This window comes from Leifsonia shinshuensis (assembly GCF_013410375.1).
GTDB classification, from domain to species: domain Bacteria; phylum Actinomycetota; class Actinomycetes; order Actinomycetales; family Microbacteriaceae; genus Leifsonia; species Leifsonia shinshuensis.
This window is the reverse complement of the sequence record NZ_JACCFL010000001.1, coordinates 1-57671: the sequence shown is the minus strand read 5'-3', so window position 1 is coordinate 57671 and position 57671 is coordinate 1. Positions and strand designations below refer to the sequence as shown.

Annotated in this window: 54 protein-coding genes and 2 pseudogenes (1 of these 56 running past the window's edge); 27 read left to right on the top strand and 29 right to left on the bottom strand. The window is 65.3% G+C overall.

All coding sequences use genetic code 11. The features are described from left to right. The 3 genes in view from HNR13_RS00275 to HNR13_RS00265 are tightly spaced (at most 1 nt apart) and all read left to right on the top strand, a layout consistent with a single transcriptional unit that may run on beyond the window. On the top strand, positions 1–887 hold the 3' portion of the coding sequence (locus tag HNR13_RS00275) for an SCO6880 family protein (protein WP_179603914.1). It extends 646 nt beyond the left edge of the window; only the last 887 of its 1533 coding nucleotides appear in the window; its start codon lies beyond the left edge, outside the window; it ends in the stop codon at positions 885–887. A 1-nt stretch (position 888) separates the two neighbouring features. Continuing rightward, positions 889–2337: an ATP-binding protein gene (locus tag HNR13_RS00270; RefSeq protein WP_179603913.1), complete on the top strand. Its 1449-nt coding sequence runs from the start codon at positions 889–891 to the stop codon at positions 2335–2337. Next, positions 2334–3392, top strand: a complete 1059-nt coding sequence (locus HNR13_RS00265) for a type IV secretory system conjugative DNA transfer family protein (protein WP_179603912.1) — start codon at positions 2334–2336, stop codon at positions 3390–3392. The genes HNR13_RS00270 and HNR13_RS00265 overlap by 4 nt, the downstream gene beginning before the upstream one ends. Here HNR13_RS00265 and HNR13_RS00260 read toward each other — a convergent pair. Then, positions 3320–4288, bottom strand: coding sequence for an IS481 family transposase (locus tag HNR13_RS00260; protein WP_101852925.1), 969 nt, complete (start codon positions 4286–4288; stop codon positions 3320–3322). The two genes, HNR13_RS00265 and HNR13_RS00260, sit on opposite strands and share 73 nt — an antisense overlap. Before the next feature lie 16 nt (positions 4289–4304). On the opposite strand from HNR13_RS00260, the gene HNR13_RS00255 reads away from it, so the two are divergent. The 7 genes from HNR13_RS00255 (at position 4305) to HNR13_RS00225 (ending at position 10235) form a co-directional block, all read left to right on the top strand. Continuing rightward, positions 4305–5225 carry a type IV secretory system conjugative DNA transfer family protein gene (locus HNR13_RS00255; protein ID WP_343063375.1) on the top strand — a complete coding sequence of 307 codons (921 nt, stop codon included), beginning with the start codon at positions 4305–4307 and terminating at the stop codon, positions 5223–5225. Continuing rightward, positions 5225–5629, top strand: coding sequence for a hypothetical protein (locus tag HNR13_RS00250; protein ID WP_179603911.1), 405 nt, complete (start codon positions 5225–5227; stop codon positions 5627–5629). The genes HNR13_RS00255 and HNR13_RS00250 overlap by 1 nt, the downstream gene beginning before the upstream one ends. After that, positions 5626–6111, top strand: a complete 486-nt coding sequence (locus HNR13_RS00245; RefSeq protein WP_179603910.1) for a hypothetical protein — start codon at positions 5626–5628, stop codon at positions 6109–6111. Before HNR13_RS00250 ends, HNR13_RS00245 begins: the two co-directional genes overlap by 4 nt. Positions 6112–6204: 93 nt before the next feature. Continuing rightward, positions 6205–6648, top strand: a complete 444-nt coding sequence (locus tag HNR13_RS00240; protein WP_021758367.1) for a single-stranded DNA-binding protein — start codon at positions 6205–6207, stop codon at positions 6646–6648. Between the two features lie 365 nt (positions 6649–7013). Next, positions 7014–7934, top strand: a complete 921-nt coding sequence (locus HNR13_RS00235; RefSeq protein WP_343063374.1) for a tyrosine-type recombinase/integrase — start codon at positions 7014–7016, stop codon at positions 7932–7934. Continuing rightward, entirely contained in the window at positions 7931–8266 is a 336-nt protein-coding gene (locus HNR13_RS00230) for a helix-turn-helix domain-containing protein (RefSeq protein ID WP_021758370.1), read from the top strand. Before HNR13_RS00235 ends, HNR13_RS00230 begins: the two co-directional genes overlap by 4 nt. A 7-nt stretch (positions 8267–8273) precedes the next feature. Then, positions 8274–10235: a hypothetical protein gene (locus HNR13_RS00225; protein WP_021758371.1), complete on the top strand. Its 1962-nt coding sequence runs from the start codon at positions 8274–8276 to the stop codon at positions 10233–10235. Positions 10236–10274: 39 nt separating this feature from the next. On the opposite strand, the gene lspA is transcribed toward HNR13_RS00225, so the two are convergent. From lspA to HNR13_RS00155, 14 genes are all read right to left on the bottom strand, one after another. Further along, positions 10275–10808 carry a signal peptidase II gene (gene lspA, locus HNR13_RS00220; protein ID WP_021758372.1) on the bottom strand — a complete coding sequence of 178 codons (534 nt, stop codon included), beginning with the start codon at positions 10806–10808 and terminating at the stop codon, positions 10275–10277. Beyond that, entirely contained in the window at positions 10805–12712 is a 1908-nt protein-coding gene (locus tag HNR13_RS00215; protein ID WP_021758373.1) for a heavy metal translocating P-type ATPase, read from the bottom strand. The genes lspA and HNR13_RS00215 overlap by 4 nt, the downstream gene beginning before the upstream one ends. After that, positions 12709–13068: a Cd(II)/Pb(II)-sensing metalloregulatory transcriptional regulator CmtR gene (cmtR, locus tag HNR13_RS00210; RefSeq protein ID WP_021758374.1), complete on the bottom strand. Its 360-nt coding sequence runs from the start codon at positions 13066–13068 to the stop codon at positions 12709–12711. Before cmtR ends, HNR13_RS00215 begins: the two co-directional genes overlap by 4 nt. A 289-nt stretch (positions 13069–13357) precedes the next feature. Continuing rightward, positions 13358–16801 (bottom strand): hypothetical protein, encoded by a 3444-nt coding sequence (locus tag HNR13_RS00205; RefSeq protein ID WP_168688429.1) that lies wholly within the window; start codon positions 16799–16801, stop codon positions 13358–13360. Positions 16802–17664: 863 nt separating this feature from the next. After that, positions 17665–18123: a hypothetical protein gene (locus HNR13_RS00200; protein ID WP_039921959.1), complete on the bottom strand. Its 459-nt coding sequence runs from the start codon at positions 18121–18123 to the stop codon at positions 17665–17667. Between the two features lie 643 nt (positions 18124–18766). Then, on the bottom strand, positions 18767–21490 hold the full coding sequence (locus tag HNR13_RS00195; protein WP_247597253.1) for an AAA family ATPase: 2724 nt from the start codon (positions 21488–21490) through the stop codon (positions 18767–18769). 304 nt (positions 21491–21794) lie between these two features. Then, positions 21795–22945 (bottom strand): IS3 family transposase gene (locus HNR13_RS00190; protein ID WP_179603909.1). Its coding sequence is split into 2 segments (ribosomal slippage): positions 21795–22675 and positions 22675–22945, totalling 1152 coding nucleotides; the frame shifts between segments, so codons are not numbered across the junction. Positions 22946–23075: 130 nt separating this feature from the next. Next, a complete protein-coding gene (locus tag HNR13_RS00185) occupies positions 23076–23933 on the bottom strand; it encodes an ArdC-like ssDNA-binding domain-containing protein (protein WP_168688430.1) in 858 nt (285 codons plus the stop codon). Positions 23934–24380: 447 nt separating this feature from the next. Continuing rightward, positions 24381–24623 (bottom strand): three-helix bundle dimerization domain-containing protein, encoded by a 243-nt coding sequence (locus HNR13_RS00180; RefSeq protein ID WP_155829193.1) that lies wholly within the window; start codon positions 24621–24623, stop codon positions 24381–24383. Positions 24624–24981: 358 nt separating this feature from the next. Then, positions 24982–25518 carry a DUF2306 domain-containing protein gene (locus HNR13_RS00175; RefSeq protein WP_051337076.1) on the bottom strand — a complete coding sequence of 179 codons (537 nt, stop codon included), beginning with the start codon at positions 25516–25518 and terminating at the stop codon, positions 24982–24984. A gap of 52 nt (positions 25519–25570) precedes the next feature. Next, entirely contained in the window at positions 25571–26065 is a 495-nt protein-coding gene (locus tag HNR13_RS00170; RefSeq protein ID WP_021765541.1) for a GNAT family N-acetyltransferase, read from the bottom strand. Between the two features lie 33 nt (positions 26066–26098). Next, positions 26099–26509 (bottom strand): arsenate-mycothiol transferase ArsC, encoded by a 411-nt coding sequence (locus HNR13_RS00165; RefSeq protein WP_021765542.1) that lies wholly within the window; start codon positions 26507–26509, stop codon positions 26099–26101. Beyond that, complete coding sequence (locus tag HNR13_RS00160; RefSeq protein ID WP_179603908.1) at positions 26506–27891, bottom strand: FAD-dependent oxidoreductase; 1386 nt, start codon at positions 27889–27891, stop codon at positions 26506–26508. Before HNR13_RS00160 ends, HNR13_RS00165 begins: the two co-directional genes overlap by 4 nt. Before the next feature lie 13 nt (positions 27892–27904). After that, positions 27905–28633 carry an aquaporin gene (locus HNR13_RS00155; RefSeq protein ID WP_179603907.1) on the bottom strand — a complete coding sequence of 243 codons (729 nt, stop codon included), beginning with the start codon at positions 28631–28633 and terminating at the stop codon, positions 27905–27907. Between the two features lie 47 nt (positions 28634–28680). Here HNR13_RS00155 and HNR13_RS00150 point away from each other — a divergent pair, with 47 nt between their 5' ends. Beyond that, positions 28681–29349 carry an arsenate reductase/protein-tyrosine-phosphatase family protein gene (locus HNR13_RS00150; protein ID WP_039924259.1) on the top strand — a complete coding sequence of 223 codons (669 nt, stop codon included), beginning with the start codon at positions 28681–28683 and terminating at the stop codon, positions 29347–29349. 23 nt (positions 29350–29372) lie between these two features. On the opposite strand, the gene HNR13_RS00145 is transcribed toward HNR13_RS00150, so the two are convergent. Further along, positions 29373–29726, bottom strand: coding sequence for an ArsR/SmtB family transcription factor (locus tag HNR13_RS00145; RefSeq protein ID WP_021765546.1), 354 nt, complete (start codon positions 29724–29726; stop codon positions 29373–29375). An 85-nt stretch (positions 29727–29811) separates the two neighbouring features. Between HNR13_RS00145 and HNR13_RS00140 the strand changes: the two genes are divergently transcribed. Continuing rightward, the gene (locus HNR13_RS00140) at positions 29812–31122 is read left to right on the top strand and encodes an NAD(P)-binding domain-containing protein (protein WP_021765547.1); all 1311 of its coding nucleotides are present in this window, start codon (positions 29812–29814) and stop codon (positions 31120–31122) included. Here HNR13_RS00140 and HNR13_RS00135 read toward each other — a convergent pair. Further along, positions 31119–31427, bottom strand: a complete 309-nt coding sequence (locus HNR13_RS00135) for a hypothetical protein (RefSeq protein WP_021765548.1) — start codon at positions 31425–31427, stop codon at positions 31119–31121. The genes HNR13_RS00140 and HNR13_RS00135 overlap by 4 nt on opposite strands. 30 nt (positions 31428–31457) lie before the next feature. On the opposite strand from HNR13_RS00135, the gene HNR13_RS00130 reads away from it, so the two are divergent. The 5 genes from HNR13_RS00130 to HNR13_RS00110 all read left to right on the top strand — a co-directional run bounded on the left by HNR13_RS00130 (position 31458) and on the right by HNR13_RS00110 (position 35366). Further along, positions 31458–32354: a metalloregulator ArsR/SmtB family transcription factor gene (locus HNR13_RS00130; RefSeq protein ID WP_021765549.1), complete on the top strand. Its 897-nt coding sequence runs from the start codon at positions 31458–31460 to the stop codon at positions 32352–32354. Between the two features lie 88 nt (positions 32355–32442). Further along, positions 32443–32856: an arsenate reductase ArsC gene (locus HNR13_RS00125; RefSeq protein ID WP_021765550.1), complete on the top strand. Its 414-nt coding sequence runs from the start codon at positions 32443–32445 to the stop codon at positions 32854–32856. Between the two features lie 5 nt (positions 32857–32861). Further along, positions 32862–33524, top strand: a complete 663-nt coding sequence (locus HNR13_RS00120) for an arsenate reductase/protein-tyrosine-phosphatase family protein (RefSeq protein WP_039924270.1) — start codon at positions 32862–32864, stop codon at positions 33522–33524. Next, positions 33521–34504: a thioredoxin-disulfide reductase gene (gene trxB, locus HNR13_RS00115; RefSeq protein ID WP_021765552.1), complete on the top strand. Its 984-nt coding sequence runs from the start codon at positions 33521–33523 to the stop codon at positions 34502–34504. Before HNR13_RS00120 ends, trxB begins: the two co-directional genes overlap by 4 nt. 559 nt (positions 34505–35063) lie before the next feature. Continuing rightward, complete coding sequence (locus HNR13_RS00110; protein WP_168688431.1) at positions 35064–35366, top strand: hypothetical protein; 303 nt, start codon at positions 35064–35066, stop codon at positions 35364–35366. Between the two features lie 53 nt (positions 35367–35419). On the opposite strand, the gene HNR13_RS00105 is transcribed toward HNR13_RS00110, so the two are convergent. The 3 genes and pseudogenes from HNR13_RS00105 to HNR13_RS00095 all read right to left on the bottom strand — a co-directional run. Beyond that, on the bottom strand, positions 35420–36577 hold the full coding sequence (locus tag HNR13_RS00105) for a chromosome partitioning protein (RefSeq protein ID WP_179603906.1): 1158 nt from the start codon (positions 36575–36577) through the stop codon (positions 35420–35422). A gap of 24 nt (positions 36578–36601) precedes the next feature. Then, positions 36602–36823, bottom strand: a complete 222-nt coding sequence (locus HNR13_RS00100) for a ParB N-terminal domain-containing protein (RefSeq protein WP_168688433.1) — start codon at positions 36821–36823, stop codon at positions 36602–36604. 101 nt (positions 36824–36924) lie between these two features. Next, positions 36925–37425: pseudogene (locus HNR13_RS00095) on the bottom strand (IS110 family transposase); the annotation flags it as partial. Positions 37426–37601: 176 nt separating this feature from the next. Between HNR13_RS00095 and HNR13_RS00090 the strand changes: the two are divergent. The 3 genes from HNR13_RS00090 (at position 37602) to HNR13_RS00080 (ending at position 39414) form a co-directional block, all read left to right on the top strand. Then, positions 37602–37967: a hypothetical protein gene (locus HNR13_RS00090; protein WP_168688434.1), complete on the top strand. Its 366-nt coding sequence runs from the start codon at positions 37602–37604 to the stop codon at positions 37965–37967. 206 nt (positions 37968–38173) lie between these two features. Beyond that, on the top strand, positions 38174–38524 hold the full coding sequence (locus tag HNR13_RS00085; protein WP_051337007.1) for a TlpA family protein disulfide reductase: 351 nt from the start codon (positions 38174–38176) through the stop codon (positions 38522–38524). A 5-nt stretch (positions 38525–38529) separates the two neighbouring features. Further along, a complete protein-coding gene (locus HNR13_RS00080) occupies positions 38530–39414 on the top strand; it encodes a cytochrome c biogenesis CcdA family protein (protein WP_021763754.1) in 885 nt (294 codons plus the stop codon). A 724-nt stretch (positions 39415–40138) separates the two neighbouring features. On the opposite strand, the gene HNR13_RS00075 is transcribed toward HNR13_RS00080, so the two are convergent. The 3 genes from HNR13_RS00075 to merA all read right to left on the bottom strand — a co-directional run bounded on the left by HNR13_RS00075 (position 40139) and on the right by merA (position 43716). Continuing rightward, a complete protein-coding gene (locus HNR13_RS00075) occupies positions 40139–41488 on the bottom strand; it encodes a dihydrolipoyl dehydrogenase family protein (RefSeq protein WP_021763755.1) in 1350 nt (449 codons plus the stop codon). A gap of 95 nt (positions 41489–41583) precedes the next feature. Next, the gene (gene merB / locus HNR13_RS00070; protein ID WP_021763756.1) at positions 41584–42231 is read right to left on the bottom strand and encodes an organomercurial lyase MerB; all 648 of its coding nucleotides are present in this window, start codon (positions 42229–42231) and stop codon (positions 41584–41586) included. A 42-nt stretch (positions 42232–42273) separates the two neighbouring features. After that, positions 42274–43716, bottom strand: coding sequence for a mercury(II) reductase (gene merA, locus HNR13_RS00065; RefSeq protein WP_021763757.1), 1443 nt, complete (start codon positions 43714–43716; stop codon positions 42274–42276). Positions 43717–44061: 345 nt separating this feature from the next. Here merA and HNR13_RS00060 point away from each other — a divergent pair, with 345 nt between their 5' ends. Beyond that, the gene (locus tag HNR13_RS00060; protein ID WP_039922792.1) at positions 44062–44451 is read left to right on the top strand and encodes a heavy metal-responsive transcriptional regulator; all 390 of its coding nucleotides are present in this window, start codon (positions 44062–44064) and stop codon (positions 44449–44451) included. 328 nt (positions 44452–44779) lie between these two features. On the opposite strand, the gene HNR13_RS00055 is transcribed toward HNR13_RS00060, so the two are convergent. Next, positions 44780–45091: a hypothetical protein gene (locus HNR13_RS00055; protein WP_155829054.1), complete on the bottom strand. Its 312-nt coding sequence runs from the start codon at positions 45089–45091 to the stop codon at positions 44780–44782. 122 nt (positions 45092–45213) lie between these two features. Next, the gene (locus tag HNR13_RS00050) at positions 45214–46284 is read right to left on the bottom strand and encodes an IS110 family RNA-guided transposase (protein WP_168688437.1); all 1071 of its coding nucleotides are present in this window, start codon (positions 46282–46284) and stop codon (positions 45214–45216) included. A gap of 734 nt (positions 46285–47018) precedes the next feature. Here HNR13_RS00050 and HNR13_RS00045 point away from each other — a divergent pair. Then, positions 47019–48221: an IS110 family RNA-guided transposase gene (locus tag HNR13_RS00045; protein ID WP_179603905.1), complete on the top strand. Its 1203-nt coding sequence runs from the start codon at positions 47019–47021 to the stop codon at positions 48219–48221. Between the two features lie 479 nt (positions 48222–48700). Here HNR13_RS00045 and HNR13_RS00040 read toward each other — a convergent pair whose 3' ends face one another. After that, positions 48701–48991 (bottom strand): hypothetical protein, encoded by a 291-nt coding sequence (locus HNR13_RS00040; RefSeq protein ID WP_021762911.1) that lies wholly within the window; start codon positions 48989–48991, stop codon positions 48701–48703. 35 nt (positions 48992–49026) lie between these two features. Continuing rightward, positions 49027–49296, bottom strand: a complete 270-nt coding sequence (locus HNR13_RS00035; RefSeq protein ID WP_021762912.1) for a hypothetical protein — start codon at positions 49294–49296, stop codon at positions 49027–49029. Positions 49297–49378: 82 nt separating this feature from the next. Here HNR13_RS00035 and HNR13_RS00030 point away from each other — a divergent pair, with 82 nt between their 5' ends. The 3 genes from HNR13_RS00030 to HNR13_RS00020 all read left to right on the top strand — a co-directional run bounded on the left by HNR13_RS00030 (position 49379) and on the right by HNR13_RS00020 (position 52803). Beyond that, on the top strand, positions 49379–49738 hold the full coding sequence (locus HNR13_RS00030; RefSeq protein ID WP_155829011.1) for a hypothetical protein: 360 nt from the start codon (positions 49379–49381) through the stop codon (positions 49736–49738). Positions 49739–49832: 94 nt separating this feature from the next. Further along, positions 49833–51926: a hypothetical protein gene (locus HNR13_RS00025; RefSeq protein WP_179603904.1), complete on the top strand. Its 2094-nt coding sequence runs from the start codon at positions 49833–49835 to the stop codon at positions 51924–51926. Positions 51927–51987: 61 nt separating this feature from the next. After that, entirely contained in the window at positions 51988–52803 is an 816-nt protein-coding gene (locus HNR13_RS00020; protein WP_021762915.1) for a hypothetical protein, read from the top strand. An 8-nt stretch (positions 52804–52811) separates the two neighbouring features. Here HNR13_RS00020 and HNR13_RS00015 read toward each other — a convergent pair whose 3' ends face one another. Continuing rightward, positions 52812–53729, bottom strand: coding sequence for a hypothetical protein (locus HNR13_RS00015; RefSeq protein WP_021762916.1), 918 nt, complete (start codon positions 53727–53729; stop codon positions 52812–52814). A 470-nt stretch (positions 53730–54199) separates the two neighbouring features. Continuing rightward, a pseudogene (locus HNR13_RS22155) lies at positions 54200–54328 on the bottom strand (site-specific integrase); the annotation flags it as partial. A 308-nt stretch (positions 54329–54636) separates the two neighbouring features. Between HNR13_RS22155 and HNR13_RS00010 the strand changes: the two are divergent. Both HNR13_RS00010 and HNR13_RS00005 read left to right on the top strand, forming a co-directional pair. Next, complete coding sequence (locus tag HNR13_RS00010; protein ID WP_179603903.1) at positions 54637–55161, top strand: hypothetical protein; 525 nt, start codon at positions 54637–54639, stop codon at positions 55159–55161. Between the two features lie 1453 nt (positions 55162–56614). Next, positions 56615–57193 carry a hypothetical protein gene (locus tag HNR13_RS00005; protein ID WP_179603902.1) on the top strand — a complete coding sequence of 193 codons (579 nt, stop codon included), beginning with the start codon at positions 56615–56617 and terminating at the stop codon, positions 57191–57193. Positions 57194–57671 lie beyond the last annotated feature (478 nt).

The following is a 57671-nucleotide window of genomic DNA, read 5'->3' as shown; positions in this document are numbered from 1 at the left end:
ACGAGCTGCGCGACTACTTGGTCGTGCGCGAGAACGAGCACGACCCGCAGGTCACCGCCGAGCTCCGGGAGCAGTATTGGGCGCTGACGCAGGCGGCGTCCAAGCGGTCGATGGGGTTCACGAACTACATAACCCTCACCTTCGACACTGCAGCGCTCAACGGTGCTATCCGTGACGCGGGGAAAGGACTCACCGGCCTTGCCGCCGTGCTGAAGGAGCGGGTCGCAGGCATCGAGACGTCGATGGAGCACGCCCGGCTCACCCCAGCGGGATGGCTTACCTCCGACGAGCTTGACGAGCTGAACGCGCTGTCGGCCGACCCCGTGGCCGCCGCGACCCGGCGTGAGCAGGACTCCGGGCTCGTATCCGCGCCGTCACCGGTGATGGGGATCGACGAGGGCTGGGATGCGATGCGCGTGGACGAATCCTGGCACCAGACCTTTTGGGTCGCCGAGTGGCCGCGCACCGACGTCCGTACCGGCTTCCTCGAACCGCTTCTGTACGCAGGCGACGCGACCAGGGTGATCACGTTGCAGGTGCGCCCGGTGGCAACGCACAAGGCGCTGGCCCAGCTGAACCGCGCCCAGTCCGACATGGAAACCGCAGCGACCATCCGGATGAAACTGTCCTCTCGGATCCCGCTCACGCACCTCCGCGAGGAGGAAGACCTCGCCGTTCGGGAGCACGACCTTGTCGATGGATACGGCGATGTCCAGTACCGCGGGTTCGTGACGATCTCCGCCGAGTCCAGGGACGCCCTCGCCAAGGCTCGAACCGACATCGAGCAAGCGTCACACCCGGCACGGCTCGTGCTGGCTTCGATGTCGGGACAGCAGGCCGCCGGGTTCGTCACCGCGGCGCTCCCGGTCCCACTGGAAGGAGAATGACATGAAGCAGTCAGCTGTCATCGGTCGCATCCCGGCCAATGAGAAGCCTGGCGCCAACGGCCGCCACCGCCAGTCCGCTTCCCCCGACAAGAACTCCACCTGGAAGCTGCAGTCCGCGGAACTCCCGGCGTCGAAGATGCCGGCGTGGGGGTGGAAGCAGCCGCACAACCTGCGCGGCCCACTACGCGCCACCCCACCAGCACACCGGTGCTCCTCAAAAGTGCTGGGTGGTGCATACCCGTTCTTGGCCGAGACCGGGGACATCCTCACCGGCGCGTACATCGGGGAAAATCTCCTCTCCCGGGCGCCGTTCTGCTTCGACCCCTGGGACGCCTACTCGGCCGAAGCCGTCCGCTCCCACTCGGTCGCGATCCTCGGGGTGAAGGGGACAGGCAAGTCGATGCTCGCCAAGTCCTGGTCCTCAAGACTTGCCAGGCTGGGGCGCAAGATCGCCGTCCCGCACGACCCGAACGGGGAGTGGTTGCGCGTCGCTGCGTACGTCGGCGGGAAGTCGATCAGCGTCGGCCCGGGCAAGGCTGCCCGGATCAATCTCCTCGACGAAGGCGCACGGGATCCCTCGTTCTCGGACGAGGACTGGAACCTGAACGTGCTCCAGTACCGTCGCGCGACAGTGAAGACGATCATCCGCCGCCTCCGCGAAGGAGGGAACCTGGAACCGGTCGAGCACACCGCCCTCGACGTCGCACTCGACGCCCTCCGCGGCCAGTCCACCGTCACCATCACCCACGTTTACGACCGTCTCGTCGACCCCGAGCAGAGCCAGCCGCTCGAGGTCGTCGAGGCCGGCCACCGGTTGGCGCACTCGTTGCGGCGAATGGTCTCCGGCGATCTCACCGGGTTCTTCGACGGACCCTCCACCGTCCGGTTCGACGCCGACGCCCCGATGATGGTCGTCGACACCTCCGCGCTGAAAGGGGCATCGCCGGAAGCGCAGGCCCTAGCGCGGCTGGCGACCGCGAACTGGATCCGCCGTTCTTCCCTCGGCGCGAATAGGCAGGCGCGGGTCATCATCCACGAGGAGGCCGCCGTTGAGCTGCTGAACGATGTCTCCGGCGGAGACGGCCTCGCCGACCGGGTCGAGGACGAGAAGATCGCGCGACACCTCGGCACCTCCAACTGGTATCTGCTCCACCGCGTCGCAGACCTGGACGCGCTCGGTGACCGCAACAGCGCACTCCACTCACGGGCGCTCGGGCTCCTCGCGGATTGTGAGACCCGGATCTCGTACGCGCAGCACTCGGGGGAGATCGCGAGGTCGCGGGAGATCCTGGGCTGGAACGACACTCAGGCCGACCTGGTCCGCAAGCTCCATAAAGGGGAGGGGCTCTGGCAGATTGGCCAGGACCGGGTCGCGAAGGTCCGCAATATCTGCACCGACTACGAACTCGGCATCTTCCGCACCGACGCGATGGGTGGTGAACGAGCATGAGGACCCACGGCGCTTCCTGGACGCAGCTCGCCCTCTACAGCCTCTTCGCCATCGTCATTGCCGGCGCCCTCACCACCGGAATCGCCAGCGCGACCATCACCGCAACATGCGGCGCAGGTGGCCAGCCAGGCACCGTCTTCGCCGGTCTGCAACTGGCCATCGGCGGAGACGTTTCCGGCTTCGGCTTGGTGCCGGGGTGCGTGGTGCCTGTCACCCTCATCCGGGTCCTCGCTCTGCTGGCCGTCTTCTTCCTTCTGACCGCGATCGCCGTTGGGGTGGTCTGGTGGCTTCGCTACCGGCAGTCGGACCGGCACTTCATCAACGACCTCCGAGGCCGCGACGGGCTCGCCAAGCCCGGCGAAGTCCGCAAGCACACCTCCGCACGCACCGCTCTTCACCGCGCCAAGACCCTTCGGCCGTCGGTGGCCAACCCCGCGCCGTCGGCCGCGGGCTGGAAGGTCGGGCGGGCCCACGGGCAGGACGTCTACGTGTCGATCGAGGACTCGATCGTGGTTGAGGGCGCGCCCCGGTCCGGGAAGGGCTACCGGTTCATCATCAACGCCATCCTCGACTGGGACGGGCCTTTGATCACCACGTCCACCCGCAACGACAACCTCTCGGCAACGATGCGCGAGCGCGCTCGGGTAGGCGACGTCACGGTGTTCGACCCGCAGGAACTCACCGGTATTCGGTCCGCGCTGCGGATCTCCCCAGTGGCTGGCTGCGAGGATCCCCTGATCGCGGATCAGCGTGGGCAAGCGATTATCGCCGGCACCGCGCTCGGCGCATCCAAGACGAACCAGGAATGGGCGCAGGTGTCCTCCTCCGTCCTCTCGCGACTGCTGCACGCGGCCGCCGTCTCCGGGCGGGGCACCGACGCCCTCGCCCGCTGGGGCTCCAACCCACGCCTCGCCCTCGAGGCCGTTGGTGTGCTCGCCAACCAGGGGACGCCGGGCTGGTCAGAGGACCTAGATGTACGGGGTCAGGACGTTGGTTGCAGTCGGCTGATCGGGGGGTTGCCTCCGAGGGCTGAGTGGCGTCGTCCAGTGTTGTAGTGCTCGAGCCAGGGGTCAAGTGCTGCGGTGCGGTCGTCGTTCGAGGTGAACGGTTGCCGGTAGGCCCATTCGGTTTGCAGGGTCCGGTTGAACCTCTCCACCTTGCCGTTCTGCCACGGGCAGTGCGGTTTGATGAACTTCTGCCGGATGCCGTGCGCGCCGCAGACGCCGCGCAGCGACCATCGGTAGGCCCAGGCGTTGTCGGTGATCAGCCGCTCGATGCGGGGGATGCCGTGCGCGGCGAAGTAGCCGATGGCGCGTTCGAGGAACGCGGCGCAGGTCGGGCCCTTCTCGTCGGGGAGGACCTCGGAGTATGCGAGCCGGGAGTGGTCGTCGACGACGGAGTGCACGTAGTCGTAGCCGACGACGGTCTGTTTCCGGGCGGCTGTGGAGCCCATCGCTCTGCCGTGCGCCTTCCACCCGCCGCCGTCGGGGATGCGACCGAGCTTCTTCACGTCCATGTGCACCAGCTCGCCGGGCTGCTCGCGTTCATAGCGGACCGCTGTGGTCTTCGACGCGCGGATCCGCTCCCCGGTCATCGGGTCCAGATCGACCAGACGAGGCAGCCCGGACCGGGCGATGATGCGCGACACCGTCCGCGCCGGCACCCCGGTGCGGGCCGCGACCTCGTCACGGCCGACTCGTTCCTTCTTCCGGATCGCGACCACCGCCGCGGCCCTGGCATCGGGGGTGCGGTTGGCGACGTGGTGAGGCCGCGAGGAGCGATCGTAGAGACCGGCTTCACCCTCGGCGCGGTAGCGGTCCAGCCACCGCTTCACGCAGCGTCGGGACACGCCCATTGCCGCGGCGATATGCGCCTGCTTCCACCCGGCACCGGCACGATGGACGATGAGCAGCCTGCCGTGCACGGTCAAGCGGGCATTACGGTGGGACACGAGAACCTCCGAGTTCGTGAAGACGTCAGACATCTCCACTAAGCCCGGAGGTTCTCCCCTTTCACAAGACCGGAAACGCCACCAACCTCATGGCCGGGTACACCTAGACGCGATCATCAATGGCGACGAAAAGCTGCTGGCCAACTCCTGGTTCGGAGTCTTCGGCGCACTCCGCCCACTATCAATCCCCGCAATCCGGAAGGCGATGACACCCGGGCCAGGAGAGCAGTTCGACCTCGACGCCTTCCTCGTCGGCTCCAACAGCCTCTATCTCGTCGGCACCGGAGCAGGAGCCGGGTCGGTCGGCGGATTCCTCGGAGCGGTCCTCGATGACATCGTGGAGACCGCGCGCCGCAAGGCACTCGCCTCAGTGGGCTCCCGGCTCGACCTGCCGCTGGCGCTGATCCTCGACGAGATCGCGAACATGTTCTCCTGGCCCGCACTGCCGCGGATCATGGCCGACGGCGGCGGCATCGGCATCTCCACCATCGTCGTCCTCCAAGCTCTGTCCCAGGCCGAGACGGCCTGGTCGCGATCCGAGGCTGACACGATCTGGTCCGCCGCGACGGCCAAGCTCCTGCTCGGTGGTGCGTCCGATGTCGACCACCTGCGGGACATCGAATCGCTTCTCGGGAACCGTCGGATCCGGAACACCGGCCATTCGTACAACGACAACGGATCGTCCACGAATGTGCAGAACGAGAAGGTGCCGGTCATGACGCTCGACGAGATTCGCCGGATGCCCGAAACGGTCGGGCTGCTCGCCTACCGAAACCGGCGCGGGATCCTGCTCGACCTACGGGGGTGGACAGATCGCGATGACGCCCGACAGGTCAGCGCGGGCAAGAAGCTCACCGAGCTCGACCAGCAGGTCGTTTTCGCCGAACAGTATCAAGCCGCGCTCGATCGCCGAGGATCAGCGGGGGAGGGAAACTGATGTCCAACCGTCGCCGTCCCGCCCGGGACAACACCTACCGCACCAACTACCTGCACTCGGGAGCCTGGTTCGCCCGCCGCGACCGATGGTTCCTCGAGGAAGGGTCCCGCAACGGCACCATCCGCTGCGCCCTCTGCCTCGGCGTTGGCAGTGCCCGCAGCCTCGAGCTGCACCACCTCGACTACCGCGGCGTCACTCAAACCCCGCACGGCTGGACCGCCCACGAGCAGCACGAGGACTTGACGGCCCTGCATCCGCGCTGCCACGAATACGTTCACCAGCTCATCGACCGCGACCGCGTGTTCTCCGGGTTCGTCTCCCGCCGGAGCGCCTCACTCCAAGCCATCGCCCGGCTACGGGCGAAGATCGCCCACTACATCGAAGCCTCACTGGAGCAGCAGTGACCGACGACATCCCCCTCGACGACCTCGTCGCCTCCCTCGCCGCAGGCTGGGAAGACCAAGCGCCCCGGCAGACTCCGGGGATGCTCGGCATCCGCGTCATCAACTGGCGCACCCTGGAGGACGAGGACGCCCCGCAGGTCTGGACCGACCTGCGGAGCTGGGTGGTCTGGTTCACCCATCGCTACAACATCGCTCCGAGGAAGATCCCGCCCTGCTGGTTCAAGCACGGCGCGCTCGTCGAGGAACTCTCCGCCCTGCACACCGCCTGGCTGGTCTCCTACGACAGCCTCGACGCCGGCTACGGACCCATCGGCTGGCACGAACGCCTCGCCGTCGCGCTGCCCCGACTGGCGACTTGGTACAACGGCGAATGCCATAACGGCCACACCGAACTCCTACAAACCGGCGACGACACAATCCCCACGGAGTGGGCCGATTGGATTCGCCAGAGCCACGCCAATCCGCAAGCCGAACGCCGCTGATTGCGCGCCCTCTGCGCGCATCTTCCGAGCCCGACCCGGAAGTTCTAAGTGAAAGCGACCCAACAGATGGCCGCCAAATGGAAAGGAAGAAAGATGAGCACACGAGTCCCGATCAGCATCGAAGGCAACCTCGTCGCCGACCCCGACTACGGCGAGTCCCAGAACGGCACGAAGTTCGCCAAGTTCACCGTCGCCGTCACCGACCGCAAGCTCGAAGACGGCAAGTGGGTCGACGGCGACACCCAGTACCACCGCACCACCGTCTTCGGCCGCACCGCCGAGAACGTCCGCGCCAGCCTCGCCAAAGGCGACACCGTCATCGTCAACGGCAACCTCGAGTTCCGCCACTGGACCGACCAGGCCACCGGCGAACCCCGAGCCGCCACCGAAGTCGTCGCCGACAGCGTCGGCCCCTCCCTCCGCTACACCACCGCGGAAGTCACCCGCCGCGCCCCAAAAGCTGAAGGCCCGGACACATACGTGACCGGGCCAGTCGCCACCGTCGCGTCAGCCGGGCGAGCGCCGGCCGTTGTCTAGTCCGAAACAGTAGGTGGGGTGGTCCTTTGGCCACCCCACCTTCGCGTGCCCCATGGGGCTTCGCCGCGTTGCATCAGCTTGGCCCTGGAATGCTAGAGAGATCGGTAAGTAGATACCTCCGCCGGACCCGCCGCATCCGCTCGTCGTCGCCCCAGGACTCGATCGATATCGTCAGAAGCCCCAATGCCTCCAATTCCTTCGTCGCGCGGGTCCAGGTGTCATCGGACATTCCATATTGACTGAACCCGGAGCAGCAGGTCTTCGACGCGATGATGGACGGCTGGCGGAATCAGCAGCTCTCACGCGGGCTCCGTGAGCAGACGATTCAGAACCGCACGGCGACGGTGCTCCGGTTCCGGGATTTCGTGGACAAGCCGCCGTGGAAGTGGACGGTCGCGGACGTCGACGATTTCACGAGGGAAGCCACCGATCGCACGCTGACCCTGTCGACGCTGCGCCACCATCATGGAGCCATCCGCGGGTTCTGCGACTACCTGACGAACCCGTTGTACGACTGGATGGAGATCTGCGAACGGGAGTTCAGCGAGATCCCGTCGCAGGTGTGCTTGCCGTGGAACACGGTTGCGCACCGGTTCGAGTTCGAGGGCGACGGGAAGCGCCGCCCGTTCACCTACGACGAGGTGGAGCGCCTGTTTGACACCGCCGACGCCCGTGTCGAGCTGCTTGTGAACTCCGGGCGGAAGGGCGCGCTCGGGGCGTTGCGGGACGCGCAGCTGCTGAAGACGGTCTACGCGTTCGGGCTGCACCGCACCGAGGCGGTGATGCTCGACACCGTCGACCTGCACCACAACGCCGAGATGCGTCAGTGGCGGCGCTACGGCGCGATCCACGTGCGGTGGGCGAAGGCCGCGGGAGGCGGTGCGCCTCGTCGTCGTACAGTGCTGCTGGTGCCGGAGTTCGACTGGTGGGTGCCGGGCATGCAGCAATGGCTCGAGCAGGCTCGGGAGCGATTCGCTCCCGGCGACGACCTCGACGCGCTCTGGGTGACCGAGCGCCGCACGCGCCTGTCCGCCGGCTACCTCGACCGAAGGTTCGCGGAGCTGCGTGACGAGGCCGGCCTGTCGAAGGATCTGACGCTGCACAGCCTCCGACATTCCTACGTCACGCACTTGCTGGAGTTCGGCTACGCCGAGCGCTTCGTCCAGGAGCAGGTCGGGCACATGCACGCGTCGACGACCTCGATCTATGCCTCTGTCAGCTCGGACTACAAGAACCGGGTGCTCGCGGAGGCGCTGAAGTCCCTCATCGAAGGAGAAGCGGGATGACCGTTGAACTCGAGACTGGCTGGAACCTGCGCAGCGTGATGGCGTCGCGCGGGATCTTCCAGACCTCCAAGCTGAAGCCGCTGCTCGAGGAGCGCGGCATCGACCTCTCCCGGGAGCAGGTGTATCGGCTGGTGACGCAGCCGCCGCAGCGGGTGCGTCTTGACGTCCTCGCCGCGCTCTGTGACGCACTGGGGTGCTCTCTCGACGATCTCGTGACGATCACCCGCCGCGAGGCCGCGGCCCCGGTGGCTGTGGGCGAGGAGGCGACGCGCGGGTCAATCGGTGATCTCCGCCCCGTTCGCGCGACGATCCGCCGTCCACGCACGAATTAGGCCCGTCGTGGCCAAGCTGCCGCAGGAGCCGAGGGTCGCGGAAGTCGTGATGCTCATCCAGTGGGGCGCGCTCGAGATCCCGGCGGAACGCCTCGCCGAGATCGTGAGCACAGTCGCTCCGGTACCGCTCACGCAACGCCTTCTTGAGCTTGCCCTCCTCAAGCAGCCTGGAGTCCTCGAAGGCCGTCACCAGAACGTGCCGGTGACGGTCCAGGACCTCGCGCACGCGCTCATCGCGGAAGGGGCGAGCCGGGTCGTCCTGCCGACGTGCGAGACATGCGGGCGCGCTGTCCGCATGCCGCACAAGACGCCGAGCGGCGGACGTCGCTGCTCCCGGTGCGAGAGGAATGCCAGATCCGTCGCGTGCGCGACATGCGGGCGGGAGAGGCCAGTGCAGCGCACCATCAGCGGAAAGCGGTACTGCCGCGAATGCTGGCGCGCCGACCCCCGCTCGTTCGGCCACTGCTCGCGGTGTGGTCAGCACGCGACCATCGTCGTCCGTCGCCCCGAGCTCGTCTGCCTGGCCTGTTACACCGCGCCGATCAAGACCTGCGGGGTCTGCGGGGAGCCCGGCAGAGTCGCGTCCCACCTCGACGGGCGACGCGTCTGCGCCCGCTGCTACTACGCGATGCGCACTCCGCAGCCCTGTCCGGAGTGCGGGCGCAAGGTGTTCCTCACCGGGTTCATGAACGACCAGAAGGTGTGCGCCGATTGCGCGGGCACCCCGGTCACGATGGCGTGTCCTGGTTGCGGTTCGATCGAGGAGGTCCGCAAGCACCGCCTGTGCGTCGAGTGCCGCCGGCCCATCGCAATCCGCCGGCTCCTCGCCGACGACACTGGAGTGATCCGTGCGGAACTACAACCTCTCGCGGACTACCTGATCACGCACCATGGCAAAGCGATCTCGCTCGAGCGGTGGTTGCACAAGAGCAAGTGCGCAGCCGTGCTCAGCGAGCTCGCAGACGGGACCCTGCCCCTTGCCGCCGACGCAATCATCATCAGAGCCAGGTCGGGGCAGTCCGCGGCGTTCCTCCTCTCACTGTTGGTCCGCTCTGGCGTTCTGCCGGAGCTCGACGTCGAGGCCGCGCGCTTCGACCACTGGCTCGAGGAATGGCTGGCCAACGTCGAGCATGCCGAGGACCGGCTGATCCTGCGCCGGTACTGCACCTGGGAGCTGCTCCGTTCGACCCGTGCGTTCCGGGCGGTGTCCCGCAGCCCATCGAGCCCCGCCGTCGGCTTCCAGCGGCAACGAGCAGCACTCAAGCACTGCGCCGCGCTCCTTCACGAGATCCGATCGCAGCACGAGACGATCGCCACTTTCCCGCAACGCCGCCTCGACGCGCTTCTCACCGACTCGCCGAGCCAGCGCGACGCGCTGGCTCCATTCACTCGTTGGCTGCGACGGCACCGGCTGAGCACCCTCCGCGTCGAGTTCCGCATGAGTCGCCTCGAGGGCCGGCACTACGAGTCCGACCATCGGTGGCAGATGGCCCGCCGATTCCTCACCGACGCGGACATGGACTCGAGGACCCGCACCGCGGGCCTGCTCGTGCTCCTCTACGGTATCCAGCTCACCCGCATCGTCACCCTCACCCGCGATCAGGTCGACGCGACCTCCCGCCCGGTGAAACTCACCGTCGGAACCGAGCCGATCGAACTCCCCGAGGCCCTCGGGAACGCGATCGTCGACCTCGTCGACGCATCGATGCGCCATCCCGAGGGGTGGCTCTTCCCTGGCAGAAACCCGGGGCTGCACTTGACCCCGGGGCCAATCAGCCGCCGTCTCCGTGCGGAGGGACTCCGCTCCGGGAGCGCCCGGACCACGGCCCTGATCGAGCTCACCCGTCAGATGCACCCCCGGATCGTCTCCGACTTGCTCGGTATCACACCAGCATCCGCGGCCGCGTGGTCGCGCCTCGCCAGCGGCGATTGGTCGGACTACCCGAAGGTCCGCGCAGTGCCCGGCTGAAGTGAGTGGGTGGCCTGGCCCACGACCTCCTTGACGTCCTCAGCCGTTGAGCGTCTCGCGCGCGATCGGTAGCAGGAGGTTCAGGCACACCAGGCCGACACCGACCACGACGAAGACGTCGGCGACGTTTCCGACGAACAGGTCGCCGTAGGCGAGGAAGTCGGTGACGTGCCCGCGCGCGAACGAGGGCGGGTTCACGAGCCGGTCGACGAGGTTGCCGACCGCGCCTCCCAGGATCAGTCCCAACGCAAGACCCCACCGTGCGCCGTGCAGCCGCACGGCGAAGGCGACCACCGCGGCGGACGCGAGCACGCCGATGAGGGTGATGATCCAGGTGGCCCCGGAGCCGAGCGAGAACGCGGCTCCGGGGTTGTAGACCAGCGACAGGCCGAACAGATCACCGAGAAGCGGGATCCGCTCACCCTGCGTCAGCTGCGCCACCGCGAGGGCCTTGGAGCCCTGGTCGATCACCAGAGCGAGCACCGCGACGGCGAGGGTGACACCGAGCGCCCGCCCGCTGCCCCTGGACGACTCACTCGTCTTCTCGACAACAACGACATCCTGCGCGGTCACGCGCTGACCTTCCGCGTCCGGGCGGCGCGCAGGCCGTTGAGGATCACGACGACCTCGGCGATCTCGTGCACCAGCACCACGGCCGCGAGACCGAGGACGCCGAACAGGGCCAGCGGGAGCAAGGCAGTAATGATCAGCAGCGACAGGAGGATGTTCTGGTTGATGATGTGCCGTCCTCGGCGGGCGTGGTCGAACGCGCGCGGCAGTAGGCGCAGGTCGTGCCCGGTGAAGGCGACGTCGGCGGACTCGATCGCGGCATCCGACCCGGTCGCGCCCATCGCGATCCCGATGTCCGCCGCCGCGAGGGCCGGCGCGTCGTTGATGCCGTCGCCGATCATCGCGACTGGCCCGTGCGTGCCGAGCTCGCCGATCGCGGCGGCCTTGTCCTCGGGGCGCAGCTCGGCGCGCACGTCCTCGATCCCGGCCTGCGCGGCCAGCGCGCGGGCGGTACGGGCGTTGTCGCCGGTGAGCATCGTGACACCGACGCCCTGGGCAGCGAGGGTGCGGACCACTTCCGGAACTTCAGAGCGCAGCTCGTCGCGGACGCCGATCGCAGCCACGGACAGACCGTCGCGGTGCACGATCACGACCGTCATGCCCTGCTCCTCCAGCCCTGCGACCCGGTCTCCGAGCGTCCCGGCGTCGAGCCAGCGCGGGCTGCCGACCGTGATCCGCGCACCGCCGAGCGTGCCTTCGATGCCGTGCCCGGCCTGCTCGGTCACACCCTCGGCCGCGGCGGCTCCCGGTGCGGCGGCCGTGATCGCGGCGGCGAGGGGGTGGGTGCTGTGCTGCTCCAGCGCGGCAGCCCAAGCCAGCGCCTCCTCCTCTGTGATGCCGTCGGCGGTGAGCACGGCGGTGACGGCGGGCTCGTTGCGGGTGAGGGTGCCGGTCTTGTCGACGGCGACGTGACGGATCACGCCGAAACGCTCGAACGCGGCACCGGACTTGATGATCACGCCGAACTTGCTCGCCGACCCGATCGCGGCCACCACCGTCAGCGGCACCGAGATCGCCAGCGCACATGGAGACGCCGCAACTAACACGACGAGGGCGCGGGTGATCCACAGCTCCGGGTCGCCGAGCAGCGACCCGATGATCGCGACGAGGGCAGCGAGGATGAGCACACCCGGGACGAGAGGGCGCGCGATCCGGTCCGCGAGACGCGCCCGGTCGCCCTTCTCCGCCTGCGCCTGCTCCACGAGCTCCACGATCGTGGTCAGCGAGTTGTCGGTGCCCGCCGCGGTCGTCTCGACCTCCAACGCCCCGGCGGTGTTGATCGCACCGGCCGACACTGTGTCTCCGGGCTCGACCTCGACCGGGATGGACTCCCCGGTGATCGCGGACGTGTCCAGGCTGGAACGTCCCGTGCGGACGACGCCGTCGGTTGCGATCCGCTCGCCCGGCCGCACCAGCATCAGCTGCCCTGCTTGGAGGTCCTTCGCGGCAACCTCGACCGAGACGCCGTCGCGGCGGACGGTCGCGGTCTCGGGGACGAGCTTGAGCAGCGCCCGCAGCCCGCCGCGGGCGCGGTCCATCGCCTTGTCCTCCAGCGCCTCGGCGATCGAGTACAGGAACGCCAGCGCGGCGGCCTCCTCGACATACCCGAGGATGACCGCGCCGACCGCGCTGATCGTCATCAGCAGGCTGATGCTCAGCTTGCCCTTGAACAACTTCCGGATCGCGCCCGGGGTGAAGGTCGACGCACCCAGCAGCAGGCCGATCCAGAACGCCACCAGCGCCGGGATCTCCATCCCGGACCACTCCAGGATCAGACCGGTCAGGAACGCGACGCCGGAGAGCACCGGGACCATGATCCCGCGATCGGTCCACCAAGGACCGTCGTGGTCATCATCGTCATCGTCGCGCTCGACGCCCTCCACCTGGGACTTCGTCACATCGCTCATGCGCCCGCCCCGATTCCGCAGCAGCCCGGCACAGTGCACGACGCATCTACACACGGCGCGTTCTCGTCCACCGCGAGCGTGACATCTAAAAGCGCGGCCAGCGCCGCCGCGAGATGCGGGTCGGCAATCTCGTAGCGCGTCTGCCGCCCCTCGGGCTCGGCAACCACAATCCCGCAGTCACGCAGACAGGTGAGGTGGTTGGAGACGTTCGAGCGGGTCAGCTCCAGCTCACGCGAGAGCACGGCCGGGTAGCTTGGGCCGCCGAGCAGAGTCATCAGGATCCGGGAACGCGTCGGGTCCGCCATCGCCCGGCCGAGCCGGTTCATGACGTCGAGGCGTGAAGCAATAGTCAGCATCTACTGAACTATACAGCAGGCGCTGACTAATCATTCAGAGTCGAGAACCTCGAATACGCGACTCGGCAACAATCGGAGCTACCAGTAGCGCGTTCCGGTAGCGTTCTCCCCTCACCCGGCAGCAACCAAGGTCTCGTCGGACTCAGATGGCGAGTTGCGCCAACGTGACGCCGGTCGAATGTGCCTCGCCACGTCCGCTTACCGTCGACGCCCGGTGCGAAGTGAATCGTTGGGCGGGTCCCACCGCCTCCAGTGAGTGCTTCGATTGACGCTTCGATGGGAACCGACTTCAGGAGGCGTCGTCAGCTGAGAGCGAATGAAGATCTGCTTCAATCGCGAGAGCGCGCAGGTGTCCTACGGCCTGAACGATCGGAGACGCGAACGTGTCGGCGATAGAAAGGTCTACGCCGGCGAGCACCTCCGCGAACGTGCCGCCATCATCCCCTTCGCTGGCCACGAGACTTTCGAGCTCCCTGTAGATAACGATCGCGTCGGCCCAAGCTTGGGGATCATCGTCAATGCTTTCGGCGGATGGAATCCGGGCGGTGGATTGGACACCGCGCCATCCATCAGGACGGCGACGACTCCACCCGTTCGCCGACGAGGCAGAGATAAGCGAGCCGATTAAGTTGTCTGCTCGCTCCTGGAACACGGACGGGGCCAGTAGGGCTCCTAAGCGCCGCGCGATGTCGGGGTAGTCAGTGGGGTCGATGTCTCGCAGCGGACCTTCGGCATCATCGAGAACTGCGCCGACTTGGACAAGTCGGCCGAGGTGCATTGCGACGAACCGCGTGCGGGTCTGGAAGCATGCTTCCTCGCGTGCCGACGGTCCCCACGACCGAAGGGACTCCTCAGTTGCTGCCCATGCAGAGGCGTCGACTGCGATGATTAGCTCGAGTGGAAGCAGCGGATCGGTCGGATTCAGGATTTCCTGCACAGAACTCGCGAACACCTCTACACCTGACTCTGTTAGCCGCTGTTCAACGGCCGCAAGGGATCCGTCCGCAGCGCTGACTGCACTCGTTAGCGTCAGAGCGCTAGTGTCCTCCAAGGATCGCCCGCGAATGTCCCCGGGCGACAGCGCTCCCTGCCCACGCGCAACCAAAATACGGGCAGCCATCGAGGCGAGACTGCCGAGTTCGTTCGGAAGCAGCGGTCCAACCCCTGCGTATTCCGGAAGGGTATCCTCAGCCCGCGCCCCCGCCAGCGCCTGAGGGGCTCCGGCGAGGCGCAGGCCCGCGCCCCCGAGGTTGGCGGCATCGTTCAGTCCCTGACTAACCTGCAGGAGGCTCTGGGCGATCAGGTCGAGAGCGGCCTTGGAGGGATCACGAGTCGTTTCGCGAAGCCGCAGATCGAAGTCGGCGGCAAACGGTAGCTCGGCACTAAGTCGCCCAATGAGTTGGGGATCGAGCGGCGGTCCCGGAAGTTGGGCAACCAGCGCGGCAACAGAGACGACCTTCTCGATCCACTCTCGACGCCCACGCGAACTGTCTCGCTCGGAAAGACGAGCAGGGAGCGCCATCAAGAGTTCCAAAAGCTGGGCACTCGCGTCTGCTTGTCTACGGCAACGATCGGTCCATCGTTCAGTACTCAGAAGCTCTGTCACTGCGATCTGCAAAGCGATGGAGCGTTCCGTCGCGATGCGTCTTGGGAGAGCGCCGACCCGCATTCGCTTCTTCCCGTCGATTGGCGCAGACGCGCCTCGGGCTGGCACGACGACTTCAACCGAAACGACGTCAGCTTCTGGGCACGCATCAAACAGTCTTTGCGCGAGAAACACTGCCTGTGAATTGAGCGAGGTCGGATCTTGACCTGCTTGAGGCTGATATCCGCGCTGAACATCCACGGTGCCAAATCGGGCCACTGCCCTAGCGGACACCTCGCAGAATGTGTCCGAAGTGTAGGTCGAGGCCCGCGCAAGGTTGCTCGACGACGAGGGCAGTTCTCTTCGATCCGAGAGGACCACATCCACAGCAAAACCGGAATCGTCAGCCTCAACGGCCCATCTTGCCCGCTGGCGAGGTGGGCCAAATGCTTGCTCGACTCTGGGCCCTTCAAGTTCGGCAACCACGGCCAACGTGGCGATCAACTGAGCGAATACATCCACTACATCAACACGAAGTGGGTCTGCCACTCGAGCCGAGTGTTTCGCAAATACAGCGGCAGCAGCGGCTAGCGGCAGCGTCCGATATCCCTCAAGCCGTTCAGAGAACCGCACAGCAACATCGAGTGGGGCCTCCATGAGTGTCTGCAGAATCACGTCGTCCGAAATCTTCGAGACTACCGTTTGGCGGGCTGAAGAATCCCACTCGGGAAGGCGTGCGCCGGCGGACGCAATCTGCCGGAACAGATCATTGCCGGTAAAGATGTCGCTGAACCTGGAGGTATAGGCCAAGAGGTAATAGGAAGACACATCAATCGTCGGCGGCGTGATTTGCTTGACGTATCCGAGGGTCGCAGCCACATAAGCCGAAACGTCTAGCCGCTCGGCAGCATCGACAAGCGCTGCAATTTCCCTAGCCGAGGTCGGGCCCGGCGCGTTTGCGAGGTCGTTTACGCGATCAGCAATTGACTTCACGAGCGGGTCTATAACGCGGCGGGCCGAAGTGAGTCGATCCGCAACCGACGACACGGTTTCGAGCCTAGCCGCACGCAGAACGCGGGTTGCAGCGCGCCGGTACAGCATTGGCCTCACCTCCGCCGGAGCAGCGGCGATGCTCCGTGCGTATGTTGTGGCCAGTGTGGGCGGGGGGACCTCGTGGAGCAAATCCAGCAGCACCTCCGCGCGCAGGTCATGAAGGGCGCGCCACGAGGTGCCGTCGTCGGAGACGATCAGATGCTCATCTCGCAGTCGTGACAAACGACGCGCGACGATCGCAGGAGACTCCCCAACTAAACGTGGCAATTCGTCTGCGGGCACGGATCGACCGAGAGTGTGCAAGGCGGTGATTACTGCCAAGAGTTCTCTTGAATCAGCATGGTCAGTGTCATCGAGTCCCTGCAGCTGAGTGCGCAACACTTCGCGCAGCCGACGTCCTGTCGTGGCGATCGCCACGAACTCCATGAGAAGTCCATCTGCGCGGTGGATTGCCTCTTCGGGTTCGGTAGCAAGTTCGAACCCAGCGGCACGGAGACGAGCGTATATTCGCGCAGCCGACTCTCGCGCAAGCCGCGAGTCCACCAGGTGTGCACCCTCAGCAATCGACGGAAGAAGGTCTTCTTGCCGACATGCCGCCAGGATCGAAACCCCTGAGAATTCGAGCAGCCGGTCTCGAGCCTCTGGCCAACGCTCGGTTGCCGCGCGCCCTAGATCGTCGATGCAAACAACTACTCTGCGTTCAGGCGTCGGAGAAAGCATCCGCACAAGTCGGATCAGGCTTTGCACGTCTGAATCGCTCGAGACCCGAAGCACACGTATGAGCATTGGGCCGTCCTGAAGCAGCGACGCGGATCGCCAAAGCAGGCCTGATTTCCCTGTGCCACTCGCGCCGACGATTAGGACCTGACGGCTCGACTCGAGTGAAGACAGAATTGACTCGCACTCAGGGACGCGGACCACGTCGAGGTCTGCCCCGACGTGGCTGGGGACGACCCTTACGCCGGAGAAGAACTGCTCCTCGCTTTCGGTTGCTATGCGTGAGAAGTCGGCAAACTCGCATACACCTTCCCGAAGCGCGGCCTCGAAGTTCTGTTGGTCGACAGTCTCGCGCAACCGGGAGATCATCGAGTCCACGTCAGCGAGGGTTCGAAGATGGGCAGTCGCGACGTCGCGGCCACGCTGCGCTGACGATACCAAAGCAAGATCTGCAGCAAGGTGCGATCGCGCAATAACGGCAACCGCGGGAGGAATCGAGTAGGCCCTTGCGAGTAGCGACTCGACTTCGACCACAAGTGGGTCCTCAACAACGACAAGGTGGGTTCGGCCAATTAGGCGTTCCGCTGTGTCCGGGTCGCGACGACTGGCTGATAGCTGGTCTCGCACCGCTCGCGTAAGCTCAGCGTCGCCTTGGGGGATTGTTGAACCCCATCCTGTAGCGCCCGCGGCGAAGCCTGCATTGCTGACGATGGCGTACCCGGCGACGCTTCCGTCGTAGTCGCGAGCCGCCTCGACTTGAGCGGCATGCGCGATTACAGACGCAGTCTCCGCGCGACTCATGGTCCGCGCGCTCCGCTGCTTACTCTGGACAAGAAGCCAGCTGCCGTCCTGAAGGCGGCAATCAATGTCCTCAAAACCCTCAGGACGGACAGCGGACACCCGAGGAAGTGGAGAGTCCGACAGCCTCCCGGAACCGAGGAGCAGGGTCGCAAGGTTGATCTGATAGGTCACCCCCGCGACGTTCGCCGCTCCGCTTCGGAGCCGGGCAAAGAGTTCATCGGAAGACTCTTCCGAAAGCAAACTGACGGCGCGCGCCTCCCGTTGGCGTTGGCGCTTCAAAGCCTCGCGTTTAGCGCCCCCGGGTTGTCCCTTTCCCACGACACCTCCAAGCACGATCCACACTGGCACCGTATCCTGCCTCAGGCAGCGGGTGTTCTGGTAGGTGCCATTTTGGGGGGGCAGGCAGTGAAGGGTCGGGTTGCTCGGCATCGAGCGAAGGGCTATCCGTCCAAGCTCTCGACTGCGCGCATCGTCTCTGCAAAGCCGACTTCACCGGTTCGCCACATTCGGAGGGATGCGACCAGGTCCGGAAGATTAGCAACGATCCAAGTGTGTGAACGTCTCGGCAGCCGGTACACGACCTTGCCAACGAAAACCATCATGTGGGCGTCTTGGCCCCGCGCGAGCATGTGCACACGATCGACCTCGACTAGCAGCCCCCTAGCTTTCGGCGGCCAATTAACTCGGATCACGTCAGTCGAGTCGCGAAAGCTCTTATCTACAAGGTCTCGGATGTGACTGAATAGGCCACTCAACGCATCATCGAAGCGGTCCCGGTACTGGGAGTCTCTCGAGACCGCCCAGCTCCTCCACGCGACGAACACGGTCACCCCGCCGGCCACGATCGCACCCGCGAGCGCGCCCCACATTGTCGCCCAGAACTGCTGCCAGAAGTCCACAGCCGAATCCTAGGTTCGAATGGACCTCGAAGGCGGAAGCGCCGGATCGATTTGGGACAAATGATCGGACGGATGGCCGCATCGTCACTCCGGGCGCCAGTAGATGAGTAAGGGCGCGAGCGGGAGAAGCGAAGGTATCACTCATCGATGCTATTGGCTCCCAAGGTCGGCTGCCGGGGATGGCCCTTCCGGTCGGAACCGCACCAACCGCCGTGGTCTGGTGGACACTGGTGACATGAGTCTCGATGCGCCAGCGCCAGCGCCGTCCGGAGCTACCGGACGCGAAGCGGTAGAGATCTGCCGCCAGTGGATGGCCTACCTGGGCGCAGTCGACGTTGTTGTGGCGGAAGGCTCCGCCACCGACATTTGTGATTTGTACAGCTCGCGGTATCTTGCATGGGTTCAAAGCCGCAGAGGAAATCTTGACCTTGGTGTTGTCGAGCGCGCTGCAGCCGTCGGGTCGGTTGATGGCCGCTCATCACTTGTTTTCCTCAGGGGAGGTGTTTTCCCAACGGTACAAGACCGAGCAGACAATCTAACGGTGGGTCTGCTTCGTTTCGACCCACGAACGGGCGCTTTGGATGGCGCGAATGCTGTTGGTCGGCAGATACTCGCGAGTGGACTTGTGGGATAGCTGTTCCGGTTAGTGCAGGGCACGGCCTGTAGAGCTGAGAGGCGAGACGCTCGTAGCGGGCCCCGTTTGAGAACGAGCCGCGCGGTTGAATTCGGCTCGTGCGGCGGCCCTAGAGATCTCGATCGTCTCCTCCACAGGTTGCCGTTGCATGGTCTCGACTAGCTGAGCCCGAGCCGACGCCTCGGTGGGAGCTACGACTACCGCTAGGTTGCTGGACGTGCCTCTCGTCATTCCTACATACAGGCCGGCGCCGTCGACGCCAGGGCCGACTATAGATCGGTCCGTTGTCTCGCCCTGCACGCCGTAAACGGTCGTGGCGTATGCCAAGTGGAGGTGGGTTCCTGCATACTCGTGATCGATCATTCGCAGATCTGTCGAGTCGTTTGCGGACGCCAACATGACATGTTGCGCAGTCACGTTCTTCACCGTCCAGTTCTGGCGATTCTGTACGTCCATCGTGCTGTCGTTCCGTCGCGTTTGGACGACATCGCCGACAAAGATCGCCTGTCCGGCCTGACCCGAAACGGCTGCGCTGGTGTCGACCTCGCCGACCGAGATCCGGCGAGCCTGAATGGCCTCGCTCACCGATTGCGCCTCGGCGTGGGTCGCGGAGACTATGGCGATGGACTGTCGCTCTCGGGAGGCTTCAAACCAGGCACTTACGAGGGCATCGTGCGCGTCAGTCTGGCTGTTTGAGAGCACTACGTGTCCCGTGTTGATCAATTCGTCGGCCGTATGACCGGCTTCCTTTAGGTCATCTGGTTGCCGAAGTCGAAGACTCAGGTTGGCCCACGCTGGGTCTTTGAATCGATGGATAGTCAAGAGCTCGACCTGGCGGGTTGCGCGTCGCCAGAAGAGGGCCATGGCGCCCGAGTGACCGACCGGAAGAGCTTGATGCTGGTCTCCGACGAGGGCGACGCAAGCGCCGGTGCGGGCGACGACGTCGAGCAGGGCGTTCGCTGCCTCGAGGTCAAGCATTCCAGCTTCGTCAACCACGATACGGTCTCCCGGTCGAACGCCGATGCGCGGACCGACGTAGGGCATACCCGTCGACGGATCGAGCTCGCCGATCGTTAGGCATGACCACTCGGTGGCACCGGCTGGATTGCTGATCCATCGCCATCCGTAGTCGTATAGCAACTGATGGAGAGATGACGACTCGCTCCCGGTTTCGCGTCCAGCGACCGCGGAAGCCTTCTTCGTTGGCGCGACGATGATCATGGCTCGACCGCCACGACGCAGAGCCGCTCCGGCCACCTTGAGCATCGTCGTCTTGCCTGTGCCAGCGGCACCGGAGATCGTCACGACTCGGTCGGAACCTGCGATCGAGGAGGCGCCCTCCAGTTGCCCTTCGTCCAGCGCGCGGTTGGGATCTATGGCTTTCGCTACTTCGGTCATCTCCCCTACGGAAGGCACGGTGCCAGGCGTAGCGAGGGACTCTGTGCGATGCGCGACTGTGGCCTTGAGAGTTGCAGTGGCAATGGCCATCCGGCTCTTGATGTGTGGGGGAGTGCTGGCCTCTGACAGCAGTGTCACCGTGTATGTGCTGGCGGCGTAGGCAGTAACTTCGTCGACGACCACACCTAGCTGGGTCCGATCATTGATTACGCCTGATGCTGCGATCGCTCGGATGGCTCCTGCCCGGACGTCCATGTCGCTGAATCGTCCTCCCGTCCCGGTCGATCGACCGTCCGCATCGACGATCGCCTTGGCCGCTAGAAGCTCGATGTCCAGGTCCTCGATGGCGATCGGGCGCGCCACCTTCGCGCCTCGTGGCTGTACGAGTTGCGGGTCGGCGTTTAGGAGTTCGGTCAGTACAACGGACGCCCAATCGTTCTCGTCCAGCTGCCCCGGCTTGTTCGGCCGGCCAGCCGCCCATGCCCACTGATCGATCTGGTTCAGGACGGAGGCGGATGGCTCCTCGTCCGCGTGCTGTTCCCTCCACTGGCGAAGATGGGCAGCCTTGTTGGACTCGATCTGAGCGGACCGCTTCGACAGCGGCCGCACCAGATGCTGCAGCTGCGCGATCTCCCCGTCCGAATTCAGCGTGAAGCCCTTCGACGCGAGAGCAGCGACCCATGCTGGGTCGGTCTTGCAGGCGAGGTCGCCTTCGGCGTTCACGATGTTCTGGAACCGGAGCGCGACGCGAGTGTCGACGTTGGACCACTTCCCGTCGAGTCCTTCGACCTTGACGTTCAGCCACAGGTGGCGGTGCTTATGAGGGTCCAGTGAGCGGGACCGTTCGTGTCGCAACTCGACGACCTCGATGCGGGCGAGGTCTTCTCGGATAGCACCTTGCTTTCCGCGGCGGGCGTTGAGCTCGGTCTGCCACAGCTTGATGATCCGGTCCCGCAACCGGTCCTGCAGATCCTCGTACGCTGCCGCCAACTCGTGGTCCAGCATCGCCGCGATCGAGAACGACTTCGGTGCGTTGATCGTCGCATCCAAAATCAGATCCGCGACCGGCGACTCCAGATCCCGACCCCGACGCTCACCCGTCAGAGGGTCGACACCATCGACCCAATCCTTCAGTTGGGACCGGGTGAGGAGGTCGTCACGGATCGCGCCGTTCTCAACGATGTACCGGGTCATCACGGCGTCCGCATAGCCCGCGGCGGCCAGTGCGCCATCGGCGGTCTTGGCCGTCAGCGTCGCGTCGCAGACGCCGCCGAACGCGTAGTGCACCGCCTGCTTGACCCCCTGGGCCGCCTGCCCGCGCTTCCAGCGCGCCACTCCACCTCTCACACTTAGAACTTCCGGTTACGCGCGCTTTTTGGCGCGCACGGAGCGCGCACACTCGAAGAGTGCCTACGTGCATTCGCTCTTTTCCCTTTGGCTTGTCGTCTTTATCGTTCTCTCTCGTTTCTGGTCTCGTTCTCTCGTTGGTCTCCTTCGCCTTGGTTTCATTCGTTGCTTCTCGTCCCTTCGTCTCGTCCTTTTCTTGTCACGGCCATCTCTCCCGCTCAACATTTGCCGCCTCTTCCGCCGGCCCGCACTTCGCGCCCCCGAGCGCGAAAGAACCCCTGAGCCGCCCCCTTCATTCGGTCCGGACGTTCTGTGAGTCGTCGGTTTCCATTTGATGGGTGCACTGTCGAGCGTACTCGGCTGGGGGTAGGTAGCCGAGCGAGGAGTGCCGGCGGTGGTGGTTGTACTCGTCCTTCCAGTCGCCGATGATGACCTGCGCGTGCAGCAGCGAGTAGAAGCTGTTGATGTTGAGGCACTCGTCGCGGATCCGGCTGTTGAACGACTCGACGTACCCGTTGCGCCACGGCGAGCCCGGAGGGATGTAGGACAGGCCGGTGCGGGTGCCGGCCCAGTCGGCCATCGCCTCGCTGATGAACTCCGGCCCGTTGTCCGACCTGAGCACCGCCGGGGCGCCCCGGGCGGCGACGAGGTCCTCGAGGTGGGCGGTGAGTCGGTCGGCGGTAATCGAGCGCTCCACGAGGCCGCCGATGCACTCCCGGGTGTGTTCGTCGACGATCGAGCAGATCTTGATCGGTCGGCCGTGCTCGTCGGCGTCGAACTGAAAGTCCACCGCCCACACCACGTTCGGCGCGTCCGCCGTCGGCGCGTCGACGGTCGAGGACCCGACGCGCTTGCGTCGACGCCGCTGCGGGACCCGGAGCCCTTCGTCACGCCACAGGCGTTGGATCTTCTTGTGGTTCACCACCCACCCCTCGGCGCGGGCGTCGTGATACGCCCGCCGGTACCCGTAGCGGGGATGGTCCTTCGCCCAGGCGCGCAGCCACTCCCTGAACGCCCGATCCGGGTCCGCGACCGTGTCGCCCTTGAGCGGTCGCCGATACGCGGAGCGGCTCAGCCCGACCAGACGGCACGCCATCCGTTCGCTCACCCGCAGCTTGCGCTTGAGGTGATCGACGGCGGCGCGGCGCCTGTCCAGGCTTAGAAGTTTCCCTCAGCCAGCTCCTTGAGCGCGGCCTTCTCCAGCTCCGCTTCCGCGAGCAGACGCTTCAGGGTCGCATTCTGCTTCTCCAGCTCCTTCAGGCGCTTTGCGTCGTCGGCCTTGAGGCCGCCGTACTGGTTCCGCCACCGGTAGTACGTCTGCTCGGACACCACGAGCTCCCGGCACACCGCCGAGACGTCCTGACCGTCGGCGAGCATCCTGTCGGCCTGCCCGAGCTTACGGACGACCTGCTCCGGGGTGTGACGCTTCCTGCTGTTCGTCATGATCTGACCAGTCTCCCTGCCCGCGACCGCGGACAACAGGACGACTCTCATAACGACTGGACCTACGAAACGGGGTCAGCCCACCCCGACCCACTCAAGTTGGGTCGGGGTTCTTTTCGTCCGGTCGCGATTACTGGTCGAGCATCCCCACGATGTCGTGAACCGCCGCGAGGACTCGCGTAGCCGACTCGCGAATCATGGTGACGTCTTCGTCGCTCCATCCGGCGATGTAGCCGATGCTGTACGCGCTGGTGTCGAAGCCGCACAGGCCTGCGACCACGAAGGCGACCGACTCAGCCTCGACCTCCATGCGTCCGCGGTGCAGGCGGTACTCCTCGACGCTGTCGATATGGCGGAGCTCAATGTGCGCCGTCTCGTGAATCAGAGTCTTCGCGGACTGCTCGACGCTGATACCTTCCGCAAGGATCACGCGCAGCGTCTCGGGGTCCGTGTATCCGCTCGCATCGGCCAACGGTTCGCGGCTAACCCTCCATCCCCGGGACTCAAGGTGAGCGGTCAGCGGAGCAATGACTCCGTGGTCGTCGTCGCCGACGAGTCGGTGAGTAGGATCACTCGGGACCGGGTCGGCTCCCTCGATCGGGTCGGTCTGTGCGATGTCGAATACGGACAGAGTCGGGAAGTATCGGACCACACGCTCGTCGTCGGCTGGGGTCTCATCGTCGGCAGCGGTCTCGGTCTTCCGCTCGCGGTATCCGAAGATCTTGATCGACTTCTCACCCTTACGGACCTGGCGCCCCTTGGCCTGCCATTGCCGGAAACCGGCGACCATGGTCGCGTCGGGGTTCTGGGCGAGGATCAGCAGGAGGTTGTTCAGGCTGTAGTTGTGGAAGGAGCGGGCGAACTCGAGGAATGCCCGCCACTGGCCGCTGTCGGCGAGTTGTTGGACTTGCTCCAGGATCGACGCGTGCAGTGCCTCTGCTTCCGTCTGGCGTGCCTCCGCGGATCGGGTGATGGTCGTGTGCGTCATGTCGGTTGCTCCTTTGTCCACTCGTCTTTCTCGCCGTCCCGGCACGAAGATCAAGAACGGGTGGAGGCTGAGCAGTGACCGGCAGGAGCGGTTGCTAAGTGGAGGAGCGCAGCGACGGAGTCTGCAAATAGTGAGGGTCGGTCGCGGAGCAGCCGGAGGCCGTTACGATCGCAGGCCGGAGCGGGGAGAAGACACGGCTCGCGCCGACGTAGTCGGCTCCGCGCAGAAACTCGTACCTGAGTCAACCCTGCGTGGGCGAGCTCTATCAACGTCCCCTGAGTTGTGCGATCCGATCACGCAGGTAGACGGCAAATGGGATGGCGACTTAGGGCGGCGTTGAACTCAAGCGCTGCCGATGATCCATGTGTCTGACGCCCACGGGAGGGACAAGGCAGGCAGCAAAGGAGGAAGTTGGTAGATCGGCCCCGGGCTGACGGGTTTCGGCAGTCAGTCCTTCGCGTTGGCCGATTTCTTCAGCCTCTTCTTCGTAGAGCGCTCAACCAGAATGGCCAGGTAGTCCTTCACCGGTCGGCCGACGAAGTCGTCGAACTCGGCGCGCGTGGCGTTCTCGATCTCTTCCCGGGACATGTCCGGGAACTTCGCCTGGAGGCGTTCAGTTACCTGCTGGATGGTGTCTTCGTCGGATACGTCTTTCGCCACGCGCCGAGTGTCGCACAGGAAGGTGAACACGAACACGAGCGTTTCACGCCGACAACCACCACGCACGATACGGCTTTAAGCGCCCAGGACGGTGACCCGCGAAGAAATCTGCGCGCATACCGGGAGCGGTGTCACGGAGTTATCGTGAACTATGTCGACCAATGAGTCAGTGGAGTGCTCCTGCTGCGGCCGGGAGCGGCTCCGGCGTCAGGTTCACGCGCTTGGTGAGCGCAATGACGTGTACGTGTGTCGGCGCTGCGGTTTTTGGATAGCTGTGTTCTGGCGCGGAGACCGCGCTGACGTTTCTCGTTGAGGGTTCGACTGATTCCTTCCGTGACGACCGCCGCGGCCAGCGACCTGGGCGTTGGCACACTGGCACGGCGACCCGTCACGCGGGATTCCTGATACTCGGGTTGTCACTGTCGGAACTGAGGTGGCGGTGCTTGAGCACGGCGCGGATGATGAGCGGAGCCCCGACGATCGCGGGAAGAAACCAGAACAACCACGAGGGCAGCAGGCGCCAAAGGGGGAGCTGGGGTCCGTTGTCGACGTAGAACGCGGTCAGCATGGCGACGTAGGAGACTCCCATGGCGATGATGTGTGGAGCGTTGCCGGGTCGGTGGAGCCGACGGTAGATGAACCCGAAGGAGGCCGCGACGGCAGCGACGGCACCCGCCGCAACAAGGGGCAGATCGGCGGGCCACCGGAAGGCGGACATCGCGCACGCGGAAGCGAAGACGATCAGAATCGCTCCGAAGTAGAACCGGCCACTGACAACGTGCCGGCCGGAGCCTTTTCGGCTGAACATGGCAACCAGCCCACTCGCGATTGCGACCAGAGCCGCCGCGACGTGGATTCCGAGCAGGGCGAGGAAGACGGCGGAGAGCGAGGCTACGTCCAGTCCGAGCAGGGGTTCCGTGCGCATGAGAGGCCTCCCTCCGGTGCGCTCAGGGTAGCGCTGCGCAAGGGGGTGCGGACTACTGTTCCCGTCGCCGCTCGATGAGGATGGTGTCGCGCCATTGCCCGGCCCACGGCCCGTAGGTCATCAGGGCGATGCGTTCGCGATGTCCGACCACTCGGAAGCCGACCTGCTCGTGGAGACGGAGGCTGGCGGTGTTCTCGCGGAAGATGCTCGACTGGATCGTCCAGATGCCCGCGTTGTCGCACGCGTTGATCAGCTCGTCCAGGAGCAGCCGTCCAAGTCCGTGGCCGCGCGCGCGGTCGGCAACGTACACGGAGTGTTCGACGACGCCCCGGTAGACCTCGCGTAAGGAGACCGGAGACACGGCTGCCCAGCCGGCGACGCCGCCTTCATCGACCGCGACAAGTCGCCCAACCTGCAGTTTGCTCGCGTCGAATTGCTCCCACGATGGAGGCTCCGACTCGAACGTGGCGTTGCCCGTCGCGATCCCCTCGACGTAGATCCGCTCGACCTCGGACCAGTCCGCGAGCGTGAGCGTGCGAATGATCATTCGGCTGCCGTGCTTCCCAGAGTCGTCACCGGATCATTCTTCAGCGGGTGCCACCCATTCCACCAGCTCCTCGACCTGCACCAAGATCGTGCCCCGGAGCTCCCGAACGCCGTCGAGGTCCCAGGTCGCCGGGTCGGGGAACTCCCACTGCACGAACTGACCCGCCACAGGGCCGGGGAGCTCGAGCCCGGGCTTCATGGCCACGACGATGTCAGCGGCCGCAAGGTCCTCTACCGTCACCGCTCGAGGCTGCGCGTCGGAGCTGTCGATACCGAGCTCGGCGAGAGCCTGAACCACAGGCTGGCTTGGCCCGTCGGCCGGTGCTGTGCCGGCGCTGGTGGCGTGGGCGCGATCGCCGGCGACGCGACGGAAGAGGTGGGATCCAAGCTGCGACCGGCCGGCGTTGTGGGTGCAGAGGAAGAGGACGGTGGGGGCGTCGTTCATACCGTGATCTCGGTTTCGATGGTGGCTCGTGTCCAGGCTTGGGTCGCCGCCTGGACGGCATCCCACGGTGAGCCGAGTGGCGGCGTGTAGGAGAGGTCGAGGTCGCTGATCTGCTGCACGGTGAGGCCGGCGAACAGCGCCGTCGCGTAGGTGTCGACGCGCTTGGCGGTCTCGGTGCCGAGGCGGCCGACGAGTTGAGCGCCGAGGAGGCGTCCGTTGTCGGCGTCTCCGGTGATGCGGATGCTGATCGGCTGGGCGCCCGGGTAGTAGCGCTTGTGGTCGTCGGCGGTGGTCTGGGTGGTGACGCTCTGGAAGCCGGCGGCGTGCGCTTCGTGGTCGTGAAGACCGGTTCGCGCGGCGACGAGGTCGAAGACCTTGACGACCTGTGTTCCGACCGAGCCGGCGAAGCGGGCGTCGCCACCGATTGCGTTCTCCCCGGCCACGCGTCCCTGCTTGTGCGCGGTCGTCCCGAGCGGGAGATAGGTGACCCCGAGCAGCCGGTGGTGGGTGACGACCCCGTCGCCGGCCGCGTAGACGTGGGGCAGGCCGGTTCGCATCTGCTCGTCGACGACGACCGCGCGGCCGGCGCCGAGGGTGGCTCCGGCGGATTCCAGGAGCTGAGTGTTCGGGCGGACACCGACAACAGCGAGCACGATGTCGGCTCGCAGGTTGACGGGCTGGCCGTCGTGGTCGGCGCGGACAAGCAAACCGTCGGTGTCCTTCTCGACCGAGCGAACCACGGTGCGGGTGCGCACGTGCACGCCGTGGCTGGTCAGCTCCTCGTGGACGGAGGAGCCGAGTTCCGGGTCGAGGGTGGAGAGGACTTCGGGTCCGCGCTGCAGGACGGTGACGTCGATGCCGCGCGCGCTGAATCCCTCGGCCATCTCGAGACCGACGTAGCCGGCGCCGATGATGATCGCGGTGCGCGGGTCGCGTGCTTCTAGGTCGCGGTCCAGGGCGAAGGTGTCGCCCATCGAGTGGATGACGTGCAGCCCATCGGCGGGGGTGAGCTGGTCGAGTCCGGTTATGCCCGCGTGCGAGGGGAGCGCGCCGGTGCCGACGATCAGCTCGTCGTAGCCGATCACGGACTCGGTTCCGTCCGCCGCCCGGACGTTCAATCGCTGACCCGCGACGTCGATGCCGGTGGCGAGTGTGTTGAGCCTGAGTGACATCCCGGTCGCCTCGAGGTCGGCGTGGGTCCTGTGGGCGAGCGACTGCCACGGGCGCACGTCACCGGAGAAGTAGTACGGGATGCCGCAGATGGAGAAGTTCGGGTATTCGTCGGCGACGACGACGGTGACGTCAGTCGCCGGGTCGAGTTCGCGGGCGCGCAGCGCGGCGGAGATTCCGGCGTCGCTGCCGCCGATGGCGACGAGATGCATGGGATGGTTCCGTTCAGCGATCGGTGGTCTGCGGGATGACGACGTCCGCTGCGGCCTCGGCCAAGACCTTCTCCGAGCGGAATAGCGCCAGGGTGAGTCCGACGCCGATGGCGGCGCCGACGAGTTGGGCGGCGATGAAGGGGAGGACGGACGCCGGGGCGATCCCGGCGAACGAGTCGGAGAAGATCCGGCCGATCGTAACGGCGGGGTTCGCGAACGAGGTGGAGCTGGTGAACCAGTAGGCGGCGCCGATGTAGGCGCCGATCGCGGGGGCGGCAGCGGCGCTGCGGCCGGATCGCGCCAGCGCGAGGATCAGCATGATGAGCCCGGCCGTCGCGACGACTTCGCCGATGAGCGTCCCGGCAGTGACCCGCTCGGTGGTGGCGACGTGCGTGGGCAGCTCGAACATCGCGTTGGCGAGTAGGGCTCCGCCGATGGCGCCGACGACCTGCGCGAGGATGTATGCCCCCGCCTCGGCGAGGGTCAGTCCGTTGCGGGCGGAGCGGCCGACGATCCAGTCGACAAGTGAGACGACCGGGTTGAAGTGGGCTCCGGAGACGGGGCCGAACAAGAGGATCAGCACGGCGAGGCCGAGGGCGGTGGCGATGCTGTTCTCGAGCAGCTGCAGGCCGGTGTCGTGAGAGAGGCGGCTGGCGGCGATCCCGGAGCCGACGACGACCGTGACGAGCAGTCCGGTTCCGAGGAATTCGGCGAGCAGGCGAGAGAGAAGGCGCGTGTTCATTGGCTTCATCTTGACCGGTAGGAGATACCTCAGTCAACATTGAGGTAATGAACACTGGGCGAAATCCGTTGGAGACGCGAGCCGCGTTGCACGCGGCTCTGGCGGATCCCCTGCGTCTGCGAATCGTGGACCTTCTCGTGCTCGGCGATCTGACTCCGGGAGAGCTCGTCGCGCAGCTGGCGGTCTCCACCAATCTGCTCGCGCACCACCTTGCGGTCCTGGAGCGTGAAGGCATCATCGTGCGCGAGCGTTCGGAGGGCGATCGCCGCAGGACGTACGTGCGCCTGCGGCCGGCCGCGCTCACTGCGCTGGGGCCGTCTGCGGATGATGCCGCGCGTCGGGTCGTGTTCGTGTGCACGGCGAACTCGGCGCGGTCTCAGTTGGCGGAGGCGCTCTGGTCGCGCTCCAGCGATGTCCCGGCCCTTTCCGCGGGGACGCACCCGGCGCCCGGGGTCGCGGTGGGTGCGGTGCAGGTCGCGGCGCGACATGGTGTCGTTCTGGCGGGACGACCGAAGCTGTACGCGGATGTCGTCGAGGTTGGTGACTATGTCGTCACGGTCTGTGACCGAGCGCACGAGGAGCTCGGGTACGGCGACGCTCATTGGTCGATTCCCGATCCGGTGCCGGACGGCAGCTCGAAAGCGTTCGAGGCTGCCTTCGACGAGATCGCACGCCGGGTCGGCTCCCTCGCCGCACACCTGACGCGGAGCGCATAGCGCACGACGGTCGGGCCACTCGGTTAGAGCGCTGTCGTGAGGACCTTCGACACGCGCTCCAGGCTTCCTGGGACGAGCTTGTAGTACGACCAGGTGCCACGCTTCGACCGGGTGATGTAGCCCGCGTCGAGCAGAAGCTTGAGGTGATGTGACACCGTCGGCTGGCTGAGCCCGATCGGTTCGGTCAGATCGCAGACGCACGCTTCCTGGCCCTCCGAGTTGGCCACGATCGAGAGCAGGCGAAGTCGGGTCGGGTCGCCGAGAGCCTTGAACGCCGCCGCCATCGACTCCGCCTCGTCGAGGGAGAGGGTCTCGCTCGTCACAGGAGTGCAGCAGGCGTTCACGGGTGTGATCGGGAGTGCTTCGAGAACGGCCATGCGACTAGTCTAGCCGTACATTGACAGATTTCGATGAAGCAGGCACACTGTAAATCGAAAACCTTCAATGAATGGAGAATGAGGGATGACTCTCGTCGACCTGACCGTCCCCACGATCCGCAGCAGCCGCCTCGACGGGCTCCCGGTGGCGATCATCGGCGCCGGGCCGATCGGGCTCGCGGCCGCCGCCCACTTGGTCGAACGGGGCATCCCGTTCGAGATCTATGAGACCGGCGACACGTCCGGCCACACCGTCTCCCAGTGGGGGCATATCCGTTTCTTCTCGCCGTGGAAGATGCTGGTGGACCCGGCCGCCGCTCGGCTCCTGGCTGAAACAGGGTGGGCGAGTCCCGACGAGAAGCAGCTGCCCACCGGCGGCCAGTTCCTGGATGACTACCTGGCGCCGCTGGCTGCAATCGACTCGATCCGTCCGCACATCCGTTACGGCGTCACCGTCACCGACGTCAGTCGCGAGGGCATGGATCGCACCCGGAGCACCGGCCGCGCCGACACCCCCTTCCTGCTGCGCATCAGCGATGCGGACGGCGTGCGGGAGGTCACGGCCCGCGCCGTCATCGACGCATCCGGCACCTACCTGACCCCGAACAGCCTCGCCTCGTCCGGACTCGACCCTCTCGGGCTGCCGGCGGTCGCCGGGCACGTCTCGCACGCGCTGCCGGATGTGGTCGGGCGCGAGCGCGCCCGGTTCGCCGGCAAGCGCGTCACCGTCGTCGGCGCTGGACACTCCGCCGCCAACACCCTCCTGAACCTCGCCGCCCTTAAGCGTGAGGTGCCGGAAACGCGGATCACCTGGCTGATCCGCAACGCGAGCGCCGTCCGGGTCACCACCTCGGATGACGACCAGCTGATCGAGCGCGCCGCTATCGGCAAGCGCGTCGACCGTCTCATCGCCACCGGCGCCATCCAGCAGATCGACCGGTTCGAAATCCTTCGCCTCGCCGCAACCGAGAACGGCGTCAAGCTGATCGGCCAGCGAGCGGGCGAGCGGGTCGAGCACGACACCGACATCGTGGTGAACGCGACCGGGTTCCGGCCCGACCTCGACATGCTGCGCGAGATCCGGCTCGACCTGGACGAGATCGTGGAGGCTCCCGTCCGGCTGGCGCCGCTGATCGACCCGAACATCCACTCCTGCGGCACGGTCGAGCCCCACGGGTTCGCCGAGTTGCAGCAGCCCGAGCCGAACTTCTTCCTCGCCGGGATGAAGTCCTACGGACGCGCCCCGACGTTCCTCCTCGCCACCGGATACGAGCAGGTCCGATCCATCACCGCCTACCTCGCCGGCGACATCGCGTCGGCACGCAACGTGCAACTGGTGCTCCCGGCCACAGGCGTGTGCTCGACCGGCGCGAGCGGGTCGTCCTGCTGCTCCTAAGCAGTGCCCTTCTCGCGGAGGGCTTCGATGATCATTCCAGTCGTCGGAGCTCCCGCAAGGCCCTCTGGCGTCCGGTACACGCGACAGGCGAGAGCGTCGGTGGGGATGCCGTCGAACAGATCCTGTCCGTCCACAAGGATCGTGGGCGAGCCCGCGAATCCGAGCACCGTTGCTTCGTCGGGGGTGGTCACCGTTCGCGTCTCCAGATGCGCCGTCGGCCGCACGAGGTCAAGAGCTGCTCGAACTCGGTCGGACGCCTCTACCCAATTCGGGCAGTCATCGATGTGGAGCACGATTACGTTCATTGCACAATTCTCGCGCATAGACTCCCATCTATGAGCGGAGCGCAAGCGGTTAGCCCGGACCTGCAGAGCCTCAAGCGCATCAGCGATCCCACCCGCGCCGCCCTCCTCCGGATCATCCTCGATTCCGAGGAGGGCCGGGGGTCGGTGACCCGCATGGCCGAGACCCTCGGGCTCACGCAACCGACCGTGTCTCACCACTTGCGGATGCTCAAGAACGAGGGACTGGTCGAGCGCGAACAGATCGGCCGCACGGCGTGGTATTCGATCACGCCCTCCCAGCTCGACCGCGTCGCCAACCTGGTCCGCGACGGCGAGACACGCGACGACGCGGCGGCGCTGGAGCGCATCGTCGCCGACCTGACCACGCGATACCGAGGGGTACTGGCACCGGACATCGTCAGCTCGTACGTGCAGGACAGCTACCGGATGCTGGGCGAGCGTGCGGGCTCGCACCCGACCCGAGCGTCCCAGACCAGCAGCTTCACGATCGATCGGCTCGACGCGCTCCTACGGGCCGACGAAACCACCCACACCGTGCCGGAGGTGCTGTTCGTCTGTGTGCAGAACGCCGGCCGCTCCCAGCTCGCCTCTGCGATCCTGCGCCAGCTCGCCGGCGACCGGGTCATCGTCCGTACGGCCGGCTCGGAGCCGGCGGAGGCCGTGCGCTCCACGATCGTCACCGTGCTCGACGAGATCGGCACCCCGCTCGGCGGCGAGTTCCCCAAGCCGCTCACCGACGAGGCGGTCCGCGCAGCCGACTACGTGATCACCATGGGCTGTGGTGACGCCTGCCCCATCTACCCGGGCCGCGAATACCTGGACTGGGACATCCCCGACCCCGTCGGGCAACCGATCGCCCGCGTCCGCGAGATCCGAAACGACATCGAGGGTCGCGTCCGCGACCTTCTCGAGCGGATCGAAAAGTGAACGATTGCCGAATTCGGCGATAGACGACTGGAAAAAGCATTGACCTACATCTATGCTTAACGAAGATCGTTGAGAACCGAGGAGAACCATGACTGATACCAAGCCCACCGTCCTGTTCGTCTGCATCCACAACGCCGGCCGCTCCCAGATGGCCGCCGGGTTCATGCGTGAGCTCTCCGGAGGCCGCGTCGAGGTACTGTCCGCCGGTTCGGAGCCGAAGGACCAGATCAACCCGGTCGCGGTTCAGGTCATGGCCGAGGAGGGTATCGACATCGCGGGCGAGCAGCCGAAGATCCTCACCACCGCTGCGGTGAAGGAGTCCGATGTCGTGATCACGATGGGCTGTGGCGACACTTGCCCGATCTTCCCGGGGAAGCGGTACGAGGACTGGGAGCTCACCGACCCCGCCGGGCGCCCGGTGGACGAGGTCCGCCCGATCCGCGACGACATCAAGCAGCGCGTCGAGAACCTGCTCGCTGAGCTCCTGCCCGCGGTGGTGTGACGATCATGACTATCGACGCAACGGGGCGCCGTAGCCAGCCTGAGCTGGCCTATCCGGAGGCGTACCTGCGTCGGCTCGCCGACGATCTGGCCGCCAAGTTCGACGGGGTGTTCAACCGGGAGACGGTGGAGCGGTATGTCCTCGAGTCCTACACCGCGCTGCTACGCACCGCGAAGGTCAAGGCGCATCTGACGACGCGCACGATCCACTTCGCGACGGAGCGGCTGACCGCCCTGGCGCAAGCGAAGGGTGCGCTGCCGGTGATCTGGCCAGAGGTGCTGTTCGTGTGTGAGCAGAACGCTGGGCGTTCACAGATGGCGGCGGTCCTCACCGAGTCTCTTTCCGGAGGACGCGTCCACGTCCGCTCCGCGGGGTCGATGCCCGCGTACGAACTGAATCCAGCTGTGGTCGAGGTGATGGCGGAGCTCGGGCTGGACATGAGTCGCGAGTTCCCGAAGCCGCTGACCGACGATGTCGTGCAGGCCGCAGACGTCGTTGTCACGATGGGCTGCGGCGACGCCTGCCCGATCTACCCCGGCAAGCGCTACCAGAATTGGGAGCTCGCTGATCCGCAGGGCCAGCCGGTCGAGGCTGTGCGGGTGATCCGAGCCGAGGTGGAGCAGCACGTGCGCGAGCTGCTGAAGAGCCTGGAGGTCACGCCCGCGTGAGCGTCGAGAACGTCGTCGTCATCGGTTCCGGCCCCGCCGGATACACCGCCGCGATCTACCTGGCCCGCGCCGGCCTTGACCCGATCGTGCTGACCAGCTCGGTCGAGATCGGCGGGGCGCTGATGAACACCACCGAGGTCGAGAACTTTCCCGGCTTCATTGACGGCATCCAGGGCCCGGACCTGATGGAGAGCCTGCGGCAGCAGGCCGAGCGCTTCGGCGCCCGGCTCGTCTACGACGATGCGACCGCGGTCGACCTGACGGGCGAGATCAAGACGATCTCCACCGGAAGCGGAACCGTGTACGAGGCACACGTCGTGGTCCTTGCGATGGGGTCGGCGCACCGCAAGCTCGGCATCGAGGGAGAGGATCGGCTCTCCGGGTACGGGATATCTTGGTGCGCCACCTGCGACGGCGCGTTCTTCAAGAATCAGGACATCGCGGTCGCCGGCGGCGGCGACTCGGCGCTGGAGGAGGCCATGTTCCTCACCCGGTTCGCCAACTCGGTAACCCTCATCCACCGGCGTGATGCCTTGCGCGCATCGAAGATCATGCAGGATCGGGCGCAAGAGAACCCCAAGATCAGTATCCGCTGGAACACCCAGATCGCCGAAGCCCACGGTGACGACAAGCTGAACGGGCTCACTGTTCGCGACACCGTCACGGGCGAGCCGGGCACCCTGGATGCGACCGGCCTGTTCGTGGCGATCGGTCACGACCCGCGCAGCGCATTGGTCGCGGGTCAGATCGATCTGGACGCCGACGGTTACGTGAAGGTTCAGCATCCGACCACCGAGACGAACCTGCCCGGCGTATTCGCGTGCGGCGACCTCGTCGACCGTCGCTACCGGCAGGCCATCACAGCAGCGGGCACCGGCTGCGCTGCCGCCCTAGATGCGGAGCATTATCTCGCCGCGCACGGGCTGGGCACGCACGCCCAGGCGCAGACCGCGGTCGCGGATGAGCTCGCGCACCCGTGATGGAGAACGCGAACTCTTTCGGAAGTCCCCTAATCCAGGTCAACTAAGGCTGGCAGCTTTCATGGCGGCCCTGACCTTGGTGGATTCTTAGCGAACCTCCGGGTATGGTGGCACGCATCTGACGCCGCCTCCCCCCAGCCGGTTGTCAGCGCGCATGGTTCGATGGCCGCGCCGTTCGGGTCGGCCGGCCATCGAACCGCTCGCGCAAGGGATACTCCCGCCTCGGTGGTCGACCGGTGCCGTTGTGACCAGCCGATCTCGGAGAAATAAGTCGGTGACGGGCGTCGGAGATCGACTGGATGGCCCCCTCGTGCGATACCGCTCGGGCAACGACGGGAGGAGCCGCCCCCGGCGGCGCTGTTCCCAGAGCTTTGTGTGTCTTTCCGCCGCCCGATCGTAGCTCGTTCCCGGTGCTTCCGTGCCGGGCTTTCGCGGCATATCCTCCTTCCGCTTCGCTCCAGTCCGGTATTCCACGGTCCCGGCACTGCGCACCTCCCACTCGCCACTGATCTCCCCGCCGGAAAGGCAAACAAAACGATCAACCAGGGGAGTGATCAGGATGCGGGTATTCGCCATCGATACGAGAAACATGGGTCCGGAACTGCGGGGCGGTCTGGTCGGGGTGGTCGGCTCGACGAGCCCCTCGGCGGAGGAGAAGCGGGAGTGCGTCGAGACGGTGAGCCGGTACGCAGTCGATGGATGGGCGATCGCCGCCGATCCCCGCACACCGATCGGCCGTCTGGCGGCGCTCACGGCTGAGACGGCGTGTGTGCCGTTCGTCGCCTTCAACCGGGTATCCCAGCGCGGAGGTCCAGTGGTCGGGCCGTCGACGGTGCAAGCGGCGACTCGCGAACTGTCCTGACAGCGCAAGCGAGAAGCGGGCCTGGTGCGCAGGCCCGCTTCCCTCCGGCAGGATCAGTCGCTCACGCCAGGGTCCGAGCTGACCGCCCCAGCTTCTTCTGCCGTCTGGACGGCCTCGCCTACTGTCGCGATCTGCTCGACATCGCTGAGGTTGTAGCCCCACGCGGCGAGCTGGGTGAAGTAGTCCTTATCGGTGGGGGAGGGGTACCGCCAGGTCTGCTTGCTCGTGACCGACTCGCACGCCCCGAGGACGACCGCCAGCGCGACATGCTGCGCTTTTGCCGGGGTCTGCTCAAGCAACGCGACGAGCTTGTCGTTCTCGAAGTAGCCGGAGGGCTCCAGGCCGAGCAACTGGTGGGCGAGCTCGTTGCCCTCACGGGTGGCGGTGCTGATCGCCTGCCGGTGGACGGTCAGACCCTTGGCGATCACGACCGCCGCGTCCTTGGGCAGAGCCTTCCGGGACAGCAGCGTGGCGAGCCATTCGCGGCGGACGATCTCAGCGGACGCCCACGCCTTGTTGTTCGCGATCAGGATGCGCCGTTGGGCCTTCTCCTCGTCGGTCATCGGCCCCGACTTGGACGGGGTACCGCCGTAGGTGTGGAAGCCTGCCGCTCTCGCGTCCCGGAGAAAGTAGCTGATGGTGGCGTCGCCGTCCGCGTAGACACGCACGAAGGCCGCTCGCCCGTCCAGGTTCTCGATGTGCTCGACGGTAACGCGTTGGTCATCGGCGGTGAGGAGTTCGCTGATGCGCGTGTACTCGGTGTCGTAGTAGCCGGGGTTCGCGTCGAGGATTAGGTAGCCACGTCCCGCCAGGTCGGCTTCCGCATCCGCCTTGGTCTTGGCGCGGGCTTTGTCGTCGCGTGCCCGCTGGGCCGCGTGCGCGAACTGGGCTGGGTCGGTGGTGGCGACCTGGATGAGGTCGTTGCGGATTTCGTCGTCGCCGTCGAACTCGATCAGCACGACCGCCTGATCCAGGGTCAGCTGGTGCTCCTGGATTGCGCTCGCCGCCACCTGGTTCTCGACCACCGCGAGTGCGGTCTTGACCTCCTTCTGCTTGGTGCCGGTGCGTCGGGCGATCGCGGTGACGCTGAGTCCTTCGAATGCGAGTTGTTGGAAGGCGGCGGCCCGGTCGCCGTCGGTGAGGGCTTCGCGCTGGTCGTTCTCGACCATCTGCTGCACGATCCGCTCCGCGGTCACCTCGTCAGCCTCCACCAGGTAGACGGGAATGGTGGCAAGTCATGCTTCGCGGGCGGCGAACACCCTGCGCTGTCCAGCTCGGACGGTCACCTGGCCGTCGTCGCTTCGATGCCCGAGGACCGGGGTGAGAACGCCGTTCTCGCGGATGCTCTGCACGAACGCGGGGGTGATGGGTGCGGAGGGGCGCACGTTGGTTTCGATGATCAGGGCGTGTGGGTCGAGGTGTTCGATGGTGCCCGCAACGGTGGTGGTGTCGCTCATGGTTCTGGGATCCCTTCAACTGTTCTTGTTCGCCTGTCTGGCAAGGGGATCGAGGGTGAACGGGAGCGGAGCGCAGTGCCGGGTCGACGCTTCTATATCTGTCAAGTCGTCAGCACTGGCTGGTGGAGCGCGTTGAGTGATCGATAAACGCTTCGGGCGAGGTAGCGTTTCAGTGCCCGTCGGATCTCGCGTCGGCTGCGTCCTTCCTGGAGCCTGTTTTCGACGTAGGCGCGGGTTTCGGGGTCGTGGACCATGCGGACGAGCACGGCCGTGTGGAGCGCCCTGTTGAGACGTCGGTCGCCTCCGCGATTGAGACGATGCCTGGTGGTGTTGCCCGAGGATGCGGGGATGGGGCTGACGCCGGCGAGGGCAGCGAAGGCGGCCTCGGAGCGCACCCTGCCGGGGTGGGACCACGCGGTGAGCACGATTGCAGCGGTGACCGGCCCAACCCCGGTGATCTGAAGAAGCGGAGCGGCGGGGCTGGTCTGAATCAGTCCGGTCATGCGATTCAGGTTCGCTGCCAGCTGCTCGGTGAGTTCGTGAACGCGACGGGCGAGACGGACGGCCTCTTCCCGAGCGATCACCGCTTCCAAGGGTTCATCTGCTAAGGCCGGCCTCCCGCACTGTAGCCCGCACCTCGATGGATGTGAGGATGACCAGCGCAGAGCAGCAGCAGCTCGCGCCCGGTGGGTTGACATTCCCCTATAGGGAAACGTGAAAGATGAATACAGACCGGTCGGGTATGGCCGGGATTGTCTGACCGTGGATGGAGAGTGCGATGTCCGAGAATCGTGGAGGCGGGATGAGCGTGGCGTTGATCGCCATCGGCGCGGTGGGGCTGGCAGTTGCGTGTTGCGGCGGCCCGGCGCTGATCGCGGCGGGTGGACTCGCGTTGGTTGGTGGAGTGCTGGGCAGCTGGCCGGTCTTGGCTGTGGCGGCCCTGGTGATGGCCGCCGCCGTGGTGTACACGGTGCTTCGGGCGCGGCGTCGTTCGGCCGCCCGTTCAGCGGAAACCAACAGCGCAGGCCGCGAGGGTGCTGGTGAGCAGGTGTTGCCAGTGATGGTTGACGACTGCTGTGCTGTGCCGAGCCCTGCAGTGGTGCCGCCGAATAAGGAGCGGCGCCAGCGGGCGGCGCGCAAGTGAGGCGCGGTTCGGGATCCAGCCTGTTGCGAAGCCGTCGAGGTCGTGGTTTCGCCGTCGCCTTGGCAGGGATCGCGGTGGCGTTGCTGCTTACCGGGTGCGGAGCGCAGACGTCGCCGGGCGCGGCAACGGGCCCGTCGGGTGGCTCAGCTGCCGGGTCCTCGTTCCCGTCCACGACGGTGCGGACGGTGTCCGGGACGAATTTGACGGTGCCGAACAACAAGCCGGCTCTGTTTTACTTCTTCACCGCCTCGTGTTCGAGTTGCGTGACGGGCGCGAAGTCCGTCGGGGCGGGTGTGGCGAAGGCTGGCTCGGGGGTGCAGGCCGTCGCGGTCGATCTGGACCCCGGCGAGCCGGTGAACATAATCAACGGGTTCATGCAGGACGTCGGGAATCCGCCGTTGTCGGTGGTACGCGACGACGGGACCCTGCTGAAGCGGTTTAACGTGGACGCGCTCGGGTTGACGATGGTGCTGGATAAAGCCGGGCGGGTGGTCTACCGCGGGGTGGACCCCTCAGCGGCCCAGACGGCCCAGGCCATCGCGGCCGCGGGCTCATAGGAGGCGTGTTGGGTACCTTCGCTTTCGCCTTCGCGGCGGGCATGCTGTCGACGGTGAACCCGTGCGGATTCGCGATGCTGCCCGCGTTCCTCGCCTACTACATTGGCCGCGACGAACCCGGCGCGCAGCAGAGCCTCGTACGGCGTGCGCTGGTCGGGCTCGGAGCCGGGCTGCTGGTCAGCGCCGGATTCGCCGGAGTGCTGAGCGTGGCCGGGCTGCTGGTCGCACTTGGAATGCGCAGCCTGATCGGAGCGGTGCCGTGGGTAGCAGTGCTGGTCGGTGTGCTGCTTGTCGGGCTTGGCACCGCTTTGCTCGCCGGCCGGCACGTCGGGTTCACCATGAACTCCAGCCGGATCGCTCGGCAAGGACGCGGCCCGAGCGCGATGCTCGCCTTTGGTGCCGCGTACGGGGTGGCGTCCCTGTCCTGCACCCTCGCGGTGCTGCTTGCGGTGATCGGCCAGGCTCTGGCAGCTGGCAGCGCGGTCGGCCTGGTGGTGGTGTTCGCCGCGTACGCAGCCGGAGCGGCGATGGTGCTGGTGCTCTTGGCTCTGTCCTCGGCCCTGGCCAGCGGCCTGCTGGCGCGGATCCTGCACCGCACCGCAAGGTATGTGCCCCGGATCGCCGGGGCGGTGCTGCTGCTGTCCGGGATCTACCTCGTCGCCTATTGGGCACCTGCGTTGGTCGCCGGGGGCGCGAATGAGAGCCTGGCCACGACCGGCAGCCGCATTTCCTCCGCTATGACCGCTTTCCTCAGCAGCAACATAGGTCTGGTCACCGGCTCCGCCCTGGCCGCGGTCGCGGTCATCTTGATCAGCGCAATTCTCGTCCGCGCGCGGAACCGATCCCGGAACACAGTGACGGCCGACGATGACGAGCCGCGATCACGGTAATCGCAGCCGGGAAATTCGAGGCCGCCGTGGGACGGTGGCCGCGCTGGACGAGGGACCGAGGAGATCGATGCTATCGAACAACGACCGCCGGCAGGCGGCGCGCTGTCAAGCAAGGAGGACATCGCTATCATCGTGACCCACGGCGGCAACAGTCCGGTTCCCCCCAGGTTCGCCTGGCCGAGCGGCTACTGACCGCATCATGCAAGAGCGCCGACAGTTCGACACCGACCCGGAATTCCGTCCACACCGCTCGGACGGTCCGAATTCGGCCCGCCTGGCGTGCGCGTAGCCGCGGGGCCCGGACGTCGCTCCAAGTGGCCGATCCGACAGTCTCAGCGGCGGCGCCACCGTGTGGCTAGATGGCTTCGCAGGGTGACCACGGCAGCGAGGCCGAAGACTTGGTGGGCGAGGAAACCGTGCAGGTGGGTGACCAGCGGTAGGCGCGATTCGGGGCGCTGAAGCCGGCCGTCGGTGTCACCATGTCGTCGGCGATCAGTTGCCCCCGGGTCGGACAGCGTCCTCCATCGGCCGGGGCCTGCTTGGCTGCACTTCGTTGAGCTTGGTGCTCACCGGCTCCGCAACTTTCGTGCCGACGTAGCCGCCGACTTACGCGGTGAGTACGTCTTCGATCGCTCCTGGGATCTTCACGCTGATCTTTTCACGGCTCTTGAGGGAACGAAACCAGCTCGGGCAGCTCTTCAGACCGCCCCTCCCGCGCACGAGCTCAGGCCTTGATGTGGTCGAGGGCGGCGAGGTAGGCCTCGTTGTAGGTGGGGTATTGGGCGACCTGGTCGCGGAGGGTGTCTAGCGGTATCCGTGCCCGGATGGCGAGCGAGGCGTGGTGGATCCACTCCCCGGCCAAGGGTGCGACGGCCCAGGCGCCGACCAGCACCTTCGCCTCGGTATCGACCAGGAGCCCGAGGTTGCCGACGGGGTCCTTCTCGTAAGTCCAGGGCCGGGTGATTGCGTCGGCGAGGTCGAGCTCGGTGGCTGTGGTGTGCAAACCGGCGTGATCGGACTGCTGCTGGGTGAGCCCCACCGCGGCGATCTCCGGCTCCCCGAACACGACGCGAGGGATGCCGTCGTAGAACGCTTTCCGCGTCCCGCCGAGGATCGCCTCGGCGGCGATGCGGCCCTGGTACTTCGCCACATGGGTGAACGGCATGACCCCGGTCACATCGCCGATCGCCCAGATGTTCTCGGCCGCCCGGCACTGGTCGTCCACCAGCACCTGACCGTGCTCACCGAGCGAGACGCCGACGTCCTCGAAGCCGAGGCCGCCGCTGCGGGGGCTGCGGCCGGTGGCGAAGATCACGACGTCTCCGGTGGCCGTGCTGCCGTCCTCGAGCTCGATCACGCTCGCGCCGCCATCGCGGCGCCCTCTTCGGACCACCGCGTTCAGCCGCACGTCGACCCCGGCGCTCTGAAGGTAGTGCTTGGCAAGCTCCCCGACGCGCGGATCCTCGCGGTCGATCAGCCTGGGGCCACGCTGCAGCAGGGTGACGTTCACACCGAACCGGGAGAGGAACGTCGCCGTTTCCACCCCGACGGCGCTCCCGCCGACGATTACGGCACTGCCGGGCAGTGACGTCGCGGTGTAGGTCTCCCGGTTCGTCCAGGCGGTGATGTCCTCCAGACCCTCCAGTGGCGGCACGACCGCATCGGAACCGGTGGCGATGATGATGTGCTCGGCCAGTATTTCCTGCTCGCCGGCCTGGATACGGCCAGGGCCGGTGATGCGGGCATCCTCTTTGATGACGAGGGCACCTCGCTTGCTGTAGCCCTCGACCTGGCCAGCGTCATTGAGGTTCCGGATCATGTAGTCGCGGTAGTCGCTAGTCTCCGACCAGTTCAACTCCGCACCGCTGACTCCGGCCGCTCGCTGGACCTCGGTCTGCGCCTCCGGCGGCCGCAGCACGGTCTTCGAGGGGACGCAGGCCCAGTAGGCGCATTCCCCGCCGATCAGCTCCCGCTCGATCACGGCAACCTTCTTGCCAGCCTTCATCAGCCGGCTCGCCGCGACCTCACCGCCGGGGCCCATCCCGAGCACCGCAACATCGACACGTTCACTCATTAGCTACTCCTTGTGTTGTCGTCATTGATCGTTTCGGGTGCCGTTGGGCGTCGGCTGGCTCTTGCTGATCGTCGGGTCGCTGAGCCGCCTGTGTTCTAGCAGCAGCTGTCGGCGCCTGACGGGCCGCTTCCCTCCTGGGCATTCTCGATCATGGTTCGAGCCATTTGGGTGCCGAGGGCGTAGGCGTCGGCCACGGGCATGACTTCTCCTCCTGGGTGTGTCTCGAGCCAGGTTTGCGCGTCCTCGGCGGACGTGAAGTAGTGCACCTGGTTGCAGAACGCCGATCGGATCGAGGTCATGTCCTCGGGATTGACGAGGGAAACCACGGCGGTCTCGGGCGAGACCGACTGAACCCCGTGGGGGCCGACGGTGACGGCGATCGGCTCGCCGGTTGCGGGGCTAACGGACTCGACCCGCGCTGACGCGTCCAGCAGGGTGGGGAAGATCAGGGTGTCCAGTGCGCACCAGGTGTAGAGCTGCTCACCGTTGACCTCGAAGCGGTGCGGGGTGGGACGCAGGGTGAGGCCCTGGCCGATGATGCGGCCGTACTCGTACTCGATGTCGGGAACCGCGGCCAGCGCCTGTTGCACGTCGGCTTCGCTGCGCCCGGTCACCGTCGCGAGGGTGCTGACCTCAACCGGGTCGCCTTGGGCAAGTAGTTTCATCAGCGGCAGCCAGAGAGAGGCTTCCTGCCCGGTCTCGCTCGACGTGAGGCGCTCTGCGAGCGTGTCGTTCTCGGTCATTGTGACCCGCTTTCGTTGTTGGTGTGATGAAGGAACAAGGGGTTACGCGGCGCAGCAGGAGAGCTTACTGACGTCGGTGCTGAAGGACTGCGCGGCGATCCTGATACCCTCGGCCATGGTCAGATAGGGGCTCCAGAGCTTGCCGACCTGGTCAACCGTCATGCCGGCTTCGAGGATGTAGACCCCGGCCGCGGCAAGGTCGGCCGCTTCTTTCCCGACAGCGGTGAGTCCGACTATGCGGCCGGTGTCTGCTTCGGCGACCATCTTGATGAAGCCGCGGGTGTCGCGATTCACGATCGCTCGGGGCACGTACTCCAGCGGCACCACCTGGCAGCGGCAGCGGACCCCGGAGTGGTTGGCTTGCTTGTCCGTCATCCCGACAGCGGCGACAGTAGGGCTGGAGAAGATGATGCGGGGCAGGTGCCCGTAGTCGATCTTGCGGCCGGCGTTGTTGAACGCGTTCTCGGCCACGAGTGCACCGTGCGCCGCGGCGACATAGACGTACTCCGGATGCCCGGTCACGTCGCCCGCTGCCCAGATCCGCGGGTTCGAGGTCGCGAGTTCATCGTCGACGACGACCTCGCCAAGATCCCCGGTCTGCACACCTACTGCCTCGAGGTTCAGTCCCTCGGTTACGGGCCGGCGACCGGTGGCGACGAGAAGCCGTGCCGCCCTAAACTCCTCGCGGCCGCCCGAGACGGTGGCCGTCGCGAGGATCTCGCCGGTCGTCGGGTCGGCGCTCACGGAGGTGAGCGCGGCGCGACGCACCACCCGGATACCCTCGTCGGCGAACACCGCCGCAAGTGCGCGGGCGACCTCCGGCTCCTCCGTGGAGGCCAGTCGCGACCGGACCAGCATGGTCACCTTCGATCCGAGGCGGGAGAAGAGTTGCGCCATCTCGATCGCCACCGGTCCGCCACCGAGGACCAGCAACGATTCCGGAACCTCCGACACTTCCATCGCCGTCGTCGAGGTCAGAAAGTCGACCTCCGCCAGCCCCTCGACCGTCGGTGCCCACGGCCGTGATCCGGTCGCGACCAGATATTGCTCAGCACGAACGGGAACCTGGCGGCCCTCGAAGTCCGTGACGGTCAGCGCCGGGTCGTCGGGGGATCCGGTGAAGGTGGCGTCGCCCTGCAGCAGCTCCCAGCCGTACTCGCCGATCAGATCGACGTATTTCTCCGAGCGCATCCCCTCCACCAGCACCCGCTTCCCCTCGATCAGCGCCGGCATATCCACCGGCTCCACGGACGCGTCGATCCCCGGGAACCGGGCGGCGTCCAACGCGACGTGGCGTGCCTCGGCGGCCGCGACTAGTGCCTTTGAGGGCACACAACCGGTGTTCACACAGGTACCGCCGACGGTCGACCGCTCGATCATCACGACTCGCTTGCCAAGGTTGGTCGCCCGAATCGCGGCGGCGAAGGCACCGCCTCCGGAGCCGATCACCGCCAGATCGAACTCGGCGGGTGCGCTGTTGGTCATGAGGACTCCTGAATACGAGGTGCAGATGCTTCGATTTCCCCCATCATGCGCCTTGCCCTATAAGGCAAGGTCAACCCCCCGTGCCGAGCACTTGCGAGAACTCCAGCAGCAGCTCGGGCGGCTCAAATGATGCCCACCTCGCTCCCGTCCCAGGCCACGCACCGTGTTCACGTCGAGGCCTCTCGGGTTGCGCAGCGCCGGGTCGTGACGATCGCGGTCCCCGTCGCAACATCGTGCGCCAAGGAAGTGACCGCCTGGCCGTTCCTCAACGTATTCGGCACGCGCGCACGACATCCCCCATTTTCCCCTATACTGGACGGTCAGGTGGGGCTCCGGGAGGGTCAGATGCGAATCGGTGAGGCCGCGGCAGCGGCGAGCATGACAACGAAGGCGCTGCGGTTCTACGAAGTCGAGGGACTGCTTCCGTATCCGGAGCGGGCCCCGAACGGCTATCGGGATTACGGAGAGGAAACCGTGGGCCGGCTGCAGTTCATCCGCCGAGGGCGGGCCGCCGGACTGAACCTGGCCCAGATCCGCGAGATCCTCCGCCTGCGGGACGCCGGCACGGCGCCCTGCCGCCACGTCGTGACGCTGCTCGGCAACGAACTCGAGCGCCTGGACGCTCAGATCGCCGAGCTCACCGCGCTGCGCGCCACGGTCGCCAGCTTCCACGAGGCCGCCAACGCCGGGGATCCAACCCGGTGTGACGCGGAACTAATCTGCAGCTACGTCTGAAGCCCGACACAAAGGACGCATCAGGCAGAAACGAAACCGCGCCCGAAGCTGATCGTGCCGACCACTTTTGGCCAGAACGAGGTCACACCAGCCGCCACCGCTCCCTTTTGACAAAACTTCGGTCCGGACGGTCGACGCACTTGGTACCGGCTCGCTGACGGTCATCTCACGCCAGCGCTCGACGAGCTACTGCGTGTCGTGCTCTACGTCGAATCTGGCTGCTGCGCCGAAGAGAACTGCACCTTCGCATGACGGCCATGAGTCCCGCACTTGCCGACGAGCGCCGGCACGTCCTCCAGCACCGAATCCGGGATCGTCGCTGCGACCATCATCTATAACTGGTCGAGGCCGTTGTCGCGATCGCCGCGGGCGCCGCCGCATCATCGGCGGCGCTGATCGGCTTCGGTCTCGACTCGACAATCGAAATTCTGTCTGCGGCGGCTGTCGCGTGGCGGTTCACACGTCGCGACTCCGAATGGTGGGAGAAGGGCACACTGCGGGTGATTGCGGCCTGCAGGGGGCAGTCGTTCGCGCTCACCGGTACCATCTCATGGACGATGCCGGCGCTGTCTATTGCTGCTCTGGTTTTGTCGCTTGTTGCGGACCCGGACTCGACATACAAGGTGACGTTCGCGGTCACGGCGCACTCCTCTCTCATATCAACTCATTTGCCGTTCGGCGCTCTTGCCGAAACAGCGCCGACGGTGAATGAGCAAGAGACCGTGAAATACCGGAGCGAGCGCAGCGACGCTTCTATATCTGTCAAGTCGTCAGCACTGGCTGGTGGAGCGCGTTGAGTGATCGATAAACGCTTCGGGCGAGGTAGCGTTTCAGTGCCCGTCGGATCTCGCGTCGGCTGCGTCCTTCCTGGAGCCTGTTTTCGACGTAGGCGCGGGTTTCGGGGTCGTGGACCATGCGGACGAGCACGGCCGTGTGGAGCGCCCTGTTGAGACGTCGGTCGCCTCCGCGATTGAGACGATGCCTGGTGGTGTTGCCCGAGGATGCGGGGATGGGGCTGACGCCGGCGAGGGCAGCGAAGGCGGCCTCGGAGCGCACCCTGCCGGGGTGGGACCACGCGGTGAGCACGATTGCAGCGGTGACCGGCCCAACCCCGGTGATCTGAAGAAGCGGAGCGGCGGGGCTGGTCTGAATCAGTCCGGTCATGCGATTCAGGTTCGCTGCCAGCTGCTCGGTGAGTTCGTGAACGCGACGGGCGAGACGGACGGCCTCTTCCCGAGCGATCACCGCTTCCAAGGGTTCATCCCGTTCCCGCCATCGGGTCACGGTGCTCACTTGCGCTGCGCTGAGAGGTTTGCGGGCATCGATTCCGAGGTCGTTCACGCGAAGCAGCGCAGTGAGCGCGTTGATGTTCATCGTGCGCTCGTGGCTCAGTTGGTCACGCGCGGCGACCAGCGTCCGCAGCGCAGCGCGGGCGCCTTGGCCCTCTCGCGGCGTCCGCAGCTGAGTCTCCTCGAGGCTGAGGGCGGTGGCGGCGATCGTGTGGGCATCCAACGGGTCGGACTTCCCGATTCCGCGGCGGACGCGGGCGTTCATCCGCGGCGCCTCGGCTACCTGATAGCCGGCATTGGTGACCGCGCGGGCCAGGCCGGCGCCATAGCTGCCGACGCCCTCGATCACCCATAACGTCTCGGCGTCACCGCCGGTTCCGCGGCCGGCCCATGCGATCGCTCGGGCGATGCCGGCCGTGCTGGTGGGGAACTGCTGACAACCCAGCTGCTGCCCGGTGCTGGTGTCGATGACGACGTAGGTGTGGGTGCGGGCGTGGCAGTCCACCCCGACGACATACGGGCGGGAGTGCGCAACGATAGTCACAGCGGCCGCCTCCTCTCTCTAGGGGTCCTTCGAACGGCCGCGACGCGGCCGGCGCTGATCCGGGAGGAAATCACTTCGGGGCAACACTGTGAGGGGCCACAACCCTGACGGGGTTGGACAAGCTTCTAATCAAGCCACCGACGTGGGCCGGGCCAACGCCAGCCGCCCCGCCCCGAACGGACAAGTCGACCCGAAGGCACTCTGTCGAGGCCACGTGGAATATGAGTCACGAACCGGGCGAGACGACCAACATCAACCCTGCCAGCCAGTCCCAGACCAGCCAGTCCAAGACTCACAGTGGAATACCGCAGGGAGCGCAGCGAGTGAGGATATGCCGCGAAAGCCCGGAACGCAGCCCGCGGGAGTGAACTACGATCGACGGCCAGGCAGACGGACAACCCAACAAACACGGCGCCGCTCGCGGCTCATTCACCTCTGCCCGTCACATGAGACGAGCCCGCGCCAGATTGGCGTGGGCTCGCGGGTTGTTATTGGCAGCTGTCCTTACCGTTGAAGCGTGGGTCCGGGGCATTTGTAGGCTTCGGAACGCGCCAGGGTTCCCGGGCATGGCTAGCAGGCTGTCTGCCTTCCAATGGCTTGATGCGATTGGCCACCCGGGAGCCCGAAACGGCACGACCGCTAATTGAGAAACGCGAACCAATCGCTGTGTAAGGACTTGCCGGCTTGGTCGTTGATGGCGCGCACCGCATCCATGAATTAGAAGGGACTTCTGCGTGCCACGACTGTGGGCTGGAATCGACGCCGGCAAGACTCACCATCACTGTTTCGTCATCGACGAGGACGGGACCAAGCGCCTCTCGCGCCGCTTCGCGAACACCGAGGCCGACATCCTCACCCTGATGGGAGACGTCGCGGCCGTCGCTGACGGCGACCAGCTGCTCTGGGCGACGGACCTCAACCACGGCGGCGCCGGACTGATGAAAGCCGTCCTGGCCGACCACGGCCAGACGCTGTTCTACATCCCCGGCCGCGTCGTCCATCACGCCGCGCAGACCTACCGCGGTGAAGCGAAGACCGACGCTAAGGACGCTTCGATCATCGCCGACCAAGCGCGCGTCCGCCGCGACTTGGAGGCCGTTCGCGTCCCGGATGATGTCACCGCCGAGCTGAAGATCCTCAGCCACCGCCGAGCCGATCTCGTCCACGACCGCACCCGCACCATCAACCGGCTCCGCGCCCTGCTGCTGCACTACTTCCCTGGCCTGGAGGGCGCGTTCGACTACGCCGCGACCAAGGGGCCGCTGATCCTGCTGACCCGCTACCAGACCGCCGCAGCGATGCGCGCGTCCGGCCAGGTGCGGATGACTGGCTGGCTGAAGAAGCAGGGCGTCCGACTGCCGGCCCAGATGGCGATCAAGGCACTCGAGGCGGCCAATGCGCAGCTCACCGTCGTGCATGGCGAAGCAGCGGCCGCGGCACTGGTGGCGAAGATCGCCACCGACCTGCTGCGGCTGCGCGAGGAACTGCTGCAGTTGGATAGGCAGATCGAAGCGCGCCTGGCCGAGCACCCATTCGCCCACCAGCTGATGTCCATCCCCGGGTTCGGGAAACGACTCGTGGCCGACTTCCTCGCCTCGACGGGCACCGATCTGACCGCGTTCGGGACCGCGGCCCGATTCGCTAGCTTCGCCGGCCTGGCACCTGCCCCACGGGACTCGGGGAAGATCAACGGCAACCACCACCGGCCCCGCCGTTACGACCGGCGCCTCATGAACGCCTGCTTCCTCGCCGCGTTCATCGCCTCCACCAATTGTCCGGCTTCGGCGGCCTACTACGCCAGGAAGCGGAAGGAGGGGAAGACGCACAAGCAGGCAATCATTTCCCTCGCCCGCAGACGAATGAACGTGATCTGGGCCATGCTCCGCGACGGCACGACCTTCAACCCTGACACCCCTCAACTCAGCTTGACAACCTGATTGAGAATCGCAGCCCAGGTCGTCCATCGGGTCGATCGGGACCAGATACTCGAGGGTGTCGCCTTGATAGTGGGCGTCGCCGAGTTCGTCGTCGGTGGCGTGTTCTTGGATCCAGGTGTTGGCGGCGGCGGGTTCTCCGAGTGCTCGGAGGAGGCCGGCGAGGGCTTCGACTTCGATGCAGCTGAGCCGGGGTGCCAGGTCGGCTGTGAGGTCGTGTTTGCTGAACACGGCCGTGAAGTGGATGAGCTCGTTGCTGTCACTGATGAGGGTGCTCATGATCGTTTCCTCCCTGCTGGTTGGTGTGCCGTGAAGGCACGCAGTGCCGATCAGGGAGACCCGCCCGGAGTGCCACCCGGTAGGGCGACGCCAGTCGGCCCCGTCAGGGGCTTGCGCGCAGGGTGCGCGACCGAACGATCGCCGCAGGCTTCACGGCACACCAACCAACCAGGTGAGGTGACAAGGTGCATCGAACAGTGGGGTCAGCGTCGACGCTCGATCGTCCGCGGTGGTTTCGAGCGGACGGCGTCCTTCCACACCCACCCTTCGTGGGTCTGGCCATCGCGGGCGGTGAACCGAACGCGGACGGCGTGCTCGTTCCACGCCACCACCTCAACTTCCGGTCGCACAACCGCTTCGTGGAAGCGCACGTACGCAATCGCCGGCGCTGGCACGGTAGCAACGACGGCCGGGTCGTGGTCGAGATCGACCTCCTCTTCGGTCAGCCAGACGGGTCGGGGCCGGGTGACGATTTGCTCGATCACTCGGTCCATCCCGGATCCCGGGTAGCGGCTGTTCTGTCCCACCGTCAGGCGGGGTCGACGTCGACCAGCACCCAGCCGGTGCCGACGGACTGCAACTGCATCGAACGGACTTCGGAGGGGTCCTGGTCTGAGATGGCGACAATTGACCACCCGACGAGCCGCTCGGCGGGGTGGGTGAGCGCGTCGTGTACTGCGGAAGAGCGAACGGGTTCAGCTGCGATGACGCGGTAGCGGTGATCGCGCCAAACGAGCCGGTTCGGGGTCCCGGAATCGGTCCAGATGTGGACGATGTCAGCGGCGGGAGCAATGCTCATGACCAGTTCCTCCGATCGGGTAGCGGGTGTCGGTCTTACTGGCCACAATAGAACATATGTTCGAATGTTTGGGTGGTGGGTCATGAGGGTTCTGCAGGCCGGAGAGCGCGTCTGGCTAGTCGTCGCCGACGCTGGAACGCGCATCCATTTCGTGATCGAGTACGGGCCGGCGGTGCATCAGCGCACCCACGAAACGCTGATGATGTACCGGGTCGACCACTTCACGATCAAGCGCGCCGAGCGGTGGCCGCTCGGATACTACGACGAGCTTCAACACGCGATCGACGCATGTGCGCTGAGCTTGGGGATGCCGAATTTCCTGGCTCCGATTACCGCTCCTGACGGTTCGATCGTGAGCCCAGAAGAGCAGAAGGCTCGTTGGCAGGTCGGGCGTGATCCCCGCACGGGCCTGCAGATGCGATCCGTTGTAACGCGGTACTGAGTTCGCAGAAGTTGCGGACGTCGGCCCCGGATTGACCCCAGTAAGCGGGTAGTGGGTCGCTGATCTTCCACCGTCGTGTCGTGTCAGGGTGGTGATGACGGCCATAGCTGACTTGGAGAAGATGATGGCGCGTACTTCCCAAGCGGAGCAGCGGCAAATCGTTGATTGGGCGACGAAGGCGATAGTTCGACGATGGCGGAGATCTCGTAAGTGGCGAATCCTATGTGCCTGGATCGTCGGCGTGGTCGGTGTCGCCCTGGGCCTCGCGATGTTCGTCGTGCCAAATCTGAGCGGTTGGCAACGGTTGCCATACTCCTTTACCGCTGGAGTTCTCATCGGTCTCGCATATCAGCTGATGCCGAACCGTGGGAACGCGTCAGCCTCACCGCGGCGTCGAGTATACATATTTGCGTTTGCGCTGTCCGGAGCAGCTGCCGCGACCGTTGGTATACTCGCAGCCCTTGTCGCACCTGGTTGGTGGGCGGCGGGGTTGAGCGTTGCGACCGCCGCGCTCGCGGTTGGACTTGCGGAGCGTTATCCGGGCAAGTACATACCTTTCGCATTCTTGCTGCCGGTCGCTCTGGACGCATGGATGTTGCTGCAGCTTTCCACCTCAGGAGACCGCACGCAGCTTGTTGTCGTTCTGACGCTTTTCGTGCCCGCGTTTGCCGTAGCAATTGTCCTCACAGTCTGGGCGTTCAAGCTTCGCAACCTTCCGTCGGCTGAGTACGCGAAAGCGACCGAAGTCGCCCGAGGCGTGCTTTGGGCATGGATTTTGTTGTTGGCCGCGACCCTAGCTTGGAGCGCGAGCGGCCTCAAGCTCGGCAGCGGTGAGCAATTTGACCCGCTCGTGTTCGCTATCCCGCTGGTCACCTTCGGGTCAGTGATCGCAACTGCGACGACGGGATGGACTCGATATCGAGAGGCGCGCTTACAGCTAGATGCTGACGATCAGCCGGCAGCAGAAGCAAAGCTAACCAGCTCCGAACAAGATGGCCAGCCAGCAATTCCTTCGCATGTGCGGGGGCTAGTTGAAGGGCTGATGAGACTGAGATCAAACTTCCTCCGGAACTTTGCCCGACCACGAGAAGACCCGGATGGCGAACCCGCCAGACACTCGTTACCGACGCCTCTCGCATCAGCTGGAGACCTCGTCGCTCTGATGCTTCGCGCCGGTGTAGGGGCACGTTACGAAGGACGCTTCGACAAAATCGACTGGGTCTACCGACTGCGGTACCGTGGCGAGGAATGTCGACTTCAGCTTGGTCGATCCGGCCTCTGGGCCGACTTCTGGATTGGGGAAGATGAAGGCGCGCGGCTCGCAGACCAACTCGGCAAGCAGTTGACGAAGGCTTTGAGGTTCCTGCATCAGAACGGTCTGAGGGATGCTATCGATGCTGGAATCAGCGTCAATGCAGTGGAGGTTGTCAACCAGTTCTTCCGTTACCGGGGGATGGTCAACTACTTCATTGCGCAGCTGCGAGGCCTCCGAGGTGCACCGATGCCTGAGGTCGACAGGTCGACGTTTACGGTTCACGACTTCGAGAGTGGAAAACAGGTCCCGGCACCCGACTTCATTGCAGACACAATGAGCTACTTTTCGGAGTTTCAGAATGAGCAGCAAAGGGCCGGGGAGATTGCACACGTGGCTACTGCTCTCGTAGCGTCTTACTTCGCCTACATCGAGCATGTATCGGTCCTCCTCGCCGCGTACTCGTCTGCCGCTTCCGAAGATGGATTCGCCGTAAGCGAGCTACTGCGAGAATCATGGGCCGTCAAATTCGACGTAGCGTTCGCTGATGTCTCGATCGGGAGCGCGAAGAGCGACCTGAGTCTCATGGCTTCCCGATTCAGAAACCCCCTCTTGCATGGAGGCGCCGGTCGCGCCGCCGACGGAATGTATGTCGAAGTCCTTCCTGACGTGGTCGCTCTGGCCACGGAGGATGGCTCACCCACCGACCAGTTCATGCTCTGGAAGCCGAGCCTGACTGCCGAGGAGATCGACTGGATACTAAGCAGAATCGCCCGCATTGATGCGGCCCTCGAATCTCACCCATACTGGGTGGCGGTATCCGCTGGGGCCCCGTCGAATTTCAGCCGCGATCGCGTGCGGAAGGCGTTGAGCGCCCAGCGAAGCGGAAACGCCGGCCAACTCGCCCGCGCAATGGCAGAAGCCTTAGACGACTGACGGGCAAATTCATAAGCTTTCATCCGCCGCGCAGATACCGGTCAGTCGGAGTTGGGACCGCATGGAGGAGCAGTATTCACCAAGGTACACACGCCTAGACGCGTTCGAGTCCGCCGCAGCTCAAGCCGCCGGCGCGGTGCTGCAACATGCGTTCGACAGGCTGACTAGCCTCATCGAGTCCGGGCGGACCGTCGTATCGAACGCCTCGGGTTCCACGTTGGAGCGCGATGACGAACTCACGCCGTACAACCCGATTAGCTACCAGCTCGCCTACTTCGCACTCGTTTCCGTAGATCATTTACGATTCGTGCGAGACGCGATCAGTACCCGACAGGATCTTGCAGTAATGGCCGAGTACTCCGTTATCCGCAGCGCGATTGAAGCTAGCGCCTATGCGGTCTGGCTAGCGACCGGGGGTACTCGCATCAAGCGAGTCAAGAATTCACTCCGGTTGTCCTGGGATTCGGCAAGCGACGCCGCCGCGTTGATGCGTGTCGCCGGCGACGATCGCAACCACCTTCTAGAGATCGAGGATCGCCTTCTCGAGATCCAGGCAGCCGGTCCGGCTCGCCAAGGTTCGATCGAAAACATGCCCTCGATCACCGAGGTGCTGATGATCGCCGACCGGCACGTCAATACCGGCCAAATCTCGGGGCTCGAAGCTTGGCGGATTTGCAGCGGAATTGCGCATTCAAACCCTCAGGTTGCCCTCGCTCTGCTCGAGCACACCTGGATTGACAAGGACGGAGGCCTCTCTCGAATAGCGAACAATGTCGACCTGCTCGCAACTGTCTACGAGATCGGTGTTACGTACCTTGAAGCCGCTCTTGCAGCATGGCGCAGACTTGCAGAGAACCCTGCGGCCGCGCTTCGGTGAGTTGTCGCCTACTGGGGTAAACCAGAAAGAAAGTCGTTCACCTGCCTGCTGATAACTGCCGCCAGAACGTTAGTGCCGACCTTATCGAGGAACTGGCCAATCCGGGAGACAATACTGTGGACTCTCCCCAGGTCAGCTGACCCTGCGATCTCCCCATCAAGAAGCTCGAGCTCGGAAGAGACGTCACGCCTAACGCTCTCGGGAAGTACAGGCATGGACTGCTGAAGGAGCGACGAAAGCTCCATCGCTCCCGAAAGCCATTCGCTCGGGGGTGTATGGATGGTCTGCGAGAAATGCGAGCTGTTATTGGCGATGTTTGCATTGCCGTTAATCACCGTTGAGTGATGCACGACTCCATCCTGGGATTCATCATTCACGCTTGTCCCGTTCTCTACCCTCCGTGAGCCCTTGGTCGTCACTCGTGGGCGCAGCGGCCCGCCATGGCCCCACGCTCCCGGCCCCTCGACGAAGCCTTCCTGCTCCAGCCAGTCACCTACACGTTGGATGTCGTCTTCGGTATAAACGACGCCTAGGAAGTTTGGTTCCCCATTCAAGAAGCCAGCCGGCGTGGGGGCGCGACCCTCCTCCTGTTCCTCGTAGATCCAACGTAAGTACGTGTCGCGGAGTTGCTTGCGTCGAGCGACCACCGATCTGCGGAACGTATCGAATTGCTGATAGGCGTCGGCTCCTTTCGGGGTGACGATTACCCCACCGATTCCGGCAAGGGAGTCAAAGAAGTCGACCCACCCACGGTCCTTCATGCGGCGACACTCGTCCTGCAGATCGAACGAACCGAGGTCACGCATTTGGATGAGCTTGTCGTTCAACTCGGCGAGTGAAACATCGCTCGCCGTGTGGTGCCCAGCAAGCTCGAATAATGCAGCCAGGATCCGCAGCCGGCGCGCCTCTTCCTGCGAAAGATCCATAACATACCCCTTTGGTGACTTCTCCAAATGGAGGTTATCGGCACCCACTGCTGGATCGCCTATTTGCGCTACGCGGTCCTCGGGTAAGGGAGGCAGTGATAGCCCTGCCTAGCGGGCCCGTATGACAACAATTTGACAACACTCGGGCGAAACTGGAGCCAATTGAAGAACATCGAGGACAACTACGAATCACCGTGGTTCCGGGGATCTTGGAAGACGAGAAGCTGTCCGCTGACCCGCGGCTAGAGTTCGAATCCCACGCCCTCCGCGCGACTTTTGGCCCCTGGATCCCAGTAAATCACCGGGAGCCAGGGGCCTCGTTACTTAGTGATCCGGTCGTTTGCGCACAATTTGCGCACAATTGAATGAGCACAGAGCCGTTCTCCTGGTTTCAAGCAGGGGCAGCAGGGCATAGAGGAGGTCCCGAACCGATCCCAAGGAACACGAGCTTTCGAGGCCAGTGGCGCTAACTATGAAGCCACAGATCGGAGCACGGGGGCGTCGAGCGCCTCGGCAACCGCGTCGAGGTCGTCATCGAACAGATCCGCGTAGACATCGAGAGTCATCGCCGCTGATGCGTGCATTCGCTTATTCGCTCTTTCCCCTCCTCGCGTGCTTCGTCTTCTCTGACTGATGTCCCCTTCTCGTCCTCTTCGGCTTTTGGCTCTTTCCCCTTTATCGCCTCGTGTTCTTTCTTCTCAGTCTTCTTATCTCGGCTTCATCGGCAGCCACTTCGCTCCATCCACATGGGACGCACCAGGTCCTCTTTGTCTTGGGAGCCCGTTTACATTCGGGGCATTGCCTTCGGTTGATGACTGGTGGCATAGCCTCCCTCCCATGTGGCGAGAAACACGGAACTGCCTTCTGCGAGGGGGACATAGTGGCGAGCTGGCTGCAAGATTAGGGAGTGACCAAGGACTTCGACAGTGCAGCATTGGATGCCATTGCAAAGCGAATGGTTGAGCATCCAACTCTTCGCGAAGCACGGGCAATCGAGGCATGGAGAGTCGCTGAGAATGTGGCGTGCCTCCCGAAAGCAGTCCATGACGAAAGGCTTCCGCCCCTCATTCAGCAGGCCTGTCTTGAGATGTTCTTTGTCCACGTTCGCGCGCTGCTTGAGTTCCTCGAGGTGCGACCTCGGAAAAGTTCCGACTTCTCGGCGCGAGATATCGCGCCCTCATATGGGTCGCCGGCGGGTGAGGAACTTGCCTCGCTCAACGCGCGATGGGAGCAAGCGAGCCAGCAAGTTCTCCACTTCTCGAAAAGCCGCGTCGACCAGAGCCGACCTTGGGAATCCCACGTCGATGTCTCCTTCGAGGCGTTGACAGCAATCGCCGATGAGGTCTTGGCGGTGTGGGATCGCTACGCCGAGCTGGCTCGCATCCCGGCCGCGCCCAAGCGCGACGATTTCAATCTATTTCGCGAACTATGAATCTCGCCGGACTAAGAGCGGAAGCGCTGGCCGTGGGGCCGACCTCGCGTACAGCGCTCCCTGCACGCTGGCACCGCGTTCCATTTACCAGGGTATTGACAGACCTCATCCTGCGGGCATAGACCAACATCTCGTCGGGTGTTCATCAAGCGAGGGTTGGTGCCGGAGTACCTGGGACAACGCTCGAGCATGGTCGTCAGGGGAATCGAATGTTGGGGAATCGGCTCTACGAAGCACAGTCCGCGAGGCAATCGCGCACGGACTGGCGTGGTCTCGTCGCTGATACGGCCGCCGGGCCGGTGTTCCGTCGCGGCGTCAATTTCGACGTCATCCCAATGAGCAGCGCTCTGGCACTCATACGCGAACTCGCCGAACGCGCTGTCGATGGGGGATCGCGGCCTGCATCCAGCTATGTGAAGCGACTTACGCCCGACGAAGCCTATGAGGCCCACGCCCTCTACAGCACCCACCTTTCATTGACAGGGGCGAAGCTAGACACGCGGTATCGGCTTTGGTTCTACCGGAGAGTTGCTGATTTCGCCCGGCGAACCCACAGCATCGACGGAGTCGAGAGCGTATACGCAACTGCGCTGAACGGGGCGTGGCCGGCTCTGTCCGTGAACCAAATACGGGATGTGCTTCCTATTGCGAAGCGCCTTGGCACCAGCGAATTCGCAAACGCTAGATCGGTGGTTGTCATTGACCCAGGTACCTTTACGATCACTGTGCTTGGGCCCGGCGAAGTGCGTCGAGCTGACTTGGAAGGGTGGCTTGAATGGCGCGCCACCTACCCTGATGTGATCTCTTCGGACGGACGCGAATTCGCCTTGGGCCATGCTCCAGGAAAGAGTCGCCCAGAGGATCTGATCCCTGGCCTCGGGACGACACCGGGCGGAATCTTCGGGCCGGATGATCCAAATGCGCGAGATCCGCTCGGACCGGGTAGCCCATATGACCCCTCTAGTCGAGGTGACATGCCAGCTGGTTTTGGGAGAGTGAGTCAGGGCGGCAAACGGCGTGGTACGGATGCAGGCGTCATTCCCGGGAGTGACGGACCTGGCTCGCACAACCCGCTGGGACCAGGCGGGCCGTTCTCGGGCATAGACGGGGGCTTGCTGCCCCCCGGGTTCGGGGGCCGGCAAACTGCCGGGCCGGGACAATCGGGGGGAGCCATGGGCTCAGAAGACTTCGGCGGACTTCTGAGCAACGGCGAGGCAGGTGGACGTGGGTTCGGCGGCCTAAACAGCGCTATCCTCCCCGGAGGCAACAAGCCATTCGACTTTTCCACACCGGTGGACCGTTCGGGTTCGGCTCATACCCTGGCCGGGGTGGCTCGGAAGACTTCTGGGGGGACGTTGCTGTCGGGGTTGGTAAAGGTCTCCAGTACGGCGGGGCCATAGTTGCGGGCGTCGGCACAACCGTGTTTGGAGTAGGCCTCGCGCAAGACGCCACGGTGGTCCTGGCAGTCACGGGTACCGGAACGATGATTGTTGGAACGGACCTCATCATCGGCGGAGCTGTTGCGGGGGCCGTAGGGGCCGGGTTAGAGACGTGGGGCAACGCACGAAACCGAGACGCCGAAAAGGCAAAGGTTGCGATACCGGCGCCCCCAGACTCCGGACCGAAGCCCGAGGAACCCAAGCCTGAAGAGCCCAAGCCCGACGAGCCCAAGCCTGAAGAGCCCAAGCCCGACGAGCCGAAGCCGAAGGGAGAGACCGGGCTGTATCCCGACCCGTTCGGAGATGGTGGCGGTAACCCGGCGGCTCTGCCGGCGTATGACGGATCCGGCGGGGGCAACCCCGTGGCTCTGCCGGCGTATGAGGGATCCGGCGGGGGCAACCCTGTGGCGCTGGCGGATTCATCGAAGACGATCTGGGGCACCGCCCGGCTCGGGGCTATGTGGGACGATCAGGACGGTGGTCATGGCCCAACGCCGACAACGGTCGGCGTCAGAGTCACGGTTCCCATGTTCATCGGTCCAGGGCTCCTCTCGTCTGTCTCGCAGATATCGGATCGGACGCTCGTGTACTAGCTCGTGCTTTTCATCGGCGGCCCCGAGTTAACCAAAGCGGTGCCAGAGAGCAACCCGTGGCAGAGGAGGTCGAGACGACCGATCTGCTCAGGACCGGTGTTCTGGCGGACGTCGGAAACAAACCGGCCGGTGGCGACAGATGCGGTAGCGGGTCCTGATGCAGAAACGTCAGAGATGTCCTGATACATCACACTTCCCGCGCGCTGCGGCGACTCAGAACTTGCGCACATTTTGCGCACAATCGAGTGAACTCATGTGGGGCCCGACGGCGTCGGGCGCGCTCAGAGATCGTTGATTTTCCGCGATTCTTCACTAAATGTCGCCTGCCATAAGGCCCCCGGATAGAGTTCGAATCCCACGCCCTCCGCACCACCAGAAGCCGACGTGGCGGATTGGGGGCCGGGGCGTGGCCTGAGCAGACGGCACTAGCAACTGGGTTACGAGTCCATTCCCACGGCGGGCTCGCCGACGAATTGAT

Bases quoted from the DNA above. Each gene is read 5' to 3' on its own strand.
- HNR13_RS00270 (WP_179603913.1), top strand. From the start codon at position 889: ATGAAGCAGTCAGCTGTCATCGGTCGCATCCCGGCCAATGAGAAGCCT.
- HNR13_RS00265 (WP_179603912.1), top strand. From the start codon at position 2,334: ATGAGGACCCACGGCGCTTCCTGGACGCAGCTCGCCCTCTACAGCCTC.
- HNR13_RS00250 (WP_179603911.1), top strand. From the start codon at position 5,225: ATGTCCAACCGTCGCCGTCCCGCCCGGGACAACACCTACCGCACCAAC.
- HNR13_RS00240 (WP_021758367.1), top strand. From the start codon at position 6,205: ATGAGCACACGAGTCCCGATCAGCATCGAAGGCAACCTCGTCGCCGAC.
- HNR13_RS00230 (WP_021758370.1), top strand. From the start codon at position 7,931: ATGACCGTTGAACTCGAGACTGGCTGGAACCTGCGCAGCGTGATGGCG.
- HNR13_RS00215 (WP_021758373.1), bottom strand. From the start codon at position 12,712: ATGAGCGATGTGACGAAGTCCCAGGTGGAGGGCGTCGAGCGCGACGAT.
- cmtR (WP_021758374.1), bottom strand. From the start codon at position 13,068: ATGCTGACTATTGCTTCACGCCTCGACGTCATGAACCGGCTCGGCCGG.
- HNR13_RS00185 (WP_168688430.1), bottom strand. From the start codon at position 23,933: ATGACGCACACGACCATCACCCGATCCGCGGAGGCACGCCAGACGGAA.
- HNR13_RS00175 (WP_051337076.1), bottom strand. From the start codon at position 25,518: ATGCGCACGGAACCCCTGCTCGGACTGGACGTAGCCTCGCTCTCCGCC.
- HNR13_RS00170 (WP_021765541.1), bottom strand. From the start codon at position 26,065: ATGATCATTCGCACGCTCACGCTCGCGGACTGGTCCGAGGTCGAGCGG.
- HNR13_RS00165 (WP_021765542.1), bottom strand. From the start codon at position 26,509: ATGAACGACGCCCCCACCGTCCTCTTCCTCTGCACCCACAACGCCGGC.
- HNR13_RS00160 (WP_179603908.1), bottom strand. From the start codon at position 27,891: ATGCATCTCGTCGCCATCGGCGGCAGCGACGCCGGAATCTCCGCCGCG.
- HNR13_RS00155 (WP_179603907.1), bottom strand. From the start codon at position 28,633: ATGAACACGCGCCTTCTCTCTCGCCTGCTCGCCGAATTCCTCGGAACC.
- HNR13_RS00150 (WP_039924259.1), top strand. From the start codon at position 28,681: ATGAACACTGGGCGAAATCCGTTGGAGACGCGAGCCGCGTTGCACGCG.
- HNR13_RS00145 (WP_021765546.1), bottom strand. From the start codon at position 29,726: ATGGCCGTTCTCGAAGCACTCCCGATCACACCCGTGAACGCCTGCTGC.
- HNR13_RS00140 (WP_021765547.1), top strand. From the start codon at position 29,812: ATGACTCTCGTCGACCTGACCGTCCCCACGATCCGCAGCAGCCGCCTC.
- HNR13_RS00135 (WP_021765548.1), bottom strand. From the start codon at position 31,427: ATGAACGTAATCGTGCTCCACATCGATGACTGCCCGAATTGGGTAGAG.
- HNR13_RS00130 (WP_021765549.1), top strand. From the start codon at position 31,458: ATGAGCGGAGCGCAAGCGGTTAGCCCGGACCTGCAGAGCCTCAAGCGC.
- HNR13_RS00125 (WP_021765550.1), top strand. From the start codon at position 32,443: ATGACTGATACCAAGCCCACCGTCCTGTTCGTCTGCATCCACAACGCC.
- HNR13_RS00120 (WP_039924270.1), top strand. From the start codon at position 32,862: ATGACTATCGACGCAACGGGGCGCCGTAGCCAGCCTGAGCTGGCCTAT.
- HNR13_RS00110 (WP_168688431.1), top strand. From the start codon at position 35,064: ATGCGGGTATTCGCCATCGATACGAGAAACATGGGTCCGGAACTGCGG.
- HNR13_RS00100 (WP_168688433.1), bottom strand. From the start codon at position 36,823: ATGAGCGACACCACCACCGTTGCGGGCACCATCGAACACCTCGACCCA.
- HNR13_RS00090 (WP_168688434.1), top strand. From the start codon at position 37,602: ATGTCCGAGAATCGTGGAGGCGGGATGAGCGTGGCGTTGATCGCCATC.
- HNR13_RS00075 (WP_021763755.1), bottom strand. From the start codon at position 41,488: ATGAGTGAACGTGTCGATGTTGCGGTGCTCGGGATGGGCCCCGGCGGT.
- merB (WP_021763756.1), bottom strand. From the start codon at position 42,231: ATGACCGAGAACGACACGCTCGCAGAGCGCCTCACGTCGAGCGAGACC.
- merA (WP_021763757.1), bottom strand. From the start codon at position 43,716: ATGACCAACAGCGCACCCGCCGAGTTCGATCTGGCGGTGATCGGCTCC.
- HNR13_RS00060 (WP_039922792.1), top strand. From the start codon at position 44,062: ATGCGAATCGGTGAGGCCGCGGCAGCGGCGAGCATGACAACGAAGGCG.
- HNR13_RS00040 (WP_021762911.1), bottom strand. From the start codon at position 48,991: ATGGACCGAGTGATCGAGCAAATCGTCACCCGGCCCCGACCCGTCTGG.
- HNR13_RS00035 (WP_021762912.1), bottom strand. From the start codon at position 49,296: ATGAGCATTGCTCCCGCCGCTGACATCGTCCACATCTGGACCGATTCC.
- HNR13_RS00030 (WP_155829011.1), top strand. From the start codon at position 49,379: ATGAGGGTTCTGCAGGCCGGAGAGCGCGTCTGGCTAGTCGTCGCCGAC.
- HNR13_RS00025 (WP_179603904.1), top strand. From the start codon at position 49,833: ATGACGGCCATAGCTGACTTGGAGAAGATGATGGCGCGTACTTCCCAA.
- HNR13_RS00020 (WP_021762915.1), top strand. From the start codon at position 51,988: ATGGAGGAGCAGTATTCACCAAGGTACACACGCCTAGACGCGTTCGAG.
- HNR13_RS00015 (WP_021762916.1), bottom strand. From the start codon at position 53,729: ATGGATCTTTCGCAGGAAGAGGCGCGCCGGCTGCGGATCCTGGCTGCA.